The sequence below is a fragment of the Rhodococcus sp. DK176 genome (assembly GCF_038447315.2).
GTDB classification, from domain to species: Bacteria; Actinomycetota; Actinomycetes; order Mycobacteriales; family Mycobacteriaceae; genus Rhodococcus_F; species Rhodococcus_F jostii_A.
This window is the reverse complement of record NZ_CP118321.2, coordinates 1-56828: the sequence shown is the minus strand read 5'-3', so window position 1 is coordinate 56828 and position 56828 is coordinate 1. Positions and strand designations below refer to the sequence as shown.

At 67.1% G+C, this 56828-nt stretch carries 52 protein-coding genes and 7 pseudogenes (1 of these 59 running past the window's edge); 32 read left to right on the top strand and 27 right to left on the bottom strand.

Translation table 11 applies throughout. From position 1 onward, the window contains the following. Positions 1-2954: the 5' portion of a non-ribosomal peptide synthetase gene (locus PSR88_RS00295; RefSeq protein ID WP_016884263.1), read on the bottom strand. Its footprint begins 1468 nt before the window's first position; the window shows 2954 of its 4422 coding nt (coding positions 1-2954); it begins with the start codon at positions 2952-2954; its stop codon lies off the left edge, out of view. Positions 2955-3093: 139 nt separating this feature from the next. Then, positions 3094-4575, bottom strand: a complete 1482-nt coding sequence (locus PSR88_RS00290; protein WP_011593401.1) for an MFS transporter — start codon at positions 4573-4575, stop codon at positions 3094-3096. A gap of 251 nt (positions 4576-4826) precedes the next feature. On the opposite strand from PSR88_RS00290, the gene PSR88_RS00285 reads away from it, so the two are divergent. After that, positions 4827-5531 (top strand): hypothetical protein, encoded by a 705-nt coding sequence (locus PSR88_RS00285; protein WP_009472611.1) that lies wholly within the window; start codon positions 4827-4829, stop codon positions 5529-5531. Here the strand turns inward: PSR88_RS00285 and PSR88_RS00280 are convergent. After that, entirely contained in the window at positions 5491-6339 is an 849-nt protein-coding gene (locus tag PSR88_RS00280; RefSeq protein WP_009472610.1) for an alpha/beta fold hydrolase, read from the bottom strand. The two genes, PSR88_RS00285 and PSR88_RS00280, sit on opposite strands and share 41 nt — an antisense overlap. Positions 6340-6496: 157 nt before the next feature. On the opposite strand from PSR88_RS00280, the gene PSR88_RS00275 reads away from it, so the two are divergent. Continuing rightward, a complete protein-coding gene (locus PSR88_RS00275; RefSeq protein ID WP_009472609.1) occupies positions 6497-7243 on the top strand; it encodes a response regulator transcription factor in 747 nt (248 codons plus the stop codon). Here PSR88_RS00275 and PSR88_RS00270 read toward each other — a convergent pair. Together PSR88_RS00270 and PSR88_RS00265 are read right to left on the bottom strand one after the other, a co-directional pair. After that, on the bottom strand, positions 7219-7419 hold the full coding sequence (locus tag PSR88_RS00270; protein WP_016884264.1) for an alpha/beta fold hydrolase: 201 nt from the start codon (positions 7417-7419) through the stop codon (positions 7219-7221). The two genes, PSR88_RS00275 and PSR88_RS00270, sit on opposite strands and share 25 nt — an antisense overlap. A gap of 89 nt (positions 7420-7508) precedes the next feature. Beyond that, a pseudogene (locus PSR88_RS00265) lies at positions 7509-7889 on the bottom strand (alpha/beta fold hydrolase); the annotation flags it as partial. A 12-nt stretch (positions 7890-7901) separates the two neighbouring features. Here PSR88_RS00265 and PSR88_RS00260 point away from each other — a divergent pair. The 4 genes from PSR88_RS00260 to PSR88_RS00245 all read left to right on the top strand — a co-directional run bounded on the left by PSR88_RS00260 (position 7902) and on the right by PSR88_RS00245 (position 10923). Further along, complete coding sequence (locus PSR88_RS00260; protein WP_011593399.1) at positions 7902-8333, top strand: TetR/AcrR family transcriptional regulator; 432 nt, start codon at positions 7902-7904, stop codon at positions 8331-8333. A gap of 248 nt (positions 8334-8581) precedes the next feature. Then, on the top strand, positions 8582-10066 hold the full coding sequence (locus tag PSR88_RS00255) for a DUF4389 domain-containing protein (protein ID WP_011593398.1): 1485 nt from the start codon (positions 8582-8584) through the stop codon (positions 10064-10066). Further along, positions 10063-10605, top strand: coding sequence for a flavodoxin domain-containing protein (locus PSR88_RS00250; RefSeq protein ID WP_342338017.1), 543 nt, complete (start codon positions 10063-10065; stop codon positions 10603-10605). The genes PSR88_RS00255 and PSR88_RS00250 overlap by 4 nt, the downstream gene beginning before the upstream one ends. 75 nt (positions 10606-10680) lie before the next feature. Then, positions 10681-10923: a PLDc N-terminal domain-containing protein gene (locus PSR88_RS00245; protein WP_016884269.1), complete on the top strand. Its 243-nt coding sequence runs from the start codon at positions 10681-10683 to the stop codon at positions 10921-10923. A gap of 13 nt (positions 10924-10936) precedes the next feature. Here PSR88_RS00245 and PSR88_RS00240 read toward each other — a convergent pair. The 4 genes and pseudogenes from PSR88_RS00240 to PSR88_RS00225 form a co-directional block, all read right to left on the bottom strand. Then, positions 10937-11813, bottom strand: a pseudogene (locus PSR88_RS00240) (potassium channel family protein). A 55-nt stretch (positions 11814-11868) separates the two neighbouring features. Then, positions 11869-12754: pseudogene (locus PSR88_RS00235) on the bottom strand (universal stress protein). Positions 12755-12827: 73 nt separating this feature from the next. Beyond that, complete coding sequence (locus PSR88_RS00230) at positions 12828-13085, bottom strand: hypothetical protein (protein WP_011593393.1); 258 nt, start codon at positions 13083-13085, stop codon at positions 12828-12830. 51 nt (positions 13086-13136) lie between these two features. Continuing rightward, on the bottom strand, positions 13137-13727 hold the full coding sequence (locus tag PSR88_RS00225; protein ID WP_011593392.1) for an HPP family protein: 591 nt from the start codon (positions 13725-13727) through the stop codon (positions 13137-13139). Positions 13728-13905: 178 nt separating this feature from the next. Here PSR88_RS00225 and PSR88_RS00220 point away from each other — a divergent pair, with 178 nt between their 5' ends. Together PSR88_RS00220 and PSR88_RS00215 are read left to right on the top strand one after the other, a co-directional pair. After that, the gene (locus PSR88_RS00220; RefSeq protein WP_016884270.1) at positions 13906-15009 is read left to right on the top strand and encodes a 3-oxoacyl-ACP synthase III family protein; all 1104 of its coding nucleotides are present in this window, start codon (positions 13906-13908) and stop codon (positions 15007-15009) included. Then, positions 14993-15868 (top strand): 3-oxoacyl-ACP synthase III family protein, encoded by an 876-nt coding sequence (locus tag PSR88_RS00215; RefSeq protein WP_011593390.1) that lies wholly within the window; start codon positions 14993-14995, stop codon positions 15866-15868. The genes PSR88_RS00220 and PSR88_RS00215 overlap by 17 nt, the downstream gene beginning before the upstream one ends. 23 nt (positions 15869-15891) lie before the next feature. Here PSR88_RS00215 and PSR88_RS00210 read toward each other — a convergent pair. From PSR88_RS00210 to PSR88_RS00195, 4 genes and pseudogenes are all read right to left on the bottom strand, one after another. After that, a pseudogene (locus tag PSR88_RS00210) lies at positions 15892-16230 on the bottom strand (hypothetical protein); the annotation flags it as partial. After that, entirely contained in the window at positions 16146-17099 is a 954-nt protein-coding gene (locus tag PSR88_RS00205; RefSeq protein WP_016884273.1) for a 1-phosphofructokinase family hexose kinase, read from the bottom strand. The pseudogene PSR88_RS00210 and the gene PSR88_RS00205, both read right to left, overlap by 85 nt. Positions 17100-17148: 49 nt before the next feature. Continuing rightward, positions 17149-18663 carry an AAA family ATPase gene (locus PSR88_RS00200; RefSeq protein WP_342338016.1) on the bottom strand — a complete coding sequence of 505 codons (1515 nt, stop codon included), beginning with the start codon at positions 18661-18663 and terminating at the stop codon, positions 17149-17151. 9 nt (positions 18664-18672) lie between these two features. Further along, a complete protein-coding gene (locus PSR88_RS00195; RefSeq protein WP_016884275.1) occupies positions 18673-19230 on the bottom strand; it encodes a GNAT family N-acetyltransferase in 558 nt (185 codons plus the stop codon). A 525-nt stretch (positions 19231-19755) separates the two neighbouring features. On the opposite strand from PSR88_RS00195, the gene PSR88_RS00190 reads away from it, so the two are divergent. Both PSR88_RS00190 and PSR88_RS00185 read left to right on the top strand, forming a co-directional pair. Continuing rightward, entirely contained in the window at positions 19756-20079 is a 324-nt protein-coding gene (locus PSR88_RS00190; protein ID WP_016884276.1) for a dsRBD fold-containing protein, read from the top strand. Between the two features lie 199 nt (positions 20080-20278). Continuing rightward, positions 20279-21675, top strand: a pseudogene (locus PSR88_RS00185) (heavy metal translocating P-type ATPase); the annotation flags it as partial. 12 nt (positions 21676-21687) lie between these two features. Here the strand turns inward: PSR88_RS00185 and PSR88_RS00180 are convergent. The 4 genes from PSR88_RS00180 to PSR88_RS00165 form a co-directional block, all read right to left on the bottom strand. Beyond that, positions 21688-22572 carry a universal stress protein gene (locus PSR88_RS00180; RefSeq protein ID WP_016884277.1) on the bottom strand — a complete coding sequence of 295 codons (885 nt, stop codon included), beginning with the start codon at positions 22570-22572 and terminating at the stop codon, positions 21688-21690. 120 nt (positions 22573-22692) lie between these two features. Beyond that, positions 22693-24423 carry a GAF domain-containing sensor histidine kinase gene (locus PSR88_RS00175; RefSeq protein WP_009472551.1) on the bottom strand — a complete coding sequence of 577 codons (1731 nt, stop codon included), beginning with the start codon at positions 24421-24423 and terminating at the stop codon, positions 22693-22695. Positions 24424-24492: 69 nt separating this feature from the next. Further along, a complete protein-coding gene (locus PSR88_RS00170; RefSeq protein WP_011593381.1) occupies positions 24493-25140 on the bottom strand; it encodes a response regulator transcription factor in 648 nt (215 codons plus the stop codon). 99 nt (positions 25141-25239) lie between these two features. Continuing rightward, a complete protein-coding gene (locus PSR88_RS00165) occupies positions 25240-25527 on the bottom strand; it encodes a hypothetical protein (RefSeq protein ID WP_237724186.1) in 288 nt (95 codons plus the stop codon). 269 nt (positions 25528-25796) lie between these two features. On the opposite strand from PSR88_RS00165, the gene PSR88_RS00160 reads away from it, so the two are divergent. After that, positions 25797-26399: a hypothetical protein gene (locus tag PSR88_RS00160; RefSeq protein WP_011593379.1), complete on the top strand. Its 603-nt coding sequence runs from the start codon at positions 25797-25799 to the stop codon at positions 26397-26399. Between the two features lie 42 nt (positions 26400-26441). On the opposite strand, the gene otsB is transcribed toward PSR88_RS00160, so the two are convergent. From otsB to PSR88_RS00145, 3 genes are all read right to left on the bottom strand, one after another. Then, entirely contained in the window at positions 26442-30020 is a 3579-nt protein-coding gene (gene otsB, locus PSR88_RS00155; RefSeq protein ID WP_411755673.1) for a trehalose-phosphatase, read from the bottom strand. A gap of 156 nt (positions 30021-30176) precedes the next feature. Continuing rightward, positions 30177-30710, bottom strand: a complete 534-nt coding sequence (locus PSR88_RS00150) for a flavodoxin family protein (RefSeq protein WP_009472546.1) — start codon at positions 30708-30710, stop codon at positions 30177-30179. Positions 30711-31158: 448 nt separating this feature from the next. Beyond that, the gene (locus PSR88_RS00145; protein WP_016884281.1) at positions 31159-31290 is read right to left on the bottom strand and encodes a hypothetical protein; all 132 of its coding nucleotides are present in this window, start codon (positions 31288-31290) and stop codon (positions 31159-31161) included. Between PSR88_RS00145 and PSR88_RS00140 the strand changes: the two genes are divergently transcribed. Next, the gene (locus PSR88_RS00140; RefSeq protein WP_016884282.1) at positions 31291-31947 is read left to right on the top strand and encodes a universal stress protein; all 657 of its coding nucleotides are present in this window, start codon (positions 31291-31293) and stop codon (positions 31945-31947) included. It begins immediately after the preceding gene. Positions 31948-31956: 9 nt separating this feature from the next. Here PSR88_RS00140 and PSR88_RS00135 read toward each other — a convergent pair whose 3' ends face one another. Continuing rightward, a complete protein-coding gene (locus PSR88_RS00135) occupies positions 31957-33195 on the bottom strand; it encodes a serine hydrolase domain-containing protein (protein ID WP_016884283.1) in 1239 nt (412 codons plus the stop codon). Positions 33196-33401: 206 nt separating this feature from the next. Between PSR88_RS00135 and PSR88_RS00130 the strand changes: the two genes are divergently transcribed. The 9 genes from PSR88_RS00130 to PSR88_RS00090 all read left to right on the top strand — a co-directional run bounded on the left by PSR88_RS00130 (position 33402) and on the right by PSR88_RS00090 (position 40660). Continuing rightward, positions 33402-33653, top strand: a complete 252-nt coding sequence (locus tag PSR88_RS00130; RefSeq protein WP_011593374.1) for an SHOCT domain-containing protein — start codon at positions 33402-33404, stop codon at positions 33651-33653. A gap of 209 nt (positions 33654-33862) precedes the next feature. Continuing rightward, complete coding sequence (locus tag PSR88_RS00125; protein WP_016884285.1) at positions 33863-35284, top strand: wax ester/triacylglycerol synthase domain-containing protein; 1422 nt, start codon at positions 33863-33865, stop codon at positions 35282-35284. Between the two features lie 70 nt (positions 35285-35354). Then, on the top strand, positions 35355-35642 hold the full coding sequence (locus tag PSR88_RS00120) for a DUF1876 domain-containing protein (protein ID WP_016884286.1): 288 nt from the start codon (positions 35355-35357) through the stop codon (positions 35640-35642). A gap of 32 nt (positions 35643-35674) precedes the next feature. After that, complete coding sequence (locus PSR88_RS00115; RefSeq protein ID WP_016884287.1) at positions 35675-36832, top strand: 4Fe-4S dicluster domain-containing protein; 1158 nt, start codon at positions 35675-35677, stop codon at positions 36830-36832. Next, entirely contained in the window at positions 36829-37290 is a 462-nt protein-coding gene (locus PSR88_RS00110; RefSeq protein WP_009472537.1) for a cyclic nucleotide-binding domain-containing protein, read from the top strand. Before PSR88_RS00115 ends, PSR88_RS00110 begins: the two co-directional genes overlap by 4 nt. Further along, positions 37287-38135, top strand: a complete 849-nt coding sequence (locus PSR88_RS00105; protein ID WP_016884288.1) for an FAD/NAD(P)-binding protein — start codon at positions 37287-37289, stop codon at positions 38133-38135. The genes PSR88_RS00110 and PSR88_RS00105 overlap by 4 nt, the downstream gene beginning before the upstream one ends. Beyond that, positions 38135-38920, top strand: coding sequence for an oxidoreductase (locus PSR88_RS00100; RefSeq protein WP_016884289.1), 786 nt, complete (start codon positions 38135-38137; stop codon positions 38918-38920). The genes PSR88_RS00105 and PSR88_RS00100 overlap by 1 nt, the downstream gene beginning before the upstream one ends. Continuing rightward, positions 38904-40196: a Ni/Fe hydrogenase subunit alpha gene (locus tag PSR88_RS00095; RefSeq protein WP_029539663.1), complete on the top strand. Its 1293-nt coding sequence runs from the start codon at positions 38904-38906 to the stop codon at positions 40194-40196. The genes PSR88_RS00100 and PSR88_RS00095 overlap by 17 nt, the downstream gene beginning before the upstream one ends. Next, positions 40193-40660, top strand: a complete 468-nt coding sequence (locus tag PSR88_RS00090) for a hydrogenase maturation protease (RefSeq protein ID WP_016884291.1) — start codon at positions 40193-40195, stop codon at positions 40658-40660. Before PSR88_RS00095 ends, PSR88_RS00090 begins: the two co-directional genes overlap by 4 nt. Before the next feature lie 24 nt (positions 40661-40684). Here the strand turns inward: PSR88_RS00090 and PSR88_RS00085 are convergent, their stop codons facing one another. Then, complete coding sequence (locus PSR88_RS00085; protein WP_016884292.1) at positions 40685-41698, bottom strand: Acg family FMN-binding oxidoreductase; 1014 nt, start codon at positions 41696-41698, stop codon at positions 40685-40687. A 157-nt stretch (positions 41699-41855) separates the two neighbouring features. Between PSR88_RS00085 and PSR88_RS00080 the strand changes: the two genes are divergently transcribed. The 8 genes from PSR88_RS00080 (at position 41856) to PSR88_RS00045 (ending at position 50061) form a co-directional block, all read left to right on the top strand. Beyond that, the gene (locus PSR88_RS00080; protein ID WP_016884293.1) at positions 41856-42767 is read left to right on the top strand and encodes an ABC transporter ATP-binding protein; all 912 of its coding nucleotides are present in this window, start codon (positions 41856-41858) and stop codon (positions 42765-42767) included. Then, positions 42757-43557 carry an ABC transporter permease subunit gene (locus PSR88_RS00075; protein ID WP_016884294.1) on the top strand — a complete coding sequence of 267 codons (801 nt, stop codon included), beginning with the start codon at positions 42757-42759 and terminating at the stop codon, positions 43555-43557. The genes PSR88_RS00080 and PSR88_RS00075 overlap by 11 nt, the downstream gene beginning before the upstream one ends. 2 nt (positions 43558-43559) lie before the next feature. Further along, the gene (locus tag PSR88_RS00070) at positions 43560-44498 is read left to right on the top strand and encodes a universal stress protein (RefSeq protein ID WP_342338015.1); all 939 of its coding nucleotides are present in this window, start codon (positions 43560-43562) and stop codon (positions 44496-44498) included. A 175-nt stretch (positions 44499-44673) separates the two neighbouring features. Beyond that, positions 44674-45690: an Acg family FMN-binding oxidoreductase gene (locus tag PSR88_RS00065; RefSeq protein WP_016884295.1), complete on the top strand. Its 1017-nt coding sequence runs from the start codon at positions 44674-44676 to the stop codon at positions 45688-45690. Positions 45691-45739: 49 nt separating this feature from the next. Next, positions 45740-46594 (top strand): universal stress protein, encoded by an 855-nt coding sequence (locus tag PSR88_RS00060; protein WP_016884296.1) that lies wholly within the window; start codon positions 45740-45742, stop codon positions 46592-46594. Positions 46595-46659: 65 nt separating this feature from the next. Then, entirely contained in the window at positions 46660-47259 is a 600-nt protein-coding gene (locus PSR88_RS00055) for a hypothetical protein (RefSeq protein WP_016884297.1), read from the top strand. Between the two features lie 61 nt (positions 47260-47320). After that, positions 47321-48754, top strand: a complete 1434-nt coding sequence (locus PSR88_RS00050) for a wax ester/triacylglycerol synthase family O-acyltransferase (RefSeq protein WP_009472524.1) — start codon at positions 47321-47323, stop codon at positions 48752-48754. Beyond that, the gene (locus tag PSR88_RS00045) at positions 48751-50061 is read left to right on the top strand and encodes a wax ester/triacylglycerol synthase domain-containing protein (protein ID WP_016884298.1); all 1311 of its coding nucleotides are present in this window, start codon (positions 48751-48753) and stop codon (positions 50059-50061) included. Before PSR88_RS00050 ends, PSR88_RS00045 begins: the two co-directional genes overlap by 4 nt. 15 nt (positions 50062-50076) lie before the next feature. Here PSR88_RS00045 and PSR88_RS00040 read toward each other — a convergent pair whose 3' ends face one another. Next, a complete protein-coding gene (locus PSR88_RS00040) occupies positions 50077-50673 on the bottom strand; it encodes a hypothetical protein (RefSeq protein WP_011593357.1) in 597 nt (198 codons plus the stop codon). Positions 50674-50696: 23 nt separating this feature from the next. Then, positions 50697-51595, bottom strand: a pseudogene (locus PSR88_RS00035) (universal stress protein). 262 nt (positions 51596-51857) lie between these two features. Between PSR88_RS00035 and PSR88_RS00030 the strand changes: the two are divergent. Next, on the top strand, positions 51858-52040 hold the full coding sequence (locus PSR88_RS00030) for a hypothetical protein (protein ID WP_011593354.1): 183 nt from the start codon (positions 51858-51860) through the stop codon (positions 52038-52040). A gap of 13 nt (positions 52041-52053) precedes the next feature. On the opposite strand, the pseudogene PSR88_RS00025 reads toward PSR88_RS00030, so the two are convergent. The 3 genes and pseudogenes from PSR88_RS00025 to ligD form a co-directional block, all read right to left on the bottom strand. Next, positions 52054-52903 (bottom strand): annotated as a pseudogene (locus PSR88_RS00025) (CBS domain-containing protein); the annotation flags it as partial. 154 nt (positions 52904-53057) lie between these two features. Continuing rightward, positions 53058-53531, bottom strand: a complete 474-nt coding sequence (locus PSR88_RS00020) for a DUF2231 domain-containing protein (RefSeq protein ID WP_011593351.1) — start codon at positions 53529-53531, stop codon at positions 53058-53060. Positions 53532-53605: 74 nt separating this feature from the next. After that, positions 53606-54577 (bottom strand): non-homologous end-joining DNA ligase, encoded by a 972-nt coding sequence (gene ligD, locus PSR88_RS00015; protein WP_029539665.1) that lies wholly within the window; start codon positions 54575-54577, stop codon positions 53606-53608. A gap of 492 nt (positions 54578-55069) precedes the next feature. Here ligD and PSR88_RS00010 point away from each other — a divergent pair, with 492 nt between their 5' ends. Then, positions 55070-55999, top strand: a complete 930-nt coding sequence (locus PSR88_RS00010; protein ID WP_011593349.1) for a ferric reductase-like transmembrane domain-containing protein — start codon at positions 55070-55072, stop codon at positions 55997-55999. 201 nt (positions 56000-56200) lie between these two features. Further along, the gene (gene nrdH / locus PSR88_RS00005; protein WP_009472518.1) at positions 56201-56428 is read left to right on the top strand and encodes a glutaredoxin-like protein NrdH; all 228 of its coding nucleotides are present in this window, start codon (positions 56201-56203) and stop codon (positions 56426-56428) included. Positions 56429-56828: the final 400 nt, after the last annotated feature.

The following is a 56828-nucleotide window of genomic DNA, read 5'->3' as shown; positions in this document are numbered from 1 at the left end:
GAGTCTCCGCCGAGGTCGAAGAACGAATCGCCCGCCGCGACGGCGGGAACACCGAGCAGTCGGCCGAACACGTCGGCGACCGTGCGCTCGGTCGTCGTTTCCGGATCGCGCCGAGGGACGGTCGTCGTGCCGAAGTCGGGGGCGGGGAGCGCGCCGCGGTCCAGCTTCTTCGTCGGTGTCAGGGGAACCGCGTCCAGCACCGTGATCGATCCCGGAACCATGTACTCCGGCAGGAACCGTGCGATGGCGTGTCTCGCCGACTCGGGCGTGGTCTGCGACTCGCGCCGCACCATGATGTAGGAGACCAGGACCGGGTCTCCGACCGGAGTGCGGTGCACGATCGTGGTGGCGAAGTCGATGTCCGGGTTCCTGCGCAGCGCGGCATCGATCTCGCCGAGCTCGATGCGGAATCCGCGGACCTTCACCTGATCGTCGGTGCGTTCGAGGAACTCGAGGGTGGCCGAGTTCGTCCACCGGACCCGATCACCGGTGCGGAACATGCGGGAGCCCGGCTTACCGGACGGGTCCGCGACGAACCGTGTGGCGGTCAATGCCGGTCGTCGGTGGTATCCGCGGGCGAGGGCCGGCGTCGCGAGGTACAGCTCGCCGACAGCTCCCGGTGGGAGGGGGCGTAGCAGGGGATCGCAGACCGTCGCCCGCACACCGCGCATCAGGGACCCGATCGTCACCCGTCCGCCCGGGTCGAGGGGGTCGGTGAGGGTGACGCTGCACGTGGTTTCGGTGGGTCCGTACGCATTCCGCATCGTCCGGCCGACCGCCCACCGATCCGCGAGGTCTTGCGGGCACACCTCGCCTCCGACGAGGACCAGTTCCAGGGAGTCGAGTCCGTCGGGGTCCACGGTCGCCAACGCAGACGGCGTCGACAGCAGATGGGTGATGCGTTCGGCGCGCAGCAGTTCTCGCAGTTCAGCCCCGCCGTACACGTCGGTCGGCGCGATCACCAGGGTGGCGCCGCCGATGCACGCCGCGAGCACCTCGACCAGTGCGGTGTCGAAGCTGGGCGACGCGAAATGCAGCACCCGCGAATCCGCTGCGACCGCGTACTTGTCCCGAATCTCCTGCACGAGGTTGGCGAGACCGTCGTGTGTGACCACGGCCCCTTTCGGAACCCCGGTGGAGCCGGAGGTGTAGATCACGTAGGCCGGGTGCCCGAGATGCACGGGACGGTCGCGTTCCACGGTCGGCGGATGGTCGTCACCGTCGTCGCTGCTCAGCCAGCGGATGGTGGTGGGAAGACGATCGCGCGCAGAGCGGACGGTGAGACCCAGCGCCGCACCGGAGTCGCCGAGGGTGTACGCGATCCGGTCGGTGGGGTGGGTCGGATCGACGGGCACATACGCCGCGCCGGTCCTGGCCACCGCCCACAAGGCCAGCACCGATTCGTACGACCGCGGAATCGACACCGCCACCAGGTCCTCGGGTCCGACGCCGTGACCTGTCAGCACCCGCGCCCACCGGTCGGCGGCCTCGTCGAGTTCGCGGTACGTCACCACCCGTCCTCGATCCCGCACCGCGACGGCGTCCGGGCGGGTGACGACGGTCGCGGCGAGGATCCGATCCAACGGTGCCGGTTCCGAATCCGGCCGTCCGCAGGCGGGAGAAAACGCCTCCCGTTCGGCATCGTGGAACACGTCGAGTTCGGCGACCGAGCGGTCCGTTCCGGCGGCGGCCTGGAAGCGTGCGAGAAACATGGTGAACCGTCGATGGTGCCCGGTGACCTCGTCCTCGTCGTACAGCGCCGGGTTCGCCTCGACGTCGATGCGCGGAACCGAGCCGGGTGGTCCCGGATAGATGTTGACCGCCAAGTCGGCCGTCGGACCGGTCGTCAGCACCTGCACGCGTCCGGTGACCGCACCGAGAGTGATCTCCTGCTTGAACAGCATCAGGTTGAGGACCGGACCGAAGTGGGTGAGACCCGTTCCGGCAGAGGCGATGTCCTTACCGATGTCCTCGCGGCGGTACCGCTGATGACGCAGTGCCCCCGTCAAGGCCGTTCGGGCCGCCCGCACCGCGTCCCGCACCGTGCCGGTGCCGACACCGCGCAAGGGGAGTGGGAGGACGTTCGACACGGAACCACCGGTGCCGCGCAGACGCGCAGACGTCCTGGCGGACACCGGAAGTGACAGGATCACGTCGTCGGCGCCGGTCATGCGGGCGAGATACGCGGCGAACGCCGCCACCACCACCACCGTCGGGCTGTGCGCGTTCCCGTCGCCGGTGGGACGCAAGAGGTCGCTGCTGCGGTCCGCGCTGCCCCGTGCCACCAGCACCGAGGCGCCGGGATTCGGGGTACGTCGTCCGCTGAGGCCGACCGTCGGCGGCAGGTCGCGGACCTGCTCCCGCCAGTAGGCGCGGTCGCGTTGGAAGCGGGGCGAAGACCGGTAGCCGGCGTCGTCCGCCGCGATCCGTCCCGGATCGACCGCCCGGAATTCCGGAGGCCGGTCGCCGTCGATTCCCGCCACGTACAGTTCGGCGGTGCGGCGCATCAGCATCATCGCCGCATAGCCGTCCATTGCGACGTGGTGGGCACGCGTGTACCAGTAGGTGCGCTCGTCGCCCACCTGCAGAATCGTCGACAGGACGAGTGACTCGCCGTACATGTCGACGGGGGCGATGCAGTCCTTCCGCATCCACCGCTCGGCCGCATCGACCGGATCGTGTTCGTCCCGCAGATCGACCACCGGCACCCGCTCCGACGTTCCGGCGCCGAAAACCTGGTGGGGCCGACCATCCACCTCCCGCACGGTGAACGATCCCAGTTCGTGGACGGCTCGTGCGGACGCCTCCGTCAGCAGGTCCAGGCGTACCGGACCACGCAGGTCCACGTACTGGGCGATCACGTAGGGAATCTCGGGTGCGAGCTGCTGTGCGAACCAAATAGCGTGCTGCGCCTCGGTCAGCGGGACGACCCGCCCGGGTATTCGCACCCGCATCAATGCCTCCTCACCACGACCGAACCCAGGGACGGGACGACCGCTGATGGTGACACACGCGCGCTGTGAAATCGCTGAGGGCCGTCGTCGCCGCGACCCCACGGGGGAGTCGCGGCGACGACGGTGTGAGACCGGCGGCTCAGTGGGCGAGGACGACGGCCCCGTCCGTGTCGGCCGCGGCCGCGGCCCCCGAACCGGGTGCGCTCAGTTGCGAAATCCGGCGGGGCAACGCGAAGGCCACGACCGCGCCCAGCAGCGCCGAGACCGCGCCGATCACGAACGCGATGGTGATGCCGGTGTCGGTGTAGAAGACCGCACCCTGCACGACGGTCGCGATGTGCGAGTTCAACACGGAGAAGACGATCACCGGGAGGATGGCGGGCAGGATGCTCTGGAACACCGCCACCATGCTCGCCGTCGTCGCCTGCAACTGCGGCGGCACCGCGGCGATGAGCAGGTTCGGGACGGAGGCGTACCCCATGCCCATTCCCACGCCGAGGAGTGCGGCGAAGCCGATCAGGAGGGCCTTGTCGTCGTGGACCATCGCCGTGAGCAGGCAGGCGGCGGCCATCACGAGCATGCCCACGACCATCAGGATCCGCGGACGGACGTTCCGGGGGACCAGGGTTCCGACGATCAGTCCGCCGATCACCACGGCGCCACCGAGCGGCGCCTGGAAGATCGCGAATCCCTCTGCGCTGATACCGAATCCGTAGCCGAGCCCCAGGATCGCCGGGGTCATGCACATCATCGGGAGCATGATCGTGAACACCGCGGACGTGCCGTAGCAGAATCCCGCGCCGAGCGCCGTCAGGAACACCGGCCGCTTACCGAAGAACCGGATGTCGATCAGCGGGTCCGCGAGCAGTCGTGCGGACACCATCCACGCCACCAGCAGGGCGGCACCGCCGGCGAGGAAACCGATCGTCGCCCCCGACGTCCAGCCCCACGAGGGCCCGAAGCTCACCCCGACGAGGATGCCGGCGAGTCCGGCGCCCAGGAGCGCCGCGCCGATCAGGTCGATGCGGGAGCGCAGCCGCACGGTCGATTCGCCGGTCGTCGCCCGGATCAGGACGGCGAGGATCACCAGACCGGCCACGAAGAACCAGAAGATGCTCCGGAAGCCGAAATTGTCGATCAGCCACCCGGTGAAGAACGGTGCGGGGATCGCGATGAGGCCCATGCCGCTCGTGGCGATGCTGACCGCCAACGCCACCGTCCGGGCGGGGAAGACGTCGCGGATGAGCGAATAGCTCAGGAACAGGCAGGGCACGAGCAGACCGGTGAGGGCGCGGCCGGCGATCAGCACCGCGTATGTCGGTGCGATCGCCGAGATCAGCGACCCGAGCGCCGACAGGCCCACGGCCGTCAGCAGGAGTCTCCGTTTGCCGTGGGTATCGGCGAGCTTGCCGATCAGCGGGCAGGTGATCGCTCCCACCAGCAGGAACGCCGTGAGCAACCATGCGCCCTGCGTCGTCTGGTAGTGGGTGACGATCTGCGGCAACGCGATCGAGATCATCATGTAGCTGACCGCGAGCATCTCCAGCAGCAACACGATCGAGGCGAGCGAGAAGATCAGGCGCGGTGTCCATCGCTCGGTAGTCGCATGGGTGACCATCATCGGGTCCTTTCGAATACCTGCACGGGAACTCGGGGCGGCGCCGCCGCACTGCGGCGCGGCCCGAGCCGGGCGGTAGGGGTGGGTGGTCACATTCGGTGGTCGAAGTCTCGTGAATGTGTAATTGACATCACAGTTCTCGGGGATGCGGCACGCCATGCGGCGTTCCGCCCAGCGGGAAACCGACCGGCGGGTGTTCACCGGGTAGACGCGAATCGGTGAATCCCGATCGCTCCTCGAGCGAGGATTGACTCATGGCCGAAACGCAGCGCGCGCAGGAGTTCCGCCGGCTGAGGACGCCACGCTCGGCGGCCGTCGCGGGAATCGTCTTCGCCGTGCTGTTCGCCGCCAGCCTCGTCCTTCTGCGGACCGCGCTGCCGGCGGACCCGTTCGACGAAACCCCCTGGGTGGGCAGCGGCGAGACGCGGATCAAGACGGCCCTGCTCCTCGCTCCGTTCGCGGGGATCGCCTTCCTCTGGTTCATCGGCGTCATCCGCGACCGTCTCGGCGACCTCGAGGACCGGTTCTTCGCGACGGTGTTCCTCGGCAGCGGATTGCTGTTTCTCGCGATGGGATTCGTCTCGATGGGGGTGGCGGGCGGCGTGCTCGCCATCGCCCGCCACTCGGGCAGCTCCGCGAACGACATCGTCTATTTCGGCCGCGAGATCATGCTGCAGATCAACCACGTCTACGCGCTGCGCATGGCCGCGGTGTTCATGATCTCGCTGGGGACGATCTGGCTGCGGACCGGCCTGATGCCGCGATGGCTCGTCATGACCACGTATCTGCTGGCCCTGGCGCTGCTGGCGATCGTCGACTTCAGCCTGTGGTCGACGTTGGCGTTCCCGGCATGGGTGCTGCTGATCAGCGTCTACATCCTCGTCACCGGGCGCCGCGCGAGCGCAGCCGACCGATCATTCAGGTCCGCGCCGGTGTCGTGGAGACGAAGTCGTCGATGATCTCGACCACCGCGGCGGGATCCTCGAGGTGTGGATAGTGCCCGACACCGTCGAGGACGGCGAGCCGACTCCCGGGAATCGCCTCGTGCGCCGCGTATCCGTGCGCGACCGGGATGATGCCGTCGGAATCGCCCCAGATCAGTTGCGTCGGGAGACCCTCGTTCAGGTACAGACGGCTCAGCGCGCTCACCGCCTGCCCCCGATGGTCGACGACGGCGCGGAGCGTCCGCAGAAACGCCTGCCGGGTGTCCGAATCGGACAGCGACGAGTAGGCGTTCCACATCTCGTCGCCGCGGACCGAGTGGATCCCGACCGCCGCCAGCCAGCCGCGGACCTTGTTGCCGGCGTCACGAACCGCGGAGGGCGCCACCAACGGCAGGACGAACTCGGACCCCGGTGCCGCCAGCAACCGCAGGGTCCAGTTCACATCCGGTCCCAGTCCGCCGCTGCCGATGAGGACCAGCCGGTCACACAGTTCGGGATGCTGATAGCTGAACTGCATCGCCACCCCTCCGCCGAGGGATTGACCGATCACCGTCACCCGTTCGATGTCCAGTTCGTTCAGGAGGTCGCGCAGCCACGCGGCGAACGCGCCCAGCGAGTAGTCGCCGCGCGGCTTGGCGGAATCACCATGGCCGGGCAGGTCCGGCGCCAGGACCCGGTACCGCCGGGCCAACTGCGGGAGAACCGCGCGCCACGTCGCGGAACTTCCCGCCATCCCGTGCACGAGCAGCAATGTCTCGCCCTCACCGCTCAGCCGGTATGCGACTGCGTCCCCGTGCAGTGCGAGGTGCTGGAGTTGGGACATACAACGACCTCCCGATCGGGTGATGCAGCGGTCTCTCGGTAACGATAGGGGAGTTTCGCCCGATATCGTCATCAACTGCGGCGTGGGAACTTGATCTCTGCCCCCGGTTGATCTAACAGGCACACCGACGCGAGGCTCGAAAACAGGAGGAACCCGCATGAACGCTGTGTCGAGTTCGGCCATCGCCCGTCCGCGCGTCCTCCTGATCGACGCGGACGTCGAGAGATCCCTCGTCGAGCGCCTTCGGGACGCGGGGTTCTTCGTCACGAGGACATATGCGGAGCCGGTGCGGTCGCGGATCGAACCCCCTGATGTGGTGATCGTCGACGCGCGATCGCCACATCTCGACGCGGACACCACGGTGCGGGCGTTGAAAGCGATGCGATTCGCGCTCGCCGTTGTGGTGATCGGCACGTTCCGCTCCGGCAACCGGCGCAGCGACCTCCTGGAGGCCGGCGCCGACGACGTGATGGAGATGCCGGTCGGGGCGGACGAGCTCGTCGCACGGCTCCGCGCGATCCTCCGCCGGGTGAAGCCCGCGGTGCCCGCGCAGGCGCCCGACGACGCGCAGGACGTCTGCCAGTGCGAGGAACCCCACGAACCCGACCACGACGGGCTCCGCACCACGCTGACCAGGACGGAATTCGTCCTCTTCACCGTGCTCGCGCAGAATGTCGATCGAGTCGTCACCCGCCGCGACCTCATGCTCATGGTGTGGGGTGTGACGGTCGAATCGAAGACGAACGTCCTCAATGCCTATATCTGCTCCCTGCGACGGAAGCTGGTGGCCGTCGGATCGCCGTACGTCGTCCACACCGTGCGCGGCGTGGGGTTCGCCCTGGGCGAGCTCGAACGTTCGGGGAGCATCGATCCCGTCCGTCAGGTGCCCGTCGCCGCCTCGTGATCCGGGCCCGGCGGCGCGAAGAATGCGAGCGCGCGTTCGAGCACTGCCTCCGGCCTCTCGTCGACAATGAAGTGTGAGGCGCCGTCGACGAACTCGACACCGAAGTCATCGGTGCGCTCCTCGCATCCGCCGAGGAACTCCGGGCGCACGATGGGGTCTTCGGCGCCGATGAGCATCCGCAGCGGTAGAGAGCGGACGCGGCGGCGGCGCGGGCCGGTGCGCGCAGCTGGCGGCGAACAGCTCGATGTCGTTCTCCGAACAGGTGTTCCGGTTCGTGGTGAAATCCCGCAGCAGGTGGTAGGTCAGGCGTTGACGCCCCCGTCCGAGCAGCCGTGGATCGAACCGGACGAACGGGGGGGACACCGAGGCTCACGTACTTCCGCACACGGTGGGGCGCGCGCAGGCACAGCTCGTATCCGAGCAGAGCGCCCCAGTCGTGCGCGATCAGGCAGACCTGGTCGAGTTCGAGCGCGTCCAGGAGCGCGACGACGTCGGCGAGCAACTGCTCGCTGGTGTATCCGGTCGGCGGTGCGTCGGTCCAGCCGGCGCCGCGCAGATCCGGGCAGATCACCCGGTAATGCGCGGCCAGCCCGGGGAGGACCCCGCGCCACTCCCACCAGTGTTGGGGGAAGCCGTGGAGTAGCACCACGGGTTCGCCGTGACCGGCCTGTCCAATTACTTCCGCACCCGGGCGGCGCTCGTCACCGGCACCGTCGACGCGATCGTGGAACGCGAGATGTCCGAAGTCGGTGTACTGGCACCGACATCCGCAGAAGACCTCGTCGACGCGCTCTGCGGTCTGATCGACTACACGAATGTCGCCAACCGAACCGTCACCGCCGCACGGCTGGTCCTGTTCCTCGAAGCCAGCCACGACCCCGCTCTCCGGGAGGCGCTGGCACGGGGGCGCGCGGCAATGGAGGCGTCCGCCGTGTCGGCATTCCACCGGCTGGGAGCACGGGATCCGCAGACCGCCGCCACCGCAGTCATGGCGTGCGCAGAAGGCCTGATCCTGCATCGCATCGCCCGACACGACACCGCGGATCCGCGGCCGACGTTCGAACTGGTGGTGCGGGCCGCGGTGAGCTGACGCCCCGCTCACGTCACCGGTGATTCGACACCTCAGGTCGCGGCGGCGGAAGCCGGTCGATCCGGCCGTGACGAGTGCGACCGCGATGGCCGATTCCCACACGATCGGTACCCAACGCTCCACCAGTTGGTTTCGTAGCCGCAACACACTCGACCGGTCGACCGAGTGGTGACCAATGACCCTGACGCGCGGCTGGAGGGACGCCGCACACTGAGTTTTCGGGGATCCCGGACCAGGAGGATGCGCCTGTGCGAACCGGCAGAGTAGCCGTTCTCGTCCTGGGCTGTCTGAGCGCCCTGACCGGGTTCGCGCTGCTCACTGCCGCGGTGTTTCTGGGGTGGGCCTACTTCATGCAACGCGACGGTGGGCACTTCACCTCGCCGCGTGAGCACTTCGAGACGAGTGAGAGTGCCCTGGTATCGGAGAAGGTCGATCTCTTCGAGGGCGCGGACTTGCCGAAAGGCTTCAGCACCGAGGACCTCGGCCGGGTACTGGTGCGAGCCACCGCCACCGATCCCGACCAAGAGATCTTCATCGGGATCGGCCCTCGTGACGAGGTCGACAAGTACTTCACCGACGTTGCTCGCACCGAAGTGACAGACGTGCAGTTCGATCCGTTTCGGCCGACCTATCGGCAGATTCCTGGAACCCGACCGGCAGCATTACCTGGGACACAACCATTCTGGTCCGCCTCTTCCTCGGGTACTGGCACGCAGGAAGTGCGGTGGGAGCTACAGCAGGGGTCCTGGACGGCTGTCGTCATGAAGGCAGACGCAACTCCAGGCCTGTCCGTCGACATTCAGGCCGGCGCACGCCTCACTTTCCTCGGACCACTCGCACTGAGCGTCCTGGTCGGCGCGGTCGTCCTTCTGATCATCGGAATCCCGTTGATCGTGGCAGGAGCAATCGGGTTGGGCCGGCACGGCCCGCCACAACCGCATCCCGTCGCGCAGATCGCGGGCGACGGCACGATCGCCGGCGACGCACACGTTCCATGGACCGTCTATCCCGCTCGCCTCGTGGGTGAACTCGACGCGCCGCTGTCGCGATGGCTGTGGCTGGTGAAATGGCTCCTGGCGCTCCCGCACTACTTCGTGCTCTTCTTCCTCGGAATCGCGTTCGTCGTCACCACCCTGGTGTCCGGATTCGCGATCCTGTTCACCGCGCGGTATCCGCGAACCCTGTTCGACTTCAACGTCGGAGTTCTCCGGTGGGTGTGGCGAGTGCAGTTCTACACCTACTCGGCCCTGGCCACGGACCGCTACCCGCCCTTCACCCTGAACCGTACCGACTATCCCGCGGACTTCGACGTCGACTACCCCGTGCGGTTGTCCCGCGGACTGGTCCTCGTGAAGTGGTGGCTGTTGGCGATCCCGCACTACCTGATCCTGGCGCTACTCGCGGGAGGGTGGTTCGGGAGCTGGCGTGCCGGAGTGACCGTCACCGACGGTACGCACTACGGGCAGCCGTGGCTCCTCGGTTCTGTGCTCGGTCTCGCGGTGACTTTCTCGGCGATTGCGCTTCTCTTCACCGGGCGATACCCACACGGTTTGTTCGACTTCGTGATGGGAATCAATCGTTGGGCGTTCCGCGTCGCGGCGTACGCGACCCTGATGCGGGATGAATACCCACCGTTCCGTCTCGATCAGGGACCATGCGAGCCGCACGAGCCCACGCCGCACTCGGGCGGAGACGATTCCGGCGAGACCTCTCCGGAAAGGCCACGCACATGACGGTACTGGTGGCGTACGCGACGGCGAAAGGCTCGACCCGCGGGATCGCGGAGCGGCTCGGATCGTGCATCGAAGGCCTCGGGCAGTCGGTCGACGTCCGGCCGGTCGCAGCCGTGTCTGACGTGCACTCCTACGACGTGATCGTTTTCGGAAGCGCGATCCACAACGGACAGTGGCTCGCCGAGGCCTCCGACGCCGTCGGGCGCCTGCGGTCCCAGTTCGAGGGAAGGCGCGTATGGGCGTTCTCGGTGTCGTCGGTCGGCGTCACCAGCACCACCCTGTCGAAACGACTGGCGCGTTTTCTGCGTCGCGTGACACCGGAGCCCGGAGCAGTGCGGATACTGCGGGATGCGGCCGATGTGCGCGACCACCGATTCTTCGCCGGCGTGATCGCACCGGGCGACTGGCCGGGATTCGGGCGAGTCGTCTTCACGCTCATGGGTGGGCACTACGGCGACGCCCGCGACTGGGCGGACGTGTGCGCGTGGGCAGGCGCCATCGCCGCCGAATCGACCCGGGACACGGAAAGATGGACCTGAATCCGGTGGTCGGGCGCCGAGGAGGCACTAACCTCGCGGGTGCCGGGCCGGTGAAGTGAGATCGGAGGAGCAGCGATGAGTCCATGGAAGAGGCCTGTGACGTGGTCGCGTCTGACAGCGTCGCAGCGCGCCGCGCTGGTGGTGATGGCGGCGGTGCAGGTGGGGCTGGCCGCGGCGGCCTGGGCAGATCTCGCGAAACGTGATCCACACGAGATCAGGGGGAGCAGAACGACATGGGCTGCTGCGATTGCCGTGAACTTCATCGGACCGATCGCGTACTTCCGGTGGGCCCGCCGTGCCCCGGCGCAGGCTCGGTGAGGGCGGAAACTGTTCAGGGTGAGTAGATTCCCTCACTCTGCCTGACCTCGCGCCGAAGCGCATCGAGTTGCGGCGCAGTTCCGAGTGCAATGAGAATGGTGCCCGGGTCCAGACGTTGCTCCGGGGTGGGATCGGCGACGAACTGCCCCGTCGGTGACCACAACGCCATCAACAGTGAGCCGGTTGCGCCGCGAGGCCCGCTTCCGCCAGTGTTCGCCCGGCCAGCGGCGAGGCAGGCGAGACCTCGACCTCCTCGATCCGGTAATCCAGCGTCTCGTCGTGCATCACGACGTGCGAGAACTCGGCGACGTGTGGCTGGAGCGCGAAGGCACCCATCCGGCGCCCCCGATGAGATGAGGGTGACGACGCGGTTTGCTCCCGCCCGGATCAGAGCGTGGGCATGGCCGATTCCCGCCGCTTCGAGAACTTGATCGTCGGTGACATCCCCGACGACTGTCGGGACGTCGAGCTCGGCGAGGCGCTCCGGATCGCGATCGACGACGACGACCGGCATCCCGAGCGTGGCCAGATACTGCACTCCGGCCCGTCCGACCCGGCCGAAACCACAGACGATCGCGTGCCCGGTCATCCTGCTGATGTGTCTGTCCATTCGCCGACGCTCCATGTGCTGCCGTAGATACCCCTCGATCAGGGCTTCGAGGATTACTCCGAACGTGTACAGCGCCGTACCGGCACCTGCCAGTATGAGCAGGATCGTGAAGATCTGGCCCACCGCACCGAGTGGGTGAACCTCACGAAACCCGACCGTGCTTATTCGTCGTCACGGTTTGGTACAGCGCATCCAGCATGCCGAAGCCCAGGACGACATATCCGAGCGTGCCTGCAACGACGACGAACCCGAAGGCCCCCAATGCGCGGCCGATCCTCAGAAGGGACTCAACACGGTCCGCCCGGCGGGGACGACGGTGGAGGCGTCTCGTCTCGTCACCGGCGAACGATCAGCAGCGGGCAGGTCAGCGCGTGGAGGAGAGCCCGGCTCGTCGAACCGAGCAACAGTGAGGCGAACCCACCACGCCCCCGGCTGCCGGTCACCACCAACTGCGATTCCCGCGCTTGCTGGAGCAGGTGGTGAACCGGTCGATCTCGGACGACAACTTTGCGGACGGACACGTCCGGATATTTGTCCTTCCATCCGGCAAGTCTCTCCGACAGGACCGCCCGTTCAGCGGTTTCGATTGCCGACCAGGGAAGTTCGTTGTCGCTGGGATCGGCGGGGGTAACGGTCAACAGGCTGAAGTCGCTCCACGCGTGCACTGCCACGAGGTCGACGCCGCGCAGAGAGGCCTCCTCGAAGGCGGCCGCGATGGCAGGTTCGCTGTTCGGTGAACCATCGACTCCGACCACCACCGGGCCGTCCAACGGCGGCGCGTCCATTTCTGGCATTCCGCGAATCACCGCCACCGGGCAGGGTGCATGACTGGCAACCGCGGCGCTGACCGACCCGACCAGGCCGCCGGTGAACTCTCCGAGGCCACGGGAACCGGACCAGCATGCGCGCCGACTCGGCGGCGTCGAGCAGGGCCGCCACGGCCGAGCCGTGACGCAGCGACGTCCGGAGGGTGAGGTGGTTGCCGGGCACGCTCCGCCGGGCGAGTTCCGAAGCCGTGGCGAGACTCTGGGTGCCCGCATATTCCACGCCGCTGAACACGCCTGCGGAGAGGTTGACGGCGTCGCCGAACGTACCGGGCGCACCGAGGAGGGAGGACAACGGGGCTCGATGGTGGACGGCCGCGTCGGCGGCCCAGCGCACGGCGTCGAGTGAGTGCGCCGATCCGTCCACACCCACGACGATCGGTGAATCTGTTGTCATGTCGATACCTCGTCTCTGTTCGTTCGCGTCGGCCCGTCGAGACTGCGGTGCCGCGTGATCGCGGACCGGCCGGTCACAGCGAGTTCACACCGTGCAGGAGCAGGGCGGGCAAGCCCGGCACCAGCAGTCCGACACCGACCGACACGATCGCGGCGCCGACGACCCGTTGGTGCGGATTACGGAAAACGCCGAGTCCGATGAAGACGACCGCGGCTGCACCCCCGAGGACGGCGAGGGGAGATGTCATCGACAATGCGGCGAAGCCCACGACGGCGGCGGCCGCGACCCATGGCCATCGCAGATCTCCGGCGTCGAGATACCTTGCCTGCATTGCCGGCTCCTGCCCGGAGAAAACGAGGATCGGTGTGACATCGAGGTTCGGCTACTCGGGCGGGAAATGCACCTCGGCGATGCCCGGCACGGTATCGGCCAGTGCGGCGATGACATTTCGTTCCGGGTCCTGAGGCGTGACACCGTAGATCGCGGCGGAGCCGTGGGCGACGTCTACGCGCCATCGGCCGGCTCCACCGTAGACGTCGAGGCGGTGCTGCACTTCCTTTGCGACCTGAGCGTCGTCGGTCGTGAGGACGGCGATGAGATCGGGGCGGGTGACGATCCCGAGGATGTCGTGATCGTGGACGATGGGGATGCCGCGCAGCCGAGATCGAAGCATCGCGGATGCGAGTTCACTGACCTCCGCGTCGGCCGTCATCGCCACCACGGGACTGGCCATGACGTCGCCTGCGGACATCTCGTCAGGCTGCGGGTCGGTCCCGCGGTCCGCCCCGCCCAGCTCACGGAATCGTGCACGGAGCAGATCACCCTCGGACACGATGCCCACGAGATGCTTCCGCTCGTCGACGACCGGAAGCACCGTGAAGCCCGAACTTCCGACCAACCGAAGGCATTCGTCCACCGAGGTGGATCGGTCCACCGTGGTGACCGGGCTGCTCATGACGTGTCGTGCCTGCATGACGACTCCTCTCCTCGTCCCTCAGCGTCGGCGTGCCACCGTCACAGGACAAGGGTCCTAGGACCTCACCTCGTCGCATTCCTCGGTGCTGGTTCGAACGATCCCCCGGAAGGGTCCAAATGCCCTGGTGACGACATCGCCGATGCGCGATTGTGGAGTGAGCACGGAGGTGGGAAGAATGGTCAAGCGTTGGCTGGTCATGGAGACCGAGAACGACGACCGGCGAATGCCGTTCGCTACGCGTCTCGCCGGGGCCGGCCGGCATCTACCCACGACACATCTCACGACCACGGACCTGATGTCGACCACCCGTCACTCGACTCACATCGACCTCGAGCGGCTCACCGGGATCCGCGAGCGCCGGGTATCGGTGGGGGACGAAGACTCCTACACACTGGCGATCTCGGCGGCACTGGATTGCCTGGAACGGTCGAACCGGGACGCCGCGTCGATCGATGTAGTGGTCAGCTGCAGCATCACCAAGTTTCACGGCGGTCTCACCCAATGGCTCGAACCGACGATGAGTAGTGCGGTCGCCCAGGCGATCGGCGCGCCGGGGGCGATGACCTTCGATCTCTCGAACGCGTGCGCCGGCATGTTGACCGGTGTGACGGTGATGAACAACTGGATCCGTCAGGGAATCGTCGAACGGGCACTTGTCGTCAGTGGTGAGTACATTTCGCAGCTCGGACAGAATGCTGCCCAGCACATCCGGAACATCATGAGCAAGGAGCTTGCGTGCCTCACGCTCGGCGACGCCGGGGCCGCGCTGCTCCTCGAACGTGCCCCTGCCGGATCGGCCGGGATCGGTTTGGCCGGATTCACCACCGTCGCCGACTACAGTCGGCTCTGTCTCGCGTACCCGAAGGGCGACGACCCCGGCGCCCGAATGTTCACCAACTCGCGGGGGATCCAGCGGGCGGCGATCGCGGACACCCCGCTGTTGTTGCACGAGGTGCTCGACGCCGCCGGGATCTCCCTCCACGACATCGATCACGTGATCACACACCAAACCTCGGCGCGAGCGATCCGCAAAGGGATGGCCGAGGTGACCGCCACGCTGGGCGATTCTCCACGGCACGACGCGGTCATCACCGTCGACCGCTATGGAAATACGGCCTCGACGACCCACACCGTCGCGCTGGTCGAGGAACTCGAAGCAGGCCGCATCCGAGCGGGTGAGACCGTGGCGTTGATCGCCCTCGCATCGGGTTTGGAGATCGGCGTCGTTCTGCTGACCCTGGACGAGGAATTGGTGGCACGCTATGGGCACAGTCATTGATCGGCTCGACGTCACACGAGGCGGCTGGCGTACCCGCCACAGTGCATTGCATCTCGCGGTGTCGGCCGCCCAGACCTGCCTCGAACGGGCCGGTCGGAATGCCGACGACCTGGACCTGCTCGTCAACGTCGGGTTGTACCGCGACCGGAATCTGGGAGAGCCCGCCCTCGCGGCGCTCATCCAGGAAGATATCGGTGCCCACCCGGAGGACCCCCACGACGACACGCACGGGACCTTTTCCTTCGATGTCGCAAACGGATCCTGTGGGGCTCTCAACGGTCTGCAGATCGTCGACGGATTCCTGCGGTCGCACACGATCAACTGGGCGCTGGTGGTTGCCAGTGATGCCGATCCCGGACGTGGGATGAGCGAGCACTTTCCGTTTGCGCCGACGGGTGGAGCCATCCTCTGCCGCTGGACCGACGACGAATTCGGCCTGGGGCCCGTCCATTGGGTGAATTGCTCCGACGCCGGTGAAAGCTTCTGTGCCACCGTCGGACTCGAGGATTCCCGGAACGTACTGCGATTCCGGGAGTCGGATTCGATGGACGAGCGATTCGCGACCGCCGGAGCGCAGGCGGCGAGGGAATGCCTGGAGGCATCCTCCCTCGAGCTCGCCGATGTCGATCTGATCGTGGCCGCTCCCGCCCGGCCGAAGTTCCGCGCGGCGCTCGCCGAGCACCTGGGTGTCCCCGTGCCGCGGATCGTGGTCGCCTATGACGAACGGATGCATACCGCGTCCCTCGTGGCGGCCCTGGACCGCCGGACGGGTGGTATCCCGGCCGGGAACCGTGTCCTGATCGTCGCCGTGGGTGCAGGGGTCACCGCCGGCGCCGCCCTGTACAGCGAACACCCCTGAGCCCGGGCAAAGGCATCGTCGGGTCAGCCGGCCGCGCCGTGCCCGACACCCTGCATCGCCGCGTGCTCGTGCAGCGCGAGTTCGGCCTCGTGGTTTGCCGGTTGGAGATCGAACACGACCTCGTGGACGGTTCCGGTGAACCGGTACGGGGCCTTGTCCTCGTAATCGCGGTCGACGACCAGGCCGTTGTCGCGGCCCACGTCCATTCCCGCGTACGAACTGAAGGCCGAACTACGCGGAACTGAGCGCGGCCGGTCTCCATCTCGCACACGCCTGACTATCCGACGATGGTGCCCGCGGCGGATCCGTCGGTGAGCAGTTGATAGAACCGCTCGACGTCGGGTCGCCGGCACAGGGCGGTGCCCGGTGTCTGCAGCATGGCCCCCCCCGCGGCGATCCCGTACCGCACCGAGTCGCTCAACGAACGACCGTGTGCCAGGCCGCACACCACACCGGCGACCATGCTGTCGCCTGCACCGACACCGCTGACCACCGGGACTTGGACCGACGGGAAATGCTCGTCGCGGTCCCGTGTGACCAGCAGAGCGCCATCGGCACCGAGCGAGAGGACGACGATCTGGGAGACCCCCCGGTCGATGACTTCCCGAGCCGCTGCCACCTGGTCGTCGATCGCCGACAACTCCCGCCCCGTCCAGTCCCGGAGTTCGCGAATGCTCGGTTTGACGAGAAACACACCACCCCGAAGTTGTCTCAGGGCCGGACCGGACGTATCGACGATGACTCGCGCACCGAGGTCGCCGACGACGTCTGCCACCTGCTGGTAGAAATCGGCGGGCACACCCGGTGGCAGACTTCCGCTCACCACCACATAGTCGGCGCCCGACGCGACCTCGATGACCAGGTCGAGACAGGCCACCTGTTCCCTTGCGGTCACTGTTGGTCCCGGCAGGACGAAACGGTACTGCAGACCCGTCTCGTTCTCGTTGATCGTCAGGCTCTCCCGTGTGGAACCGCGGATCGTCAGACTCCGGATCTCGACGCCCTCGGTGGCCACGAGATCCTCGAGGGCCCGGCCTGTATGGCCGCCCGAAGGAAACACCGCCGTCGCGGGAGTTCCGAGAACGTGCAGTACCCGGGCCACGTTCAGTCCGCCGCCGCCGGGATCTCGGCGAGGCGCGCCGCAGCGCACCTTGTCGGTCGGCACCACCCGGTTCGTGCTCGTGGTGATGTCGAGCGCAGGATTCATCGTCAACGTCACGATGTCGGGCATGGGCTCTCCTGTCGTCGGGCAAACCGTGACCGGCGAACGGTAGCTGTGACTACTCATCTCGCCACCCCGACGTGGAATGCCAGATCCGCTCCGCCGTCTGCACGCTGTCCCCGGCGGCCGTGTCCGTGTCGACCGCGGTGGCCGAGGGCCACGCCGTGGCACTCGCGGCCATCGCGTCGTACACGGCGGGGGTGGCGTCCGAGTCGCCGGTTGGACGGCTCCCGATTCTCGCGATCGCCATGGCGCGTGGTGCCCTGCACTCGAGTTCGACGAGATCGCTGTGGGTGCAGGAAGCGACGAGCGCAGCGCGCTCCCGGCGCATCGGTTGTGTCCACGACGCATCCAGCACGACCGACCTTCCCGCCGTGAGATGGTCGCGAGCGCGCCGCAGCACCTCGGCGTAGGTGCGGTCGGTCATGGTGCCGCTGTACAAGCCCTCAACGAATCCGGCCACCTGACGGGAATGCGGATCGAGGCCGTCGAGTTCCTTGCGGACGTGGTCGCTGGAGATGACGACGGATCCGGTGACGTCAGCCAACTTGCGCGACAGCGTGGACTTTCCGGTGCCGGGCAGCCCACCGACCAGTGCCATTCGCACGGTTCCCGCGCGCAGCTGCCGCAACGCGAGGTTGCAGTGCGCCCGGGCATCCTCGCCGGCCGCGCGGGAACCCTGCGTGTACCGCAGGCAGGCCACCTTCGCGCGGACGAACGCCCGATAGGCGATGTAGTGATGCTGCAATGATGCCGGCGGCTCATCGCGTGCCGCGGCGCAATACCGATCGAGAAACCGCAACCCCAGGTCTTCGCGTCCCAGGTACTCGAGATCCATGGCGAGGCATGCCGCGTCGTCGATACAGTCGACGTGGCGTAGGTGGTCGTCGAAGTCGAGGCAGTCGAGAATGCGCGGCCCGTCTGCGAGGCAGAAGATGTCGTCCGCCAGAAGATCGCCGTGACCATCGACTATCCGGCCTTCCCGAACGCGGTACTCGAACAGCCGTTTCCGCCCCTTCAGATACCTGAGGGCCCGCGCCTGCACCTCGTGGACGTCCGCCGCCGGGAGGACATCGCACCGGTAACTCGTCACTTCGGAGACGTTGGCTCGCCACCGTGCGGCCACCGCTCCGGGCGTGGCGTCACAATCGATCTCCGCAGACTGCTCCGCCCCGGCGTGGAATCGGGCGACGACGGCGGCGATCGCATCCACCTGCGCGGTGGTATCGTCGCCGCCCCCGCCGACCAGCCGGGCCAGTCGTCGGTCCGACGGCATCCGGCGCATCTTGACCAGCGCTTCGGTCGGCCCTCCGGCTGGGTCCGTCAATTCGGCGACTCCGAGATACACGTCGGGGCACAGCCTGCGGTTCAATGTCACTTCACGCTCACAGGCCGCGCGACGCCTTTCGGCGGTGCCGAAGTCGGCGAACGCCGTCCGGATCGGCTTCTTCGCCTTGAAGACGACATCACCGACCATGACGACATAGGCGGTGTGCGTCTCGACTCCGCTCACCTCGAGTCCACCGACTGCCTGCGGTGGCGAACACCTCTGAGTTCTCTCGGTCGCCGACATGAGGGTTCGTCACATCACGACGGGCCGGCGCCGCGCCGAAGGTCCGTCAGCCTGCGCGTCCTCATCGAGGTCGAGGTCGAGGTGAAGTGTGGTCCCGTCGCGACGCAGCGCGTGGGCCCACCCCCGGTCTCGGATCACCTCGAGCATCAAGGTGTTCTGCGCCAGCACCTCCGCCGTCATCCGCTCGATGCCGTGCGCCCGCGCGGCGTCGACGAGCCGGGTCAGCAGCATCGTTCCGATTCCGTGCGATTGGTACTCGTGATCGACCACCAGCGCGAATTCGACCGGCGTCGAGTCGTTGTCCAACTGGTGTGCCGGGCTCACGTAGTTCGCGACTCCTACCAGGATGCCGCCGATGAAGGCGCCCAGTGCGCAATGCCGGGGGTCTTGCAGGCACAGTGACTCGGCCAGATCCTCGAGATGCTTCGGACGGGCTCCGAAGAACCTCAGGTAGGCGTCGTGCTGGTCCATCCGCTCGTGTAGAGACTGCACGTCGTCTCTGTCGGTGGGTCGAAGGGAGCGCACGACGACGCCCGTGGTGACCGCGTGCGGCGTTCGGGTTTTCATGCACCGTCACCTCCGTCGTCGGCCGTCGGAATTCATTCAAGCGTGGCGGCGGACGCGGCGTCAGAGCCTTTGGTCCTCGACTACGGTCCTTCGCCTCTATTGCCGATGTCGGTGGGTTCGCGATGCTGAAGGAAACCAAGGGCGCCCTACCGGCATCGAAAGATCCTCGAAACGCAATGACCAGCACGAGCAGTGACACGGAGACCACGGCGATGGTGCACACGCAGGCGCCGGTGGTGGAGCGGCTGATTCCCGAGTTCGAGGGGAGTTTCACGCGGGATGCGATTGCTCGGACAGTGGCGGGCAGTATTGCGGATCTCGCGAGGGTGCCGATCGCCGACATGCCGGAATTGGCCGAACGGGTTGCCCGGCAACGGCTCTTCACGGCACTCGAACGGCACCCTGAACGGTCGTCGTCCGGCCGTTGTGAGCCCACACCGGACAACCGAGTGATCGTGTCCCACCGATCCGGAGGACCGGGCCCGTTACCGAGCGTCACCACACGGCAATCGAACAGGAGAGGCCATGACGGACCAGCGGCATGGGCGCGATGTGCAAGGGTCCGGGGCGGCGGTGACCAGACCGGTGCCCGCGACCACGTGGCCCGTGGAGATCGAGATACACGAACCCGACGCGGAGCAGACCTGCTCCCGGGCCACGGCGCGCCTGCGCCCGCACGGCAAGGCCCTCCTCGAAGGGCAGGGAGAGGCCGGCTGCCACTCTCGACACGCCGACACAGTGCAGGTCAGTCGCCAGATGGCCGCCGCTCGTGCTTTGACCGACCTTGCGCACCAATTGTTCGAGCTGGCAGCCACACAGGACGCGGCTGCGTGCGGACACGGACTGTGATCAGCGGCTATGAGCATGATTCCCACATCGTCGTCCACCCCCGGGGCGGCACCGAACTTCACCGACTACGGCGGTGAACGCACACGGTTCTCGTGGTCTGACCTCGAGCGTCGACTCGGACCGGCCCCCGGCGGCTGCAACATCGCCTACTACGCGGTCGACCGGCACGACTGCGGTCCGCAGCGGGACAAGGTCGCGTCGAGCGCGGACCCTGGTGATGGACAAGACGGGAACGCTGACGACCGGCAGGCCGTCCGGGCTCGACGTCGCGGCCGCCCCCGGCCACGATCCCGACGAGGTACTCCGACTCGCCGCCGCTGTCGACCAGTTGTCGCCCCACGTTCTCGCCGAGTCGATCGTCCACTTCGCGAGGGCGAGGGGCTGCGCGCTGCCACTGCCCACCGATGTCAGCGAGCAGGCCGGAGCCGGGGTCAGCGGCGTCGTGAACGGTCGTGCCGTCAAGGTCGGTGCGGACCACGGCGTGTTGCCGGACTGGGCGGAGGCCGTCTCGACACGATCGGCCCTGGACGGCGCAGGGTTGCCTGGGTTCAGATCGACAGCACTCTGGCCGGGGCGATCCTGCTGCGGGATCCGCTTCGTCGAGACGCGCCTCGCACATTGCGCCGACTGCGGGCGGCCGGGCTGAACCGACTGATCATGCTGACCGGTGACCGCCGCGCACCGGCCCTCGAGATCGGGTCGATCGTCGGACTGGACGCCGTGCTCGCGGAGCAGACGCCTGTGGACAAGGTGGCAGCAGTGCGGGAGGAGAAGCGCCGGGCCGTCACGATGATGGTGGGGGACGGGATCAACGACGCACCGGCATTGGCGGCGGCGTCGGTCGGAGTGGCGATGGGCGCGCGCGGCGCCACCGCCAGTTCCCAGGCCGCCGACATCGTGCTGACGACCGACCACCTCGCCCGGTTGGCGGACGCCATGGAGATCGCACGGCGGTCGAGGCGGATCGCGATCCAGAGTGCCGGCATCGGTATGACGCTGTCGCTGCTGGCAATGATTGCCGCGGCGTTCGGCTGGATCGCTCCCGCGCCGGGCGCCCTACTGCAGGAGGGGATCGATGTGGCGGTCATCCTCAATGCCCTGCGCGCCCTTCGGGGCGGCCGATCCCGCGAGCTCGCGGTCACCCGGGAAACCGGTCTGCTGCTGCAGCGTTTCAACCGTGAACACGACGACCTGCGGGGAGCCCTGACCCTGATCCGTGACGCGGCAGAGCAGGTGAGTAGCCAACCCGGACCCGAGACGGTAGCGGCGGTGCGGAAAGCACACACCGTGCTGGTGGAGCAGGTCCTGCCCCATGCGCGCGCCGAAGAGACCCAGCTGTATCCCGCGCTGGCGGAGGCGTTCGGGACGGCCGAAGCCACCGCCCCGATGAGCCGAGCGCACGCGGAGATCGATCGGCTCAGCCGACGCCTGAAAACTCACCTCGGCGCCGTCGAGGCGCACGGCGGAGTCCGCCCGGATCAGCGTGACGACCTTCTCGCGTGCCTGTATGGACTGTATGCGGTGCTGCGTCTACATTTCGCCCAGGAGGAAGAGGACTACTTCGCGCTGGCCCCGGGAATCGAGGACGAGCGCTGACCGGCGTCGGCGCTACCGAACGACGAGGAGCGGGCACCGGACGGAGTGCATCAGGGCCCGGCTCGTCGATCCCAACAGCATGCTGGTGAATCCGCCGCGTCCGCGACTACCGACAACGAGAAGTCGGGCGTTGTCGGCTTGTTCGCGCAAGTTGCGTACCGGCCGGTCCATGACGACCATCGTCCGCACCTTGACGTCGGGAAAATCCTCGGCACGGCCGGCGAGACTCTCCGACAGCAGGGCCGTCTCCTGGGTGACGATCTGCTTCCACCCGGAAACGCCGTCGACCTCCCCGTGCGGCACCGGGAGGTCGACGTCGGACCAGGCGTGCACGGCGACCAGTTCGCACCGGCGCAGGCCGGCCTCGGCGAAGGCCATCGAGACGGCGGGCTCGCTGTGCGCCGAACCGTCCACCCCCACGACGACAGGCCCCTCGAGGCGGGTGACCTCGGAATCGGGAAGATCGTGGATGATCGCCACCGGGCACGGTGCGTGGGTGGCGACCGCGGCGCTGACCGATCCCAGGAAGCCGCGCTCGATGATTCCCTGCCGGTTCGAGCCGACGACGACCATCGCGGCGGATTGCGCTCTCTCCAGGAGTTCCCCGGCCGGCGTTCCGGTGCAGAGGGTGGTGTGCAGGTCGAGGGACTGCCCGGGCACCGTCCGGCCGGCGATCTCCGCCGCGACGGCCAGCCGGTTCTTCCCGTTGCGTTCCTCGTCGTCGAAAAAGCTCTCCGGCATGCCGATCGGCACACCGTAGGCGCCCGCCACGAACGTGGTCGTGACGATCGACAGCGCGGAGTTCCGCAACGCCGCCTCCTGCGCGGCCCACGCCACCGCCTGGAGCGAGGACGGTGACCCGTCTGTTCCGACGACGATCGCGCGATGGGGCGCCATGATGTTCTCCTCGAGGAAGCTCGCGGCAGATGTTGCCGCTACTCTCATCGTGACTGTGTGTCCGTGGTCGGCGTAGGGGAGAAGGTCCCCACCTCGGCGGACGGGCGTGCCGCTCCCTGCTCACGGGAGCGGCGCCGACCACCGGAGAGTGGTGCCGCCACCGGGTGTGGTGTCGATGGTGAAGTGCCCGTTCACTTCCCGCGCCCGGATAGCCAGGTTTTCCAATCCACTGGTGACGGCGTTCTCCACGAAACCTTTGCCGTCGTCCGCGACCTCGATGGCGAGATCGTCATAGACGGAGATGCTGACCGTGACCGTTTCGGCTCCTGCATGCCGTACCGCGTTGCTCAACGCCTCACGTAGGACGGCCTCGGCGTGCTCGGCGAGCGCGGCGTCGATGACGGACAGCGGCCCGGACATGTGCACGGTCGTGCGGAGTCCGGAATCCGCGGTGGTCTCGGCGACGATCTCGTGCAGCCGCCGCCGGAACTGGGTCATCCCCCCCGAACCGCCGTGAAGGTCGAAGATGGCGGTACGGATATCACGCACGATGTCGTGAAGGTCGTCGATCGACTGTTCGAGCCGCTGCTTGACGATCGGAGCCTTCGCCCTCTGCAAGGTGCTCTGCAGCGACAGGCCGACCGCGAAGAGGCGCTGAATGACGTGGTCGTGGAGGTCGCGCGCGATGCGATCCCGATCGGACAGGACGTCGAGCTCACGCATTCGGCGTTGACTGTTGGCCAGCTGCAACGCGACGGCCGCCTGGTCTGCGAACCCCGACATCAGCGCCAGCTGGTCGTCGGTGAACGGCAGAGCGTCGACGTGGCGGAGCGTCACCAGCACCCCCGTCACCGATTGCGCGGCACGCAGCGGCAGCGCCAGCGCCGGACCGAACCGGGTTCCCGTCTCGAACCCGGGGTCGAACGCCAGCGCCGTGACGCGAAGCGGTGTCCGTTCGCGGAAAGCCTCGCCGGACGTGGATTTGTCGACCGGGATCGTCCGGCCGATGATCCGATCCGACACCGTCCCCGCCGATGCCGTCACCACGAGCTCGGTGACCTCGTCCGACGGGATGTCGGGATCGTCCGGTACCGCGAGAAAGGCACTGTCGGCGCCGGTGAGGGCAAGGGCGTCGTCGGCGATCACCTGCAGCACCTCGGCGGTCTCGCTGCCCGCGAGTAGTTCGGTCGCGATCTCCCGCGTCGCTTCGAGCCACGCCTGCCTCGTCCGGGACTCCTCGTACAGGCGGGCGTTCTCGATCGCGATCCCGGCCGCGGCCGCGAGCGCGCGGAGAAGGACCTCGTCGTCCTCGGTGAACTGTGACCCGTTAGCCTTCTCCGTCAGATACAGATTCCCGAACACCTCGTCCCGGATCTGAATGGGAACTCCCAGAAAGGTTTTCATCGGCGGGTGCTCGGCCGGGAATCCCACCGACGCGGAGTGATGAGACAGGTCATCCAGCCGGACCGGCTTCGGATTGGTGATGAGAAAACCGAGGACCCCGCGACCACGGGGCAGGTCGCCGATACGCTCGCGGGTCTCCTCGTCGATGCCCTCGAAGACGAACTCACTCAGGCCCCCACCCGGGCCGAGCACCCCCAGCGCGCCGTAGCGGGCATCCACCAGATTGATCGCAGCATGGACGATGGTGTGGAGCGTGTTGTCGAGGTCGAGTCCCGACGTGACCGCGAGCATCGCCTCGAGCAGCCCGTCGACGTGATCTCGGGCATCGACGATCTGCTCGATGCGCTCCTGCACCTCGGCCAGGAGCTCACGGAGCCGAAGCTCGGACAGACTACCGAGTAACGGACCTCGGTCGCCCGCATCCGGTTGACGGGTCACACGACGCATTGTCCCACGTAGCGCCATGGCGGGGAGCCGGAACAACCACTGGACGCACAACCGACCCGGTCTGATCCGTCAGGTGCCGGACTGTCTCGACTGCATCTTCGTCGCGAGCACCGCGGCCTGAGTCCTGCGCTCCACACCCAGCTTGGTCAGCAGCCGGGACACGTAGTTCTTGACGGTCTTCTCGGCCAGAAACATCCGCGCCGCGATCTGACGGTTCGTCAGCCCCTCACCGAGCAGGGCGAGGAGTGTCCGTTCCTGATTTGTCAGATGCCCGAAGATTCCATCCTTCTCACCAGCGTTCGCGCGGACCTTCACCATCAGAGCAGCGGCGGCGCGACTGTCGAGGAGTGACCTGCCGGCCCCGACGTCGTGGACCGCCCGGGTCAGTTCCATGCCCCGGATGTCTTTCACGACGTATCCACTGGCCCCGGCGAGAATCGCGTCGAGCATCGCCTGGTCGTCCGAGAACGAGGTGAGGATGAGGCAGTGCAATTCCGGCATGAGCGAGTGCAGTTCACGGCACAGCTCGATTCCATTGCCGTCGGGCAGTCGGACGTCGAGGACTGCGACGTCCGGTTTCAGGGCCGGCACTCGTGCCATGGCCTGAGAGTAGGAGGCGGCTTCACCGACGACGGTCAGATCGGGGTCAGCGGTGAGGAGGTCGGCGATTCCGCGCCGGACGACCTCGTGATCATCCACGAGAAAGACGTTGATCATGCCGCAACCTCCAGTCTTTGCTGTGTGATCGCTCCGGGAAATCAGACTACGCCGAGATCAGCTGGCATCCGAAGCCTCCCACTCGAGGCCCTCCGATGGTCATCGAGCAGTGGAACGAACCGGGCGCGTCCCATGCCGGCGTGGTCGATGGGGCATCAACATGGCCGCCGCCAGGCCGACGGTGGCGACAAGTGTCGCGGCAGCGCCGACTCCGACGAGCGGGGTTGCGAGCCAGGCGCCGAACAGGACGACAAGGCCGGCGGCCGCTGCCCCTGTCACCACGGAGAGTGCGAACCCGGCGGGATGCACGTACAGAAACTCCTCGGGTTCGTCGTCTCGGCGGTGACGATCGTCGCACGGCGATGCGGTGGCGTGGCCTTCGAACATGATGTTCCTCGTTCCCTCGCCGACGGGCTCAGATGTCGTGCGTCGGCCTCTTCCACAACGGTGCGATAACGGCGCGCGCAATTCCAGGGCCGAAAGTCACCACGTCACTGTTGTCGGCTATTCGCGGGAGGGTGACGACAGGTGTGACGCTCGGCCACTCGTCCGGGGCCGGTCACCCCTGCCCATGACCTTGTGCTCTAGGCCGTCCTCCTCGCCCGCGGAAGACTCGGAAACAGGAGGACGGAGGAGGACGGTCCGAGGAGGCTGTGATGACCATCGATCAGGCACTGCGCTGGTGGCGTCTGGCGCCCTGGAGTCGAAATCCCCTCATGCGTGCCACCGACCGTTGCGACTCCGTCGTCGCGGCCGTCCTGATCACCGTCGTCCTGATCGTGGTCCCGTTCGCGGCGGCGTTCGGAACCGTGACGTACACCGGTTTGGCCGAACGGTCTCACACCGAACTTCAGACGAGGCATGCACAGTCCGCCGTTCTCGTCGATGATCCGCGACAGGTGGTGGTCGCCGACGCGCGCAGCCGCTCACCGGAGACGCAGGACCGTGGGACAGCTCAGTGGAAGGCACCGGACGGCACCCTGCGCTCGACCGCCGTGGAAACCAGACCCGGGACGCACCGCGGCGACACGGTGACGGTGTGGGTGGACACGAACGGCAACGTCGTCGCCGAGCCCCGGTCGGGAGTGCAGAACGCGGCGATCGCCGTGAGCGCGGCCCTGTCGGTGTGGGCGGGTGCGGCGGTCGGCGCCCTCCTGCTGTACTCCGGGGTGCGGTGGATCAGCGGCCGAAGCCGGATGCGGCAGTGGGATCGGGAATGGAACGATCTCGGCCGCACACCGGGATGGCCGGTCAGTTGACCGACCGACGCGCCGGTCGTGAACGGCCCGCCTCGACGGTGCCTAACCCAGACTGACCGTGCACCCCGGTTCCAGACGAACGACCTGATCGCGACACGAGATCTCGATCGCGCGTTGATTTCCGGCGCCCGCACTGACCTGAACGCGCCGACCGCTGATCGTCAGCCACAGCTGGTGCCCGCGATAGACGATCGGAAATTCGAGCGCACCGAGCGTATGCGGCCATTCCGGGCTGAACACGAGGCGGTCACCGCGCGTTTCCAGTCCCGTGAAGCAGCGCTGCAGCAGGTCGATGCTTCCCGCCATCGCCGCCAGGTGGATCCCCTCGGAGGTCGTGCCGCCCTGGATGTCGGTGATGTCGGACGCGAGAACCCTGTCGAAGAATTCCATGGCCTTGTCACGGTTGGCGCGGGCCAGCACCCAGGAATGCACCACCGCACTGAGCGTGGAACCGTGTGAGGTCCGCGCGATGTAGTAGTCGATGGTGCGCGGGATCGCCTCCGGTTCGAGCTGATATCCGAGGCGCCCGAACAGATCTCGCAGTTCGTCGGCGGACAGCAGATAGAACAGCATCAACACGTCGGCCTGCTTCGACGCCCGGTACCGGTTGACATCGTCTCCCTCCGCCTCGAGGATTCGGTCGAGCCGCTGAATGTCGGTGTACCGCTGCCGGTAGCCGGCCCAGTCCAGTTCCGCCAGCGCCTCGTACCCCTCGAACTGACTGATGACCCGATCGTGGAAGGGAACGAACATGCGGCGGCTCACGTCTGCCCACCGGGCCATCTCGTGGGCATCCAGGCTCAGGGTGTCCACCAGATCGGCCCGGTCCGGGGCCGGAATCATATCGAGGGCCTCTCGCGCCCGGAGGATCACCCACACGGCCATGACGTTGGTGTACGCGTTGTTGTCGACTCCCTCGTGCGGTGCGTCGGGGTAGCCGGAATGAAACTCGTCCGGCCCCATCACCCCGCGGATGGTGTAGCGACGCCGCGCCGACTCGTAGGAGGCGAGGCCGGCGAAGAATCGGGCGATCTCCACCAGCATCTCGGCGCCGAAATCACTGAGAAACTCGAGATCCCCGGTGACCTGGTAGTAGTTCCAGACGTTGTAGGCGATCGCGATGCCGATGTGGTGCTGGCGCCAACTCGGGTCCGGGAGCCAACGACCGGACCGCGGGTTGAGATGCACTTGCTGGCTTTCCTCCCGGCCGTCGCTGCCCGACTGCCACGGGAACATGGCGCCGCGATGACCGGCCGCCCGCGCGGCCCGGCGGGCCTCCGGCAGACGACGGTACCGGTAGCGCAGCAACGACCGGGTCAAGGTAGGCACCCGCAGGTTCAGGACCGGGAAGACGAACAACTCGTCCCAGAAGACGTGGCCGCGGTACGCCTCACCGTGCAGTCCCCGGGCGGGCACACCGACATCGAGGTCCGCGGTGTTCGGCGACACCGTCTGCAGGAGTTGCATCTGGTGGAGCCGGGCGATGCGCAGCCCGTCCTGGTAGTGGCCGAGGGAGATTCCGATGCGGTCCCACAGGTGCTCCCAGGCCAGGACGTGACCGTCCAGCACTTCCTCGAACCCACCGATCGACGGCACCCAGCGTGCCGCTTCGTCGGCCGGTTCGGACAGTGCGTGATCGCGCCCGGTGAACACGGTCACCATCTTCTCGAACGTGACGGACTCACCCTCGGTGAGATCGACCGTCAGGTCGTGGCCGATGCGCCCGTCGTCATCGTGCAGACGGTAGGTGCATTCGCGGTGTCGATCGCGGGGCGACAGCGTGGTCCGTGCCGCCATGGCCACCGGTATCCGCGACTGGGTGGTCTGCATCGCCAGCAGGACGGTATCCGCCGACAGCGCGCCGGACTGGAGCGGCGCGAGATGCTCGGCGGCGAGATCCCGGTACCGCTCGACGAGGGTGTTGCGGACCGCACCGTCGAGAGCCGAACGCACCTCGAACGAGCCGGACCAGTTCTCGGCGACGATCGTCGTCTGCAGTGCACACACGTGGGGGAGATGCATGGCGACGAATCTCCGCTGGATGACCGACGTCGTTCGCCCGGCGCCGTCGCGGTACCGGAACCGGCGGGTGAGTACGGCGCGACGCAAATTGAGGTACTGGCGGTACTCGAGCAGGTCGGTGGCGTCGACGTCGAACCACGGCCCGCCCTCGATGCGAAAGGTCGTCGTCAGCCAGTTCGGGGCATTCACCATGCTTTCGTTCACGATCTCCGTCCCGGCACGTTCGTCGCGTAAGCGGTTGTACAGACCCGCGATATAGGTGCCCGGGTAGTGGACGGAGCCGGCCGTTGCCTCGGGTGCGCATCCGCGAGTCGCGAAGTAGCCGTTCCCCAGAGTGCAGATGGCCTCCCGTAACTTCTCGGTCGCGGGGTCGTAGCCGTCGTAGAACAGCATCCAGGCATCGGCCGTGGCTGCGGTCTCGGGGTCGCGACCGAGGAGATCCGCGAGCCGCTGCAGCAGTTCGCGGACCTGGGCCGGGTCGTTCACGGCGAATCGTGCCGCCGACCGTCGATCCCCGACCTCCGTGCTGCGGACGACGATCCCCACCCCGTTCGTCGTCACGGCGTCGAAGGCGTCCTCGTCGGTGAGGTCATCGCCGATGTAGATCGGAAGTAGGGACTTCGCGTCGTGGATGTGCTCGAGGACCCAGTTCAATGCGCGTCCCTTGTCCCAGTCGACGTCGGGACGGAGTTCGACGACCTTGCGACCCCCGGTGACCCGCAGGCGGACCTCCCCGGTGGTGGCGACGTCATGGACCGTGGCGACGACCTCGTCGATCCGGTCGGGGGCAACGTTGCGGTAGTGGACGGCGACGGTGTATTTCTTCGGTTCGATCAACACGCCCGGCACGTCTCGGAGGCGGTCGGTGAGGGCGCGGGTGGCGTGATGCAGCAACGGTACCGCGGCGAGAGCGTCGGGATTCTGGTAGTACTGCCCCTGCGGTCCGGCCAGTTCGAATCCGTGGCTGCCCGCATACCAGATGTCCGCCAGACCGACCCGTGTCTGCACGTCCGCGAGGTCGCGTCCGCTGATCACCGCCACCGGGCACTCGTGTGTCAGCCGAACCAGCTCGTCGCCCACACCGTCGACCAGGACGGCCTTCGACGGGTCGGACACGATGTTCGCGAGTGTGCCGTCGAAGTCGAGAAACACTGCGGGCCTGCGGATCCGGAGGAGGGCGGTCAGTTCATGCCGCGACGTCAGAGCGTCCGGAATCTCGGACAGCCGGAGATCGCTCGCACGGAACTGGATCTCGGAGGGGTCGGCGACAACGAAATCTGCTCCGCACCGTGCCAAGTCGTCGGCGCGGCGGTCGTGCCCGACCCCGATGACAAGTGCGAAGCCGCCCCGCCTGGCCGCGGCTGCCGCCTCCGCGGAGGCCGTGACGACCACAGCACCGCCCGGATGTGCGCCCAGTCGGTCGGCGGCGTCGACCGGCGACGCGCCGTCGACCCGAACCGGAAACAGGTCGGCGATCCTTGCGATGTCGAGCACCGGTCGAACGTCGCGATCGGCCGAGAAGACCGCGGTCGCCACCCCGAGACTCTGCAGCTGACGGACGAGTGCTCTCGTGGTGTCGGTCCGCGCGGACTCGGTCATCGCGACGTCGAGGTCGAAGATCACCGCATCGTGCCGTCGCAGATCGATCCCAGCGTGTGACACGGGGCTCAGCTCCCGGGTGGTGGACGCATGACAACTGCTCTCCGAACTGCCGCGACGCCGGTATGCCCAGATTACGTCGGAAGCGCGCGATGATCAGGCGTGACTGGAGGTGACCTGCCGAGCGAGTGTCCGGCCCCACTGCTCGGCGCGTGTCTCCTCGCCATCCTCGAGCCGCGATTCCTTGTCGACGAGGAAACTCTCTGAGTCGGCGACGAGATCGAACCCGTGCAGGCGCAGCTTTCGGCAGATGCCCTTCGATGCCCGGCCGGTCAGTAGGGCGGGGCCGTTCGCACGAGTGTCGAACGCCACCGCCTTCCCGTGAGTCGGGGGGAGCCCGTCGAGCCACTCACGGAGGCCCTCGCTCTCCGCGTCAGGTTCCAGTGTCACCGTGCTGTCCGGTTTCTGGGCCGTCACGGCCGCTCCGCGACGGGTCGACTCCCGGCTCATCCCGTGGACATGCGTCGGACCGCCGACCATCACGAGATCGTAGCCGGACAGGTCTTCGTCACCGGCCCGGGTGACCGGGACCGCTGTGACGGGTCCCGCGGACTCGAGGCCCCGGGCGATCGCCTCTGCCACGTGCCGGGTGTTTCCGAACATCGATTCGTAGACCACGAGTGTTCGCATGTCGACTCCTTCTGAGGTTGGGGGCTCGGCGCCGCGATCTGGGCCCGAGCGTGTTCTGGCCGACGGTTCACGTCGACGGGTGCGCGCCGAACATCACGCGCGCCCACCAGTCGGCCAGCGGGCTCGGATCGGGCCAGTCGATTCGGTCGTCATCCGTCTCCGGCACTGGCGGCTGTGTGTGTCTCGTCGTCGACCGAGATCCCTGTCGACGACGTTGAGGTGGGGGATTCATGGCGAACTCCGAGGGGTCGTGTCACTTCGGATTCAACCAACGATGGCGACCACCGAGTAGGGTCTACCGTCACTTTCCGGGACTGTGCCCCCCGCATAGGCATCGGGTCGCGCCGTGGTGAGCGGGATGACCTATGCCCCTACCGACGCCGTTGTCGCATCTGAGACCGTGACGATGACCGGAGGAGTTGCGGACCATGAGTATTCTCGCGCAACGTCAGGCCATCGTCGTCGGTGTCGACGGAGTCCGGGATATCACTACAGCGAAGCCGCGCTTCTCTTCCAGAACGAGTTCGCCGAAGAAGTCGAGAAGTCTGCCCACGAGATCCTGGATCGCGCCCAACAGCACGTGAAGAGCGCCGTCCCCGACGTCACCGTGTCGTGCAGCACCCATCCCGGCCCCGCGGGACCGGCACTCGCAGGATTGAGCGCGCACGCCGAGATGGTGGTGGTGGGATCCACCGGTGCGGGTGCACTGCAATCGATCCTCACCGGCTCCACCGTCCTGCAGGTGGTCAACCGTGCGCACTGTCCGGTTACCGTGTTCCGATCGGAGGCACCGTCCCCGGTACCCGACCACCGTCCTGTCGTCGTCGGCGTCGACGGCAGTGACCTGAGCTCACTCGCCATCACCACGGCCGTCGAATTCGCCACGTTCTTCGAGGTACCGCTCCTCGCGGTGCACGGCTGGGGCGCCGGCGACCTCCCGGAGCGCCCTGCCGCCCTGCCGATGGTGAACTGGGCCGTCGTCGAAGAAGAACAATCCGTTCTGATGGCGGAGAATCTCGCCGGCTGGCGCGAGAAATGCCCGGATCTACAACTGACGACCGTCATCGAACAAGCTGGTCCGGCCGAGCTGATCCTCGAGTACGCTCGCGACGCACAACTCGTCGTCGTCGGCAGCCACGGCCACAACCGCCTGGCCGGAGCGTTTCTGGGATCGACCAGTCAGAATTTGCTCCATCACGTCGCCTGCCTGATCACGATCTGCCGCCGAGCGAGCTGACCTCACGGGTCACAGTCGCCGGGCGATCGATTCCGCTTGCGCGCCCAGTTTTGCCAGCCGCAGGTCGGCGAGCGGGGTCAGTGCACCACCCATCCTGTTCGTCACGAACGCCACCGACAGCCCCGTCTCCGGGTCCGCGAACGCGCCGGAACCACCGAGTCCGTAGTGGCCGAATGCGTGTGGATACTGATTGCGGCTGGCGACGAACGCCGCATGGTAGCCCAGGCGCCAGTTCATCCGGATACCGAGCACATAGTCGCGTGCCGTCGTCTGCACCTCACCGATCTGCGCGAGCGTGTCCTCCGTCAGGAACCTCCTTCCGCCCACCATGCCCTTGTTCGCGAGCGCCGCATACATTCGGGCGAGGGCACGGGCGCTGAAGACACCGTTCCAGCCGGGCATCACATAGTCGTGAATGGCCGGATTGCGGACCAGTTCGTCGAACCCCTCCGGCATGCCTGCGTGTGCGATGTTCCGCAACACAGGCAGGCACGACAGGGCGAAGGACGCGGTCTCCCACGGCACCCCGAACGGAGTGATGCGGGGGAAGGACTTGGCGATGCGGTGACGTTCCTCCGCGGGAACCTGGAACCAGAATTCGCGGATTCCGAGGGGTTCGGCGATCTCGGTGCGGACGAGGTCGGTGAACGACGAACCGGTCGCCCGAGTGGTGAGTTCCGCGACCAGCGATCCGAACGTGACGGCGTGATAACCCGGCATGACGGCGCGGCGACGATCCGGTGCCGCGGATGCGAGAGCGCCGACGACGCTGTCGTGATCGAACAGCGCCGCCCGCCCCGGTACCAGTCCGCGCACACGATGCAGACCAGCCCGGTGCGTCAACAAATCCCGCACCGTCACCAACTCCTTGCCGGCACTCGCGAACTCGGGCCAATACGTGGCAACGGGTGCGTCGTAGTCGATCAGTCCGCGGTCCACCAGCCGGTGTAGCACCGTGCTCGCAACGCCCTTGCCGGTGGAGAAGGACACCGAGACGGTGTCGGACTGCCAGCGCGTGTCGCGCGCGGCCCATCCCGACCAGATGTCGACCACGGGCTCACCGTGCAGGTAGAGCGCGAGGGCGCCGCCCCCGTCGCTAGGCTGCCCGAACAACCGGAAGAACTGACCGGCCAGCTCACCGAAACGAGGATCGACGAGCATCATGCTGGGCGTGGGAAGCTCCGGACGCGCCACCGTACGCTTGCGGGTCGGCAGGTTGTCTGCGGCAAGTTCGCGGGGATTCGTCATGGCGTGCAGTCTCACTGTCGGCGGTCGCCCGATGCCACCACCATCGCTTGTATACAACACTGGATACGGCGCGCTGATTCCTCCGGGGACACCACCGGAAACGGCCGAAAGACCCTGTAAACGACCCCCGGCACGGTTGGACACTGGTAGCACGGCGGACCAATTCGGACCACACCGCCGAACAGCCCGGAGGAGGCCGCCCCGTGATGTACGACGACGATGTCGGCGGTTGGGGGTATGCACTGATGTTCACCGGTATGGCGCTGATCTGGGGCCTGCTGATCGTGGGAATCATCCTGTTGATCCGCTACGTGAGTCACCCGTTCCCGGCACCGCCCGGCGAGCCACCGCATCGCAGTGCCGAAGCGGTCCTGGCCGAGCGATTCGCACGCGGAGAGATCGACGAGCAGGAATACCGCAATCGCCTGAGCATCCTGCGCGCCGGGACGACGCCCTGACACCCGCGCACACGAAGGAGGTGATCGTGATGGATGCGATGCAGATGTTCCACATGTTCATGATGTGGCTGCACAGCATGGGTGTCCTGCCGCCCATGCACATGATGCCGATGTGACGCCGCGGCGCGGGGTCCCGCAGGGACGGGTCCCCGGCGCCCACACCGAAGCTCAGCGACACAGACCGACCGCAGACCCGATCCACGAGCGAGTTGACCGACGTGATCACCACGAATCAGCGATACATGACCCAGACGGACTTCATGTCGTGGCGGATGGAGGAGGATCCGATCCTCCGATCGACCATCGTGGCTGTCGCGCTGCTCGACCGCAGGCCGGATCAGAGCCGATTCGTAGACATGATGCGCAGAGCGGTCGACCTCGTTCCCCTCTTCCGGCGGACGGCGATCGAGGATCCGCTGGGCCTGGCGCCGCCGCGGTGGGCGGACGATCGAGACTTCGACCTCAGCTGGCACCTGCGCCGCTACACCCTCGCCGAACCACGAACATGGGACGGGGTTCTCGACTTCGCGCGGACCGCCGAGATGACGGCGTTCGACAAGCGCCGCCCGCTCTGGGAGTTCACGATTCTCGACGGACTGAACGACGGCAGATCCGCCCTCGTGATGAAAGTGCATCACTCTCTCACCGACGGTGTCAGTGGAATGCAGATAGCCCGGGAGATCGTGGATTTCACCCGCGAAGGCACACCACGACCCGGCCGGACCGACCGGGCGACGGCCGTGCCGCACGGTGGATCGTCTCGTCCGCCGAGCCGCCTCTCCTGGTACCGGGATACGGCCGCGGACGTGACCCATCGGGCGGCGAACATTCTGGGCCGCAACAGTGTTCGGCTGGTTCGTGCGCCGAGGGCCACCTGGCGCGAAGCAACCGCTCTCGCCGGCTCCACACTGCGCCTCACGCGTCCCGTGGTTTCCACGCTGTCCCCGGTGATGACGAAACGCAGCACGCGGCGTCACTGCGCGGTGATCGACGTGCCGGTGGAAGCGCTCGCTCAGGCAGCCGCGGCGGCCGCCGGTTCGATCAACGACGCGTTCCTGGCTGCTGTCCTGCTGGGAATGGCGAAGTATCACCGACTGCACGGAGCCGAGATCCGCGAACTGCGGATGACGCTGCCGATCAGCCTGCGCACCGAGACGGACCCGCTGGGCGGCAACCGCATCAGTCTGGCACGATTTGCGCTACCCACCGATATCGACGACCCCGCCGAGCTGATGCGCCGGGTACACGCCACCGTCGATGCGTGGCGCCGTGAGCCCGCGATTCCGTTGTCCCCGATGATCGCCGGCGCCGTGAACCTGCTTCCCGCCTCGACACTCGGAAACATGCTCAAACACGTCGACTTCGTCGCCTCGAACGTCGCCGGATCCCCGGTCCCTCTGTTCATTGCCGGCTCGGAGATCCTGCACTACTACGCGTTCAGCCCCACACTCGGATCGGCGTTCAACGTCACCCTGATGTCCTACACCACGCAATGCTGCGTCGGGATCAACGCCGACACCGATGCCGTGCCGGATCTGGCGACCTTGACGGAGTCTCTCGCCGACGGGTTTCGCGCCGTCCTCGGACTGTGCGCGAAGACAACCGACACGAGGGTGGTCGTGGCCTCATGATCGCGGAACCCCCATGTAACCGACAAGCACATCGAGGACGCGACGCCGCGCCCACACCGAACGGAGGCCGATGAACATGAACGAGAAGACGTGGTCCGTGGAGATCGTCATCGACGAGCACGACGCCGACGAAGGCGGGTCCAGGACCCGGGCCCAAGCCCGGCTCCGAACCCGCGACACCCACACCCTGGTCGGGGTCGGGCTCGCCCGCCGGAATCCCGCGGACACCGAGATCCCCGAGATCGGCGACGAACTGGCCACGGCACGTGCGTTGGCCGACCTCGCCCACCAGTTGATCGAGCTCACCGCGGCCGACGTGGAAGCGGCCACGCACAGCCGGGTCCACCTCACCGAGTGATGGACCCGCCACATAGGCAAGGGAGTGAGCACATGGAGGGGCAACCAACCGCGCACGCCGACGCGAGTGTCCTCGATCGCCGCGGCCTCGACCAACTGATCGAGGCGCTCCGCGCCCGCGGATATCGCGTCGTCGGTCCCACCGTCGAGGATTCGGCCATCGTTCTCGCCGAACTCGATTCCGGTGCGCAGCTGCCGTCCGGCTGGGGTGTGACGACCGGGCCCGGGACGTATCGGCTGCGTCGGCGAGACGACGCCGCAGTCTTCGGTCACTCGGCGGGCCCGCAGTCGTGGAAACGATTCCTCCATCCGCCCCGGCAGCAACAGTGGTCCGTCGACCGGGAGGGTACCTTCGTCGCACCGGCCCACGACGAGCGCCCCTACGCCTTCGTGGGGATCCGCGGCTGCGATCTCGCGGCCATATCCGTCCTGCGCCGGGTACTGTGCCCGGACCCCGACTCCGACAGCACCACTGCCCTCAGGTTCCGGAAACTGTTCATCGTGGCCGCCCACTGCACCGAACCGGGAGGTGTCTGTTTCTGCGCCTCGATGGGCACCGGACCCGCGGCCGGACCAGGGTACGATCTGGCGCTGACCGAGCGCATCGACGAGCACGGCCACCGTTTCGTCGTCGAGGTCGGCACCGAATCCGGTGCCGACGTCCTCGCCGACGTCGCCCACCGTGCCGCCGCGACCGCGGAGGCCGACGACGCCCGGCAGGCCGTGAGCACCGCAACCGGCCGCATGGGACGGGCGATGCCCGACGTGGATCTTCGCGCACTGCTCCGCGACGCGCGCGGAGCCGACGTTTGGGAGGACGTTGCAAGCCGGTGTTTGACCTGCGGAAACTGCACAATGGTGTGCCCTACCTGTTTCTGCACCACCAGTGAGGACGTCACCGATCTGACGGGGGAGCACGCCGAGCGGTGGCAGCATTGGTCGTCGTGCTTCGAACCCGACTTCAGCTACGTGCACGGCGGGAACGTCCGGACGTCGGGGGAGAGCCGATACCGGCAGTGGATGTCGCACAAGCTCGGAACGTGGTTCGACCAGTTCGGCAGCTCCGGGTGCGTGGGATGCGGACGGTGCATCGACTGGTGCCCCGTCGGGATCGACATCACCGCAGAGGCCGCGCGGCTGGTGCAGGTCATGCCTGCCTACCGGCCGGAGGACGACCGGGAGCAACGGTGAACGCCGACGAATCGACGCTGCCACCAGTCCTCGGCCGACTCGACCATCAACACCGGCTTCGGCTCGCGGAACTCAGCACCCCGGTTCGATTCGCCGCGGGGGAGTTCGTCTTCCGCGAGAACGAACCGGCGACCCGGTGCTGGCTGCTCGGTACCGGAAGTGTCGTCCTCACCACGCTGGTACCCGGCCGCGGCACCGTCGCACTCGAAACCCTGCACGGCGGTGACGTTCTCGGCTGGTCGTGGCTCGGCGCCCGGCAGGTGTGGCAGTTCGATGCCCAGGCCACGACGACCACCGATGCCGCGGAGGTGGACGTCGCCGCGCTCGAGCAGATGGCGCTCAGCCGCCCCGACTTCGGATATGCCGTCACCCGCGCGTTGTCCGGGGTGCTGATCGCCCGGCTGCAGTCCACCCGCGCGCGACTCCTCGATCTCTACGCGAATCGCGGCGACCGGTGACTGCACTGCCGGACGACCGCATGCTTCCGACCGGATACCGGGTCGTGTCCCGTTCGGTGGAGACCCGCGACTCGGTCACCGTGACCCTCGCCCCGGCCGCCCCACCCGCGATGCCGCTCGCGCAGTTCACCCCCGGCCAATTCATGATGTTGTACGCCCACGGGGTCGGCGAGGTCGCGATCTCGGTCTCGGGCGACCCGTCCGCCACGGACGGAACCCTCGTCCACACGATCCGCAACGTCGGAGCGGTGAGCCGGGCACTCCACGACGCCCCGCGCGGCACGATCATCGGTGTGCGCGGCCCCTTCGGGCGGGGCTGGACCATGCCCACCGGCCCGGACCGAGACCTCGTGATCGTTGCCGGGGGAGTGGGATTGGCGCCGCTGCGGCCGGTGGTGCTTGCCGCGCTGGCCGCGCGGGACAAGTTCCGCCGGCTCGTTCTCGTCGTCGGCGCCCGCACCCCAGCGGACATCCTCTACCGTGCCGAACTCGGGACCTGGCAGGCCCGCACGGACCTCACCGTGGAAGTGACGATCGACCAGCCGATCGCGGGATGGACGGGAGGCGTCGGCTTCGTCACCGAATCCCTGCACCGGGTGGACCTCGACCCCGGACGCACCGCCGCGCTGCTGTGCGGACCGGAGCCGATGATGCGGTTCTGCGCCCGGGCACTGACCGACCGCCGGGTGCGTCCGGACGACATTCAGGTGTCCGTGGAACGGAACATGCAATGCGGCATCGGGGCCTGCGGACACTGCCAGCTCGGCGAACTGCTGCTGTGCCGAGACGGTCCCGTCGTCGACTACGCCACCGCCGAACCACTTCTCCGGGTACCGGAGCTGTGATGAGCGCACCACCGACCACCAAACCCAAACTCGCCGTGTGGAAGTTCGCCTCCTGCGACGGCTGTCAGCTCACCCTGCTCGACTGCGAGGACGAGCTGCTCGCCCTGTCGGAGGCCGTGGAAATCTCCCATTTCCTCGAGCTGTCGGACACGATCACCGCGGGCCCATACGATCTGTCGCTGGTCGAAGGGTCGATCACCACGGCCGCCGACCGGGACCGCATCCGCGCGGTGCGGGAGCAGTCCCGGTTCCTCGTCACGATCGGGGCCTGCGCGACGGCCGGCGGCATCCAAGCGTTACGCAACTTCGCCGACATCGACGAGTTCCTGTCGGTGGTCTACGCGAGGCCCGAGTACATCGACACCCTCGCCAACTCGACCGCGATCTCGGCGCACGTCCCCGTCGACTTCGAGCTGCGCGGTTGCCCGATCGACCGGCGTCAACTCCTCGAGGTCATCACCGCATACCTCGCCGGCCGGCGGCCCAACATCCCCGACACCAGCGTGTGCACCGAATGCAAGCGGCGCGGTCTGACGTGTGTGATGGTCGCCGACGGAACACCCTGCCTCGGCCCGGTGACCCACTCCGGTTGCGGCGCGCTGTGCCCGTCGGTCTCCCGCGGATGCTACGGCTGCTTCGGCCCCACCACCGACCCGAATCTCGCCGCGATGCGGGGGTGGCTGCGCACATGCGGAATGAGCGAGGACGCCATGGGCCGCGTCTTCGCCACATTCAACGTGGCGGCATACGGATCGGAAGGGAAGGTCTATGGCACCCCGCAATAGAGAACTGATGGTGCGCGCCCTCGCCAGGGTCGAGGGTGAGGGCCGCGTCGACGTGACCGTGCGGGAGGGGAGAGCCGAACGCGTCGCACTCGACATCTACGAGCCGCCCCGCTTTTTCGAATCCTTCCTCCGTGACCGCCACTTTCTCGAACCCCCGGACATCACCTCGCGAATCTGCGGTATCTGCCCGGTGGCCTATCAGGTGAGCGCGTGCAACGCCATCGAGCAGGCATGCGGACTCGAGCTCGACGACGACGTGAGGGATCTGCGGCGACTGCTCTACTGCGGCGAGTGGATTGCCAGTCACGTGCTGCACATCTACTTCCTGCACGCACCCGACTTTCTGGGGCTCCCGGATTCGATTGCCCTCGCCCGGCACGATCGGGAGGCCGTCGAGCGGGGCCTGTCGTTGAAGAAGGCCGGAAACGCGATCCTCGACGCGATCGGTGGCAGGCCGATCCACCCGGTCAACGTCCGCATCGGCGGATTCCACCGGGCGCCGACCGCAGCCGAACTGATACCCCTGTCCGACCAACTGCGCACGGCACTCGATCACGCGGTGGCAACCGTCCGATGGGTGTCGTCGTTCGACTTCCCCGACATCGAACTCGACCACGACCTCCTCGCACTGCACGACGACTCCCGCTACGCCATCGAGGACGGCGAGATCCGGTCGTCGACCGGATTACGTTGCACCGCCGACGAATTCCCGAAGCATGTGGTAGAGCACCAGGTGCCGCACTCGACCGCACTGCACGCCGAGCTCGACGGCCGCCGATACCTCACCGGACCGCTGGCTCGGTACTCGCTCAATTCGTCCCGGCTCGGCGGAGTGGCGGCCCAGGCCGCCGCCGACGCCGGGCTGGGCGCGCAGTGCCGGAACCCGTACCGCAGCATCGTCGTCCGCGCCGTCGAGGTGGTCTACGCCGTCGAGGAAGCATTGCGGATCATCGACCGGTACGAGCGGCCTCCGCAGCCGTTCACCGCCGGGTCCCCGATACGTACGATCGGACACGGAGTCAGCGAGGCGCCCCGTGGACTGCTGTATCACCGTTACGAATTCGATCCCGCCGGGTTGATCCGCGCCGCCACCATCGTTCCGCCGACGTCGCAGAATCAGGCCGCCATCGAACACGACCTACGGCGCGCGGTGGACGGAAACCTCACGCTGGCCGACGACGAACTGACGACGCTGTGCGAGCGGACCATCCGCAACTACGATCCGTGCATCTCGTGCGCCACCCACTTTCTGACGCTCACGGTCGACCGCCGATGACGGTCGTGGTGATCGGGCTGGGAAACGATCTCCGCCGCGACGACGGGATCGGTCCGGCGGTCGCGCGAGAGGTCGCGGACCGGGTCGCCGCGGACGTGCGCGTGTTGATTTCCGACGGAGACCCGGCCACGCTGCTCGACGCGTGGACCGGTGCGCAGCTGGCCGTCCTGGTCGACGCCGTCGACTGCGACCCGCCGCGACCCGGCACCGTGCACCGCCTCGCGCCGGACGAACTCGGCCAGGTTCGGGCAGGCTCGTTCAGCACCCACGGGATCCCACTCGACGACGTCATTCAACTCGGCACCGTGCTCGATCGGCTGCCGCACCGAATGGTCGTCCTCGCCGTCGAGGTCGCCGACCTGGCCGCCGGCGGCGGGCTGTCACCCGCGGTCGGCCGCGCCGTCGAGACGGCGGTGGCGACGGTACTGTCGGTGCTCGGTGAGCCGCTCGCGGAAATGTCATGACCGTGTCTGCGGGTTACCGCAGCGTCAACGAGTGGAGTGGCGGCGGCCGATCGAGAACACCGACTCGACGGGGCGCCGCGGAGTCTGACGTGGCGGAGACTTCTTCTCAGTCGTGCCCACCCGGATCAGGGCCTGCGGGAAGCCGCGGTCGGGAACCAGTTCGCGGATCATCTCCCGGCTCTGCCGTAGTTCGGTCATGTGCGTCAGCGGGCACGTCGCGAGACCGCCGACGGTGGCCTCCAACAGCACCGCGGACAGGGCCTCACCGGCCCGGAGCCACGCTTCACGACCGTCGGTATCGGTGCTCAACACGAGAACCGTCGAGCGGTCGATCCCCGGGCTCGCGTCGTTGTCGCGGCCGGCGGGGAAACGGCGTCCGATGTCGACGCGGTCACGATTCTCCGCGGTCGCGAGGGAATCCGCCGGTATCCCACCCTGCGGAATAGAATGACCCGCCCACCAGTGAAGCTCGGCCTGGTACGCGGAATCGTATTTTCGTGCGGCCGCGGTCAACTCCGTCGCCTTCGCCAGGGTCGAACGAGCGTCCTGTGCCAGCAGGGTCAGGTGGACGTCCACGCGACGCGTCACGTCGGTCAATGCCGGGGGCAGCGGGGTCTTCATGCTGACCGGACCGAAGGGCCTGCGGTCGGAATACCGGTGCCGGATCGCGGCAAGCAAGTCGAAGTCGTGCGACTGAGGCCGGGCGTCGTGGCGGAACCGAATCGTCGCCAGATGCCCCGAGTGAGGCCCCTCCGGGACGCGCCGGATGTCCACCGACCATTTGAGCCCGGTCAATGCCGTTTCGAGATGATTCAGCGCCGCACCACAACTGACGACCAGCTGCCGGCCCGACGGGTCTGTCGAGGCCAGAAGCCGACCGCGTTCGGTGTAAAGGTCGAGCTGACCGTCGGCGTACGTCCACTGCCACGGCTGACTGTTGTGCACCGACGGTGCCCGGCAGGCGAGGTCCACGGCAATGCGCACGACGTTCTCGTCGGGAATGGTGCTGTCCACGATCGCCTCCTCGGTAGATCGCACTCCGCCCTCACCCAGGTCGGGCAGTCGGTGCGTCCACCTCAGTGTTCGCCTTTCCGTGGCCCGAGGTTAGGGCCGATGGTCACTGGCGCGACACTCGGCGACGATTCGGGCCGGAAGACCCTACTGACGGCACTCACCCCGATGCAAACCTGAAAAGATGTCCGACACTATCGCCATGTGCACGGTGGGACTGAGCAAGCGGTTCGGTTCGGTACTCGCTCTGGACGCGGTGGACTTGAATGTCGTCGAAGGCGAAGTCTTCGGCTACCTCGGCCCCAACGGTGCCGGAAAGTCGACCACGCTCCGCTTACTCACGGGCTTGCTGCGTCCCACTGCGGGGTCGGCCCGTGTGCTCGGCCTCGATGCATGGTCGGCGGCACCCGCGGTTCATCGTCGGATCGGCTACGTCCCCGGCGAATTGGCTCTCTACGACCGCCTGACCGGACGGCAGCACATCACGTTCTTCGGACACCTGCGTGGCGACCCTGTCGACAAAGCCGCGACCGTGTTCGCCGATCGACTCGATCTCGATCTCGATCGCACCGCCCGGACGATGTCGAAGGGAAACCGCCAGAAGCTCGCGCTGGTTCTCGCCCTGATGTCCGGCCCGCAACTGCTGATTCTCGACGAACCGACCGGCGGACTGGATCCGCTCGTGCAACACGAGTTTCACGCGATCATCCGGGAGCACACCGCATCCGGCGGAACGGTCCTGTTGTCGTCCCACGTACTCGGCGAAGTGCAGCAGGTAGCCGACCGCGTCGGTGTGCTGCGGGAGGGTCGCCTCATCGCCGTCGAGAGTCTTCACGAACTACGCCAGAAGTCGCTGCACCATGTCACCGCCGAATGTTCGACCCCGATCCAGGAATCGGACTTCCGCGACGTGGCCGGTATCCGCGGCCTCACCGTTGCGGGCACATCGCTGACGTGCAGTGCGCCTCAGTCCGCGCTGGACGCCTTGATCCGCCGGATCTCGCACTACGGCATCGTCGACTTCGAGTGCGCCGAGGCCGACCTCGAGGAGACCTTTATGGCGTTCTACGAGATTCGAGACCGACATGCTGCGTAGCGTTCTGACCAAGACGTTGTACGACCAACGCCGGGCGTTCCCCGCATGGGTCGTCGGGATCGCGCTGCTGGTGGCTATGTACGTGGTGATCTGGCCGAGTGTTCGCGACCAGCCGGCGATGAATCAATTCCTCGACCAGATGCCGGAGGCATTCCGTGCCCTGTTCGCAATGTCCGGTGCCGACATGTCCACCCCGGTCGGATACATCCAGATCGAACTGCTGTCGTTCATGGGACCACTGCTGCTTCTGATCTATGCCGTCGGAACGGGTGCGGCGGCGGTCGCCGGAGAGGAGGATCGGGGAACGCTCGATCAGCTGCTCGCCACGCCCCTGAGCCGCGGACGGATCCTTGCGGAGAAGTTCGGTGCGCTCACCGCGGGCACTGTGGCGCTGTCGGCGGTCATGGGTCTCGCTCTGCTCGGGGAGGGGATACTCGCCGACATGGATCTGCCGGTGGGAAACGTTGCCGCGGCAATGGTGCATCTGGCACTTCTGGCGCTGGTCTTCGGTGCACTCGCCTTCGCGATCGGAGCCGCCACCGGCCACCCCGCATCCAGTCGTTCGGTTCCGGCCGTGATCGCGATACTGGCGTATGTGCTCAACGGTCTCGGACCGGTGGTGTCGTGGTTGGCTCCCTGGCAACGATATTCACCGTTCTATCAGTACGCCGGCCATGATCCGTTGCGCCACGGGTTCTCGCTCGCAGCAGCATCCGTATCCGCACTCACGATTGCAGTGTTGCTCGGAGTCGCGCTCGTCGGTTTCGCTCATCGCGACGTGGTGAGATAGCCGTGACCGATGCCAGGACACGGTCTCTCGCCCCGGTCGTCGTCGGAGTCGACGGCTCGGTGGCAGCGAGAGGCGCGGCGCGCTGGGCCGCCGCGGTCGCGGACAAGCAGGGAGCAACCGTGCACCTGATTCACGTGCTGCCCTCACCCCCGGTCTTCTACACGGAACCCCGGCCACTTCCGTCGGAAGACGAGGACCGCATCGCCGGGGAACGGTTCCTGGCCGATGCGGTACGCAACATCAGGAGCGACCGGCACACCGTCGCCGTGGAGTGTTCGCTACCTACCGGGTCGACGGCGGCGGACGTCCTGTTGCCGTTGGCGGATTCGGCGTCGATGGTGGTGATCGGGTCGACGGCACGGGGCCCCGTGGAGGGGTATCTGAACGCCACAGCGCTGCGCCTCGCCCATCGCTCCCGGTGCCCGGTCGTGGTGTGGCGGGGAGCCGAAGAGCACACGACCCCCGACCGTCGCGCGGTTGTCGTCGGTGTGGACGGCAGCCGGTGCAGTGTCGCCGCGGTGGCCGACGCCGCCGACTTCGCCGGGCGATTCGCCGCGCCGCTGGTGGCCGTGCACTCGTGGAAGTCGCGTGTGCCGCCCGACGCCGAGAACGCACCGGATGGGGCCGCGGCCCGCCCACGGGAGCGGGCAGTTCTGGCGGAGAGCCTCGCGGGACTGGCCGATCGATACCCCGACCTCGCCGTGCGAGAGATCGTCGAGTCCGGTGGAGCTGGCGAAGTCTTGCTCCGCTGGTGTGTGGACGCTCAGCTTCTCGTCGTCGGAAACCATGGGCACGGCGCACTCGGCCGTGCGGTCCTCGGGTCGACGAGTCAGGACGTGCTGCACCGGGCTCGGTGCCCGGTCATGATCAGCAAAGTTCAGCGTGACACCGGCGCAGTCCCTGATCAGGCCGTGGAGTTCGGCGACCGTGGACATCGCTGACTTCCACGCCCACGGCTACACCCAGATGTGCCGGCCAGATGGTGCAACCCTGCTCCGGGCGGTGTCGATGACCTACGGCCCTAGAGTCGTCGAGCCGTGAGCACAACACTCGAATCCAGGACAACGCAGGAGACCCGATGACCGGCGGAGCACCCACCACACCCATGGACACGCCGTGAACACGCGCGCGGTCCCCACGGTCCCCGACCGACGTACCGTCGAATCAGCTGTCGCGCTGGCGTGCCGCGCGCCGTCACTGCACAACAGCCAACCGTGGCGTTGGGTGATGGGCACTGCCCTGCGGCTGTACAGCGACCCCGACCGGCTGCTGCCCGCCACCGATGGCTTCGGACGCCAAATGGTGATCTCCTGTGGTGCGGCCTTGAATCACCTCGAGTACGCCTTCACGGCCAATCATTGGCGTCTTGTGATCGAACGGCTGCCGCATTCTTCCGACCGGCAACTTCTGTCGACGATAAACTTCATCCCGGCTCCGGCACCGACAGATTTCGTCGCCCGAATGGCGGTGGCGATCGGACGGAGGCGAACCGAACGACTGCCCATGGACCCGCCGCCCGCGTGGGCGGACACACTCGAGCAGTTGGTGCGAATCACCGCAGGTACAGGCGTCGAACTCGAAGACCTGGGGCAGCGAAGCCGCCCCGCACTCGAGGAAGCATCACGCCGAATGACCGGTCTACGGCACGACGACCCCACCTACCAAGCCGAACTCCGGTGGTGGTCGGGGCGCGGGCTGTTCCCCGACGGCGTGCCGGAGCAGGCTCGCCCGTCCGACCGGCAACAGCACTCGGTGCACCTCTCCCGCGAGTTTCCACCCGGCCGCGCGAGCACACCCGACGGCGGCCCATCGGAAGATCGAGCCGCGATCCTCCTGCTCTCCACGTCCGCGGATTCGCGACTCGATTGGCTCAGGAGCGGTGAAGCGCTCTCCGCCGTCCTGCTCGCATGCACCGACCGCGGACTCGGTACCTGCCCCGTCACCCATCTGACCGAACGCGCCGTGACGCGGACACTGCTTCGAGAGCTGTCTTCCGGGGAGGGAATGCCGCAGGTTCTGATCAGGGTGGGAGCGGGCACCGGCGTGGGGGAACCCTCGACCACACCCAGACGCCCGTTGTCGGAAGTTCTGGTGCGAGAGCGGCCGGATCCGGGCCACCTGCCGGGGGAGTAGGGCATGCCGACTCACCCGCTCGTCAACGGGAAGTGATGAGGAGGTCACCATGGTCGATCCGGCGATCGTTGTGGGAGTGGACGGATCCGGGCCGGCGCTGGATGCGGTGCGGTGGGCCGCACGTGAGGCGACAGTGCGCAGGGCGCCGCTACTGTTGTTGTCCTGCATCACGTACCGCGGTACGGAAGATGGGCCTCGACTCGCCGAAACGCTCCACGCCCGAGCCGAGCGGAACGTTGCCGAGGCACGCGAGACCGCCCGAGCCGGGTCCGCAGACGCGGACCTCGACATTCGGGCGGAGGTGTCACATCAGAACGCCCCGGGATCACTCGTCGACCGATCCGCCGGCGCAGAAATGGTCGTCCTCGGCAGGCGCGGACTCGGGGAGTTCACCGACGGGCTGATCGGCTCCGTGACTTCGGCCGTGGTGCGTCATGCCCAGTGCCCGGTCGCAGTGATCGACGGTTGGTCGAGAGTCGCGGACGGCACGGGACCCGTCGTCGTCGGCATCGACGGGTCTCCGAGCAGTGCAAGGGCCGTCGGAATGGCGTTCGAGGAGTGTTCCCTCCACAACGCGGAACTGATCGCGCTGCACGCGTGGTCCGACCAGGACCTGTCGATACTTCCGGTCGGTGTGGAGCAGACCGCGGAGCGGTCGGTGCTGGACGCCGCGGTCGCCGAATGGTGTGAACGGTTCCCCGACGTCTCGGTGCGCCGAACGCTCGTTCGCGACCGTCCCGTTCGCCATCTCCTCGAACTTGCCGACGAGGCCCAGCTGATCGTCGTCGGCAGCCGCGGGCGGGGCGGCTTCCCCGGGATGACTCTCGGCTCGACCAGCGCAGCGCTGGTACACATCACTCCCTGTCCCCTTCTGATAGCCGGACCGATCCGACCAGGGCGATGACCTTGGGCCCTACATCGGCACCTGCTCCGGCGCGACACTCGAAGGAGCAATCGCAGGAGGTCGTCATGATCGGGGAACAGACACTGGTAGCGCGGATGTGGCGATTGGGGCCGTGGAGCGGGAACCGACTGATGCGGGGAAGTTGTCGCCTCGAATCCTCGGTCTTCCTCCTCGTCGTCGCAGTGGTGCTGAGCTTGGTCCCCCTCGCCGCCGCCTTCGGAACCGCGACCCGCACCCGCCTCGACGACCAATCCCGCGCCGACCGCGCAACTCGGCAGCAGATCGCGGCAGTGCTCCTCGAGGACGCAAATGTCAACCTGGCGGATACCACCCCGGCGACGGGTGCCACCGGCCAGGCGCCGGCCCGGTGGGCGGTTGCCGGTACCACACACACCGGTCTGGTACAGACCGCCCCGGAAGCGAAAACGGGACAAACGATCAGCATCTGGATCGACCCGGCCGGAAAGATCGTGTCCGCGCCGAAGACAGGCACCGAGAACGCGTTCGAGGCCGTGGGCGCCGCACTCGCGTTGTGGACCATGGGTACGACGATCTGCCTCACGATGATCATCGGAATTCGCTGGGCAGGAACGAGATACCGGATGTCACAGTGGGACCGCGAGTGGCGAAACCTCGGAAAGGCACCAGGGTGGCCGGTCAGCTGACGCCCGCTCACGGTGAACACAGGCAAACGACGACGATTTCCGAATGGTGAGGCCGGAGCCAGTGGACGACAACTTGAGCTTCCTCGACGCGGGTTTCCTCGAGACGGAGGACTCCGACCCACACGCCAGCCTGACGATCGGCGCTCTCGCCATCATGGAGGGTCCGGTTCCCGGGCAAGACGAATTTCGGGACACGGTCGCCGCACGTTTCGCGACACTCCCGCACACCCGAGACAGGGTTCACACGGTCCCACTCGACTTCAGCGCACCCTCGTGGTCACCGGATCCGCATTTCGACCTCGGTCATCACCTGCGGAGGGTCGCCCTCCCGGAACCGGGGGAGGAGGAGGCCCTGTTCGGTTTCGTCGCCCGGGTCATGGCGCACCGACTCGACCGAGACCGCCCCTTGTGGGAATGCTGGGTCGTCGAAAGCCTCACCGGCGACCGCTGGGCCATACTGACCAAGATTCACCACTGCATGGCGGACGGGATCACCGGAACGAAACTGTTCGAGGCAATGTGCGACGAAGTCGTGGCCGAAGCGTCGGGAACCACAGAGGCCGACACCGACACCGACGCCGTGCCGGCACGAACCGCCGGCACACGCCTCGCGAGCGTCGAGGGCCTGATCCGCTCGACGATCGAGTTCCTGTCCCCGATGCGGCAACTGCGGCTCGTCTCGGCGGCTCTGGCTGTTCCGCGCAGGCTGACAGCCGCCGGTATCGGCGTCGCAACCGGCCTCACCCACCTGCTGTCCGAGATGCTGACCTCCTCTACGGACACATCACTGATCGGACCGATCGGGCGCCAGCGCCGCTACTGCGCCGCACGAGTCCGGATGCATGACGTCCGCGAAATCTGCGCCACGTACCGGGTCACCGTCAACGACGTCGCACTCGCCGCGATCACCACAGGACTGCGGCAGCTGCTCCTGAAACGGGGCGAGCACCCCGACCCGCACACGGTCCGCACACTCGTTCCCGTGTCCGTCCGCTCCGCAACCGAGGAACATTCGATCCACAATCAGGTCTCGCTCATGCTGCCTTTCCTGCCGGTCGACATCGACGACCCGGTCGCGCAGTTGGTCGCCGTCCACGACCGGCTCACGACGCACAAGGCGAGCAAGGAAGCAGAAGGCGGCAAGGCGTTCACCGCGGTCGCCCAGTACGGGCCGTTCATGCCGATGGCCTGGGCAGTTCGGCTCGCCACCCGGTTCCCTCAGCACAGTGTTGTCGCCGTCGCAACCAACGTCCCCGGACCGAAGGCCACACGACACGTGATGGGCCGCACGATCCTGGAGATCTTCCCGTACGTGCCGATCGCGCTGCGACTACGGATCGGGATCGCGATCCTCAGCTACAGCGACCATCTCGCCTTCGGTCTCACCGGGGACTACGACACCACACCCGACCTCACCGACCTCACCGACGCGATCGAACGCGGTGTCCTGACACTCCTCGCCGCCTCGCGCGCGGCTGCCGCAGCCTCCGAATGATGTCCGACGACCGTCACGAGCAACTCGGCTCGGGCGACCTGATCACGCTCGTCTCGGACGTCGGACCGGTACCCATGAACGTCGGCGCGATACTTTTCGTTGCCGGTGAAGGTGACGTCGATGCGGCGACCGTCGAGGCCACGTTCACCCGACGGCTCACCAGCATTCGGCGCCTGCAACAGCGCCTGGCCACGCCACGGCGGGGCCTGGGGCGGCCGTACTGGGTCGACGACTCCGATTTCGACGTCCACGCCCATGTGTCCCGAGTACGGTGCCCGTGCCCGGGCGAGCGTGACGCTGCGCTGGCAATCGCGGTGGACGCGGTGACCCGGCCGCTGCCCCGGTCACGACCATTGTGGCGGGCGGTTGTCGTCACCGGTCTCACGGGCGGTCACATCGGTCTGGTGCTGGTGCTGCATCACGTCGTGGCCGACGGGATCGGTGGCCTCGCAGTGCTCGCGCGTGTCGTGGACGGCGCGGACGCGGCTGGGCCGGCCGACAATACCGCGGCACCGCCTCGGGGCCGGTTCGTCGACTGCGTTGCCGACCGTACCCGGACGCTGCGCCGACTTCCGCGCACGGTGTCTCGTATACGAGATGGTTGGGCCGAACTCGGTCGTGGTCGCCTCGGATGGGCGCCGCGGTGTTCCCTCAACGTTCCCACCGGTTCCCGTCGCACGGTAACGACGGTCGACGTCGGCCTCGACCGTGTCCGGGCAGCGGGGCGGAGGTCGGGGGCCACCGTCAACGATGTTCTGTTGGTCGCCGTCACCGGCGCTTTGGCCACACTCCTGCATGAGCGGAAGGAGTTTCCCCAGGAATTGGTGGTGTCGGTCCCCGTCTCGGCCCGGAGTACGACAACCAGCGGGTATCTGGGGAACCAGGTCGGCGTGATGCCCGTCCGCGTACCGCTGGAAGGAAGCGTCGAGGAAAGGCTCGCCGCTGTTTCGCGCATCACCCGCGCCCGGAAGATGCGGACCCGAGGCACATCCTCGGCACTGATCGGACCACTCTTCCGGATTCTGGCCGCGGTGCGGTTGTTTCGCCGGTTCGTCGATCGTCAGCGACTCGTCAACTCGTTCCTGACCAACCTCCCGGGCCCCGCTGGACAACTCGTCATCGCCGGTGCACCGATCACGGACATCACCCCGATTACCGTCACCGCGGGGAACGTCGGCGTCGCGTTCGCGGCACTGTCCTATGCGGGCACCCTGACCGTGACGATCGTCGTCGATCCCGATGTGGTCCCCGAGATCCGCGAGCTCGCGGCGTATCTGCGCGAACAATTCCGGGCCGCGATCGAGTGACAGCAGGGCCGCAACTCAGCGAGACTCTGCCTCGTCACGGATCAGGCGCAGGATCGGCCCGCCCATCGCCGTGACGAACGGACCCACAACCGTCCAATACCTGCGGAACATCCGCCGCGCCGTGTCGTCGGTGCCGTGTACGCGGACCTCGGTGAGCAGGACAGACGTGTGAGCGCCGTACGGGAGAACTGTGAAACCCCACGCGCCGACGCCGTATCCGGGAAGGGCGAAGCGGCCGAACTCGGCCGGGGACCACTCGACGCGGCCGTAGCCCCGCTCCCACCAGCGCCCGATGAACCCGAGAACCATTGCGTGACCAGGCTTCTCCGCGAGGAGGTGGAACCCGCCGTCGGGTTCGAGCAACCGGTCGAATCGGAATTCGGACCGACTCCGCTGGATAGGTGCGCCGCCCCGACGCGGGCGGACGGTGTCGATCGCAATTCGGGCCCGGTTCGGCAACGCGACCACCGGCGACCGGAAGAAGTCGACGCGGCGAATGGCGGCGAAGGTTGCGGGCGCCGACGCACGTACGGCCTGCGTACGCAGGATGCGTTGTTCGTACCTCGGCAGCTGCGCTTCGATCAGGGTCGATCCGGGGCCGGGGCTGTGCACGACACATCTCTCCTGAGCACCGTCTAGCGAACGATCAGGAGTGGGCAGACGACCGAATGCATCAACGCCCTGCTGGTCGACCCCAGAAGCATGCTGGAAAACCCGCCCCGTCCCCGGCTCCCCACCACGAGAAGCTGCGCGTTCTCGGCCTGCTCACGCAGGTGCCGGGTGGGGCGATCCCTGACAACGAGGGTGCGTACCTTCACATCCGGATAGTTCTCCGCACGACCGGCGAGATTCTCGGACAACAGGGCCGTTTCGTTGGCCGCATCCCGCAGCCACTCTGCTTCGCTGCCTCCGTCCGGGGAGAGCTGCAGAACGATGTCGGACCATGCGTGAACGGCAACGAGCTCCGATTGCCGCAGACCTGCTTCCTCGAAGGCCGTCCTTCCTCGAAGGCCGTCGAGATGGCCGGTTCACTGTGCTGTGATCCGTCGACACCGACGACAATCGGTCCGGGGATGTCGTTGATATCGCGATCAGGTTCACCGCGAATCACGGCGACCGGGCATGAGGCGTGGGTGGCAACCGCCGAACTGACCGATCCCAGGACGGCACGGTCGACGATTCCCCGTCTATTCGCACCGACGACGAGCATCGAGGCATCCGCCGAGCGGTCGAGAAGTTCACCTGCCGGCGTGCCGGTGCAGACGGTGGTGTCGATCTCGATGTCGTGTCCGGGCACTGCGGCACGGGCGGTCTGCGCCGCCCGTTCCAACCTCTCCTTACCGTCGCGCTCCTCGTCCTGGAAGAAGCTGGCGGGCACACCGATCGGGACGCCGTATCTCCCGGGAACGAACATCGTCGTGATCAGCGAGAGGGGCGAGCTGCGGAGCGCGGCTTCTCGGGCCGCCCACGAAACCGCCTGCAACGACGATGGTGAGCCGTCGATCCCCACAACGATCGGGCGATGGCCGGACATGGTGCACTCCTGCCGGGTTGCTGGTGCCGAATTTCTGCCTCGACCTTCATCGTTGCCGCCCCCGAATGACACCCGTAGGGGAGAAGGTCACCAACCCGAGGTCGGCACCCGGCCCGATTGACTCCGTGACCGCGGCATCCCGCCCGGGTGACCAACGGCTCTGTCGCCGCGGACCTGCAGTGACGACACTGAGACGAGGCGCCCGATCGAAAGTTGCCCGAGTTCCGATATCACCGACGCCGGCTGCGGAAGGAATGCGACCATGAGCGACAGCAACACCGGCGCCGCGGGCGGCGGAGCGATCTACGCCCTGGGCATCTTCGGTGCCTGGGTGTGGTTCTGGCAGCAGGCGGACGCGTTCTGGGAATATGTTCTCGCAATCATTCAGGGGTTGTTCTGGCCGGCCTGGATGGTCTACGACGTTTTCGAGACCCTTGCAGGGTAATCGCTACGACGTGCAGCACCATGGCGACGACGGTGGCGATCGCACTCGCGGCGAGAACCGCCACGGCGACCGCGAACGCAAGCATCGTGTCACCGGTCATGAGGCTGACGACCGGGAGCATCACGGCTCCGAGGAGAGCACCCACCGACAGCCCGGTGAGCGCCTCGCGCCGCACGTTACGTCGAATTCCCACCCCGACAGACAAGCCACGGATCGCCAGGGTCTCGGTCTGCGTCCGCGAGATACACGATTCCAGGAACGAAATAGGCAACGGCCACATTCGCTTCGAGCGTGACTTCGAACGCCGCCATGAACACGGCCGAGACCATGGCACCCAGCAATCCGACGAGGAGCCAGGGAACACGGTGCCACAGCCTCCGCCGCACGCTCTCCACGCTCGTCGCGCGGGTGGTCTCGACCGAATGGAGGAAGCCTCCGAGGCGTGAGAGGTCCTCCTCGTGTTCCTGGAGCAGTACCGCGAGAAGTTGTTGTGGCGCGATGAGACGACGGAACCGACCGGTCGTCATCGACCACCGCCAGCTCCGGCTCCCCGTGCTGGACCGCCTGCCACGCGGCCCGTTCCTGGTGAGTATCGGGTCGGACCGCCGGCGGATTCGGATCCATGACGTCGCGCAGAACCTCACGGTCCGCGGTGCCGAACATACGTTCGATCGTCGTGACGCCCGCGAGCCGTCCTCCGTCCAATACGGCGACGACCGAAGCGCAGTCGTACCGTGTGGTGGCCATGTCGCTCAGTACGGCCGTCACGGAGTCGCCCGGGGCGCCGGTCGGAACCCGTGTGCAGGCATGCCAGAGCGCAGTCCGGGTTCGGGCTCATCGTCGAAGATCAGTAATTCGGACACCGGCGCTCCCCTTCGAACGTGTGGTGAGGTGACCTTCGATCATCCACCCGCCGAGGGCGGTTCTCCGGCGTACCGACGGTCGGGACCTGTGCCGCACTGCCCAGTCCGATGGCACCCGGCCTGGATACGCCCCGGCGTCGCTCCGGGAGTCGTGTCACGGCTCCGAGCCCGACGTGACGACATCCCCCCACGTGGCGCGCGACCCGGACTCTCCGATGCGGTAGACCTGAACAATGGTCCCCACCGCAACCACCACCGCGAGAACAGCAACGATCACGGTGAGCGACCGCGGAGGATCCGACTTTCGTTCGCGAAGCTGGACGGCGGTGACCGCCAACGCGCTGAGAAGAAGCGCGACGGAGAAGTAGATCATGCTGTCGCCCAGTTCGGCGTGGGTGTGCACGGCAGACGACCGGGCGACGTGCTTCTCCAGCCATTCACCGGCGTCGGTGGTCAGTGGAGTCACTATCACCGTCACGGCCGCGAGCACGAGCGTGAGCCACACCAGCCGACGGCGGGCCGCCGGCCATACGCTGCACACGACGATCAGAACTGCGGTCAGCGGTGCCAGGACGACGATGAAATGGACGAGCAGGACATGGGCGGGCAACCCGCTGACAGTCGACATGATTCGAGTATTCGTCGGCGTCGCTGAGAAACCACTGAGTGGTCCGCCCGACCCGTCGCCGAGGGCACGCGACCTCAGTGCCGACCCGGCAAGTCGACTTCACTCGGCGCCTTGTCCTCGCGCAGGCCCTTCCAGCTGGGATGGCGCAGCCTGCCACTGATGTGCTCGCGGTACTCGACGTCGCCGACCAACTGCGGCTCGACCCAGTGTGCGCCCTTGGTGTCCCGCGCAGGTGGGGGCGAGGACAGAGGAGTCGTGGGTCGTTCCAGCGCCGCGAGCTGCTCTCGTAGTGACTTCCGTGTCGCGGTGGTGAAACCGGTGCCGACATGTCCGATGTACACCAGCCGGTGGTCGTCGTCATACGCGGCGAGGAGAAGTGATCCGATACCGTCGCGGGCGGCTCCGGTGCCATCGACCCAGCCGACGATGATCCCTTCGGTATTGGCGCGTAGCGGTTGCTTGATCCAGGCAGGGGAGCGGCGACCCGGTTGATACGTCGAGTCGACGCGTTTTGCGACTGCTCCCTCGAGGTGGTGCCTACGGGCGCGATCGAGCATCTCCTCGCCGTCGACGTCGGTCCAGTACGGCGGCACCTGCAGGCGGGGGCCGGACAGCGCAAGGTCGGCGAGTTCGGCCCGCCGCCGCAGATAGGGAAGCCCAGTCGTGGACTTGCCATCGAGGGATAGGACGTCGAACACGTAATACGTGACGGGCACCTCGTTGCGGAGTTCTGTGGTGGGGGACAGCACGTGCATGCGCCGTTGGAGGCGGCTGAACGACGGCCGGCCGCTCGCGTCGAGCGCGACGATCTCGCCGTCGAGGATCGCCTCACGTCCGCCCAGCGCGTCGGATACCGGCCCGGCCAGCTCCGGAAAGGTCGCAGTGATGTCATTTCCGTTGCGGCTGAACAGCCGGGATCCACCATCGTCGACGGTGGCGATGGCACGTTGACCATCCCACTTCATTTCGAACGCCCACCCCGCACCGCGCGGAAGTTGGCCCAACGTGGCCAGCATCGGAGACGGGACCGTCGGCAACGAGGGCATTCACCGAGTGTGCGGGAAATGATCCGGCGGTGGGTGGGAACGCGGCGACCCGACGATGCTGGGAGCAGTCGAACGATCGAAATCGCCGGACCGGTCTGCCGTTCACAGCAAGTACGCAGCGAGCCGCCAGGACGACATCGGGTTGGACGATCACGATGACGCGTATGCCCACTTCTCGAGTGACCGGTCGGGAACGATCGAGCTGTCCGACACATCCGATCACCGCGGCCGAGCCGCCGACCCGACCTCTGGATCGACCTCCGCTTGCACGCGCCAACTGCCGCGCCGAGCGCAGCGATGCCCTCGTCCGCATCGGCGCCGGGGTGGCGCTTTGGCTGAGCCTGCTGATGGTGTCCTACTGGTGGGCCGCCGACGGCGGGATTCAGGATCTCGGCACCATCGCCACCGCTCTTCTGTCCGGGGGGCGCCTCGCCGGCCTGGCGTCCGCGGACCTCCTCCTCGTGCAGGTCGTGCTGATCGTCACGGATCTCCGTGCTCGAGCGTGCCTTCGGTCAGGACCGGCTGATCGGGCTGCATCGGGTGGTAGGCCTGACGTCGTTCACGCTGATGTTCGCTCATATCGCGGCAATCACGTTCGGCTATGCCGGCGGTGACGTGCTCGCCGCATCCGCGACGGCGTGGGAGTTGGCGACGGACTACCCTGGGATGTTGCTGGCCGTCGTCGGCACGGCGCTACTTCTGATGGTGGTGATCACCAGCGTGCGGCCGATACGCGACCGGCTCCGTTACGAATCGTGGCATCTGCTGCACCTCTACGGGTATCTCGGGGTGGGATTGGTGTTGCCGCACCAACTGTGGACCGGCCAGGAATTCCTGGGTTCGACCGCCGCGACCCTCTACTGGTGGACCTTGTGGATCCTCGTGGCCGCAGCGGTTCTCGTGTGGCGGATCGGTCTTCCGTTGTGGCGCAGTGTCCGACATGCGCTGCGGGTCGCTGCCGTAGTGCCGGAGGCGGACGGGGTCCTGTCGGTGTACATCTCCGGCAGGCACCTGGATCGACTTCCGATCGTCGCCGGCCAGTTCTGCAACTGGAGGTTCCTCGGTCGTCACGGTTGGAGCCGGGCAAATCCCTACTCGCTGTCCGCCGCACCGCACGGGCGCCACCTGCGGATATCGATCAAGTCTCTCGGCGACAACAGCGCACGAACCCGGACTCTGCAGCCCGGTACCCGGATTCTCTTCGAAGGTCCCTACGGGTGCGGGAACCGAGAACGGGTGCGCCCGTCCCTGAACGCTGCGGAATCCGGTACGAAGGGGTGGAAGCCGCCCTGGCCACGGCGGCCCGGAACGGCACAGCGCCCGACTCGCCGGGCCGGACGTTCGGGTCGCATCCCGACACTTCTCCCCGTGCCGATTCTCCGAAATTGGCCGACAAGCATTGCGCGACAACGGCTTTTGTGATTGTCACAGCGTTGACGGCGCCAGTGACGGAGTCTTCCCTACACCGTCACTGGTGCCGAAAGGTCACCATAACAGATAATCGAATGTATGTTCGATGAGTTCGCGGGACTCGGCGCCTCCGCGCTGTCAGCGCGCGAACCCGGGCCGGAGAGCATATACTTCCGGTCCCCCGCCGGCACACATCACGGAGCGGAGTGCACCATGACCATCACGATCTACAGCAAGCCGGCCTGCGTGCAATGCACCGCCACCTACCGCGCCCTGGACAACGAGGGGCTCGACTACACGATCGTCGACATCACCCGAGACCCTGACGCCCATGACTACGTGCTGGGTCTCGGCTACCTGCAGGCCCCTGTCATCGTGGTGGGTGACGACCATTGGGCGGGTTTCCGGCCCGATCGCATCAGGGCCCTCGCGGCAGCCTGACGGGTACCGGTCTCGGCCCCTGGATGACGGCAGCGTCGACCGTTGAGGGGGAGCGGAACTGCTTGGCGATGGATGTGATCGGGTGCGTCGGTCGGATGTTGTCTTTGTCGGTGGTTGGCGTGTCGTTGTCGTGGCGCTGTTCGCGCGTCCTGTTGTGGGGGGCGGGGGGGGTGTTGTCGGCGTCGGAGGAGGTCGGTGGCCGGCACGAGTTTCCGGACTCGATGTCGGGTATCAGTTGCTAAGATTTGGTGCGCCAATGGTATTCGCGCGATCGGCAATGGGGAGATGGCAGATCACCGCACCGCCATCGTGCACCCGGCGAAGTCAATCAGGGATGGGTGGGATGGTCGGCTTCGCCGATGCGTATGCCATGTCAACGCCTGCGCTGTCTGCTCGCTGA

Bases quoted from the DNA above. Each gene is read 5' to 3' on its own strand.
- PSR88_RS00290 (WP_011593401.1), bottom strand. From the start codon at position 4,575: ATGATGGTCACCCATGCGACTACCGAGCGATGGACACCGCGCCTGATC.
- PSR88_RS00285 (WP_009472611.1), top strand. From the start codon at position 4,827: ATGGCCGAAACGCAGCGCGCGCAGGAGTTCCGCCGGCTGAGGACGCCA.
- PSR88_RS00280 (WP_009472610.1), bottom strand. From the start codon at position 6,339: ATGTCCCAACTCCAGCACCTCGCACTGCACGGGGACGCAGTCGCATAC.
- PSR88_RS00275 (WP_009472609.1), top strand. From the start codon at position 6,497: ATGAACGCTGTGTCGAGTTCGGCCATCGCCCGTCCGCGCGTCCTCCTG.
- PSR88_RS00270 (WP_016884264.1), bottom strand. From the start codon at position 7,419: ATGCTCATCGGCGCCGAAGACCCCATCGTGCGCCCGGAGTTCCTCGGC.
- PSR88_RS00250 (WP_342338017.1), top strand. From the start codon at position 10,063: ATGACGGTACTGGTGGCGTACGCGACGGCGAAAGGCTCGACCCGCGGG.
- PSR88_RS00245 (WP_016884269.1), top strand. From the start codon at position 10,681: ATGAGTCCATGGAAGAGGCCTGTGACGTGGTCGCGTCTGACAGCGTCG.
- PSR88_RS00230 (WP_011593393.1), bottom strand. From the start codon at position 13,085: ATGCAGGCAAGGTATCTCGACGCCGGAGATCTGCGATGGCCATGGGTC.
- PSR88_RS00225 (WP_011593392.1), bottom strand. From the start codon at position 13,727: ATGCAGGCACGACACGTCATGAGCAGCCCGGTCACCACGGTGGACCGA.
- PSR88_RS00220 (WP_016884270.1), top strand. From the start codon at position 13,906: ATGGTCAAGCGTTGGCTGGTCATGGAGACCGAGAACGACGACCGGCGA.
- PSR88_RS00215 (WP_011593390.1), top strand. From the start codon at position 14,993: ATGGGCACAGTCATTGATCGGCTCGACGTCACACGAGGCGGCTGGCGT.
- PSR88_RS00205 (WP_016884273.1), bottom strand. From the start codon at position 17,099: ATGCCCGACATCGTGACGTTGACGATGAATCCTGCGCTCGACATCACC.
- PSR88_RS00200 (WP_342338016.1), bottom strand. From the start codon at position 18,663: ATGTCGGCGACCGAGAGAACTCAGAGGTGTTCGCCACCGCAGGCAGTC.
- PSR88_RS00195 (WP_016884275.1), bottom strand. From the start codon at position 19,230: ATGAAAACCCGAACGCCGCACGCGGTCACCACGGGCGTCGTCGTGCGC.
- PSR88_RS00190 (WP_016884276.1), top strand. From the start codon at position 19,756: ATGACGGACCAGCGGCATGGGCGCGATGTGCAAGGGTCCGGGGCGGCG.
- PSR88_RS00180 (WP_016884277.1), bottom strand. From the start codon at position 22,572: ATGGCGCCCCATCGCGCGATCGTCGTCGGAACAGACGGGTCACCGTCC.
- PSR88_RS00175 (WP_009472551.1), bottom strand. From the start codon at position 24,423: ATGCGTCGTGTGACCCGTCAACCGGATGCGGGCGACCGAGGTCCGTTA.
- PSR88_RS00170 (WP_011593381.1), bottom strand. From the start codon at position 25,140: ATGATCAACGTCTTTCTCGTGGATGATCACGAGGTCGTCCGGCGCGGA.
- PSR88_RS00165 (WP_237724186.1), bottom strand. From the start codon at position 25,527: ATGTTCGAAGGCCACGCCACCGCATCGCCGTGCGACGATCGTCACCGC.
- PSR88_RS00160 (WP_011593379.1), top strand. From the start codon at position 25,797: ATGACCATCGATCAGGCACTGCGCTGGTGGCGTCTGGCGCCCTGGAGT.
- otsB (WP_411755673.1), bottom strand. From the start codon at position 30,020: ATGACCGAGTCCGCGCGGACCGACACCACGAGAGCACTCGTCCGTCAG.
- PSR88_RS00150 (WP_009472546.1), bottom strand. From the start codon at position 30,710: ATGCGAACACTCGTGGTCTACGAATCGATGTTCGGAAACACCCGGCAC.
- PSR88_RS00135 (WP_016884283.1), bottom strand. From the start codon at position 33,195: ATGACGAATCCCCGCGAACTTGCCGCAGACAACCTGCCGACCCGCAAG.
- PSR88_RS00130 (WP_011593374.1), top strand. From the start codon at position 33,402: ATGTACGACGACGATGTCGGCGGTTGGGGGTATGCACTGATGTTCACC.
- PSR88_RS00120 (WP_016884286.1), top strand. From the start codon at position 35,355: ATGAACATGAACGAGAAGACGTGGTCCGTGGAGATCGTCATCGACGAG.
- PSR88_RS00115 (WP_016884287.1), top strand. From the start codon at position 35,675: ATGGAGGGGCAACCAACCGCGCACGCCGACGCGAGTGTCCTCGATCGC.
- PSR88_RS00100 (WP_016884289.1), top strand. From the start codon at position 38,135: ATGAGCGCACCACCGACCACCAAACCCAAACTCGCCGTGTGGAAGTTC.
- PSR88_RS00095 (WP_029539663.1), top strand. From the start codon at position 38,904: ATGGCACCCCGCAATAGAGAACTGATGGTGCGCGCCCTCGCCAGGGTC.
- PSR88_RS00090 (WP_016884291.1), top strand. From the start codon at position 40,193: ATGACGGTCGTGGTGATCGGGCTGGGAAACGATCTCCGCCGCGACGAC.
- PSR88_RS00080 (WP_016884293.1), top strand. From the start codon at position 41,856: ATGTCCGACACTATCGCCATGTGCACGGTGGGACTGAGCAAGCGGTTC.
- PSR88_RS00075 (WP_016884294.1), top strand. From the start codon at position 42,757: ATGCTGCGTAGCGTTCTGACCAAGACGTTGTACGACCAACGCCGGGCG.
- PSR88_RS00060 (WP_016884296.1), top strand. From the start codon at position 45,740: ATGGTCGATCCGGCGATCGTTGTGGGAGTGGACGGATCCGGGCCGGCG.
- PSR88_RS00055 (WP_016884297.1), top strand. From the start codon at position 46,660: ATGATCGGGGAACAGACACTGGTAGCGCGGATGTGGCGATTGGGGCCG.
- PSR88_RS00045 (WP_016884298.1), top strand. From the start codon at position 48,751: ATGATGTCCGACGACCGTCACGAGCAACTCGGCTCGGGCGACCTGATC.
- PSR88_RS00030 (WP_011593354.1), top strand. From the start codon at position 51,858: ATGAGCGACAGCAACACCGGCGCCGCGGGCGGCGGAGCGATCTACGCC.
- PSR88_RS00020 (WP_011593351.1), bottom strand. From the start codon at position 53,531: ATGTCGACTGTCAGCGGGTTGCCCGCCCATGTCCTGCTCGTCCATTTC.
- ligD (WP_029539665.1), bottom strand. From the start codon at position 54,577: ATGCCCTCGTTGCCGACGGTCCCGTCTCCGATGCTGGCCACGTTGGGC.
- nrdH (WP_009472518.1), top strand. From the start codon at position 56,201: ATGACCATCACGATCTACAGCAAGCCGGCCTGCGTGCAATGCACCGCC.